Raw genomic sequence first — 53,086 nt, 5'->3', positions numbered from 1 at the left:
GAGTTGGGCGAGATGATTCCCCTCGCGTCTTCGGGCGCCTCTGCATAGCGCTGCATATAACCAACAACACTTTTGATCGGTTTCACCAAAACGACGCGCACAGCCAAAAACAAAAAGAACGCGGTGATGATGGAAATTACGAAGGACAGCCCCAGAATGCGCAGGCCATAATCTGTCATCGCCATTCGCAGCGGCATGCTCTCTATGGTGACTTCAATCAGCAGACCTGCCCCTTTGACGGGTTCGCCAATCACGCGGATGACTTCGTTCTCAGTGGTGAACAGTCGCGCCAGCGCGTCGCGGATCAACACCCAAGGCCTTGCGTCGCGCAGATCGTAGGTCTTTGTGATCTGTTCCGGAATCGGCGAAGACAGCATAAGCTGGCGCACCTCATCGCGGCGTAGCACGACGTTATAGACACCCGCGTTGGCCAGCAGTTCGGCCTCAAGATCTTCGGCCAACATATCGTCAGCCAGCAGCGCCAAGGACGCGATCTGCGCGCGCTCAAGCCGGTTCAGCAGAAAGTCTTCGCGAAAGCGCGCGATTGAAGGAACAAAGATCAAAATCTCGGCCAACATCACGAAGACCGTCGTCAGGATCAGAAATCGGCCCGACAGCGTATTCAATCTGCTCTCCCTTCTTGGCTAGGGCATCCAGCGTTGGACGAACCTGACCACTTGTTTAACCATCTGATTCTCAAACAGCCTTGGCGAGAAATAGGCACCCGCCACCCGTTTGTTAAGCTCTCCGATCGTCGGATAGGGCGAAACCATCGCAGCGATCTGACTCATCTTCAGGTTATTGGCCAACGCAAGCGACCACAAGTTGATCAACTCTCCGGCCTGATGCCCTACGATTGTGGCCCCCACAGGCCGACCCTTTACGACCATGACCTTAATGAACCCTTTGGTTTTCCGCTCAGAGATTGCCCGGTCGTTATGGTGATAGTCAAAGCGCGCGATTTCGACCTTGTCACCATGTTGTTCACGGGCCTGAGCCTCGGTCAGGCCCACCTGCGCCAATTCCGGGTCGGTGTAGGTCGCCCAAGGGATATGTGCGGCTTTTGCCTTCGAGGGCAGGCCAAACAACGCAGAACGGATGATGATCCCTGCGTGATATCCAGCGACATGAGTGAATTGCAGACCACCAGCGACGTCACCAATGGCGTAAACTCTGCGATTCGTCGTGCGCAGCGCGTCATCGACCTTGATCCCGTTGCGGGTTGGTTCAATCCCGGCAGCCTTTAGGTTCAAACGGTCTGTGTTGGCCTTACGCCCGGCGGCCAACAACAAATGAGACCCCGAATAGATCTCACCCGCCTCGGTCACAATTTCTATGGCCCCTTTGTTGTCGCGAATCTGGGCGACCATAGCCTGTTCATGAATAACCACACCGTCGGCGCGCAAGCTGTCCAGAACGACCGCGGCGGCCTCGGGGTCATCCTTGCCCAGCGCCTTCAGGCCTTCGACAACCGTGACCTTACAGCCCAGTCGGACATGCGCTTGCGCCATCTCCATCCCGATCGGTCCGCCACCAATAATCAAAAGATGTTCAGGCTTGTCGCGCAGGTCAAAGATCGTCTCATTGGTATAGAATGGCACCTGATCCAATCCCGGAATCGGAGGCACCAACGGCGAAGAGCCGGTCGCGATCACTATGCGCCGTGCGGTGATCATGTTGTCGCCCGCCTGCACCTGTGTCGGAGAGACAAAGCTGCCGAATTCCCGGATCACATTTACGCCGAAACCTTCAAACCGTTCCTGACTGTCCATCGGCTCGATCTGAGCGATAACATCGTGAACGTGGCCTTTGGCGGCGGCGTAGTCGACCTGCGGTACCACGTCAGCCACGCCCAGCGCGGCAGAATGTGCCTGACCGTAAGCTGCCTTGCCGCTGGCAATCAGAGCCTTGGAAGGGACGCAGCCGAAGTTGAGGCAATCGCCACCCATCTTGTGACCTTCCAGCAGAATCACATCGGCCCCCATCTGGCTGGCGCCAGCAGCGACTGACAGCCCCCCCGACCCGGCGCCAATCACCAGGATGTCGGTTTTCAATTCTTGCATGATTTCAGCGGTCCTTTCGGCCACGCAGAGATTTGATGACAATTGGCAGCGTGGCCAGCACACACAAGCCGATGATCGGGCCAATCACAAATGGTTCCCATAACAGCGATACATCAGGTGTTTCGCCCCGATCGAACACACCACCCAGCCCGACGCCGATCCATGTGTAGACGATTCCGCCCGGGATAATGCCTAGCGCGGTGGTGATAAGGAAGTTGCGGAACCTCACGCCAACCAGCGCAGGCACCAGGTTGGCCACAAAAAACGGCACAACGGGAACAAGACGCAATAGAAACAGCACCGAGATCTCATTCTCGCGTAGCCCGTCTTTCAGTTTCCTGATCGTCCCTTCCGAGGACTCAAGCCGTTTGGTCAGGGATTCGCCCAACCCCCAGCGCGCCGCCAGAAAGATTGCAGAGGCTCCGATGGTTGCCGCAAACACGTTGAACACGGTTCCGGCGAACAGGCCGAAAAGAAACCCGCCGGTCATTGACGCTACTGCGGCACCCGGCAGCGAAAACGCGACGATGACAATGTAAATACCAACGAAAGCTGCCGCCATTGCCCAATAGTTGGCGTCGCGCCAGGTCAATAGCGCCTCACGATTGTCCCGCAGGGTTTCAAAGGTCAGATAATCACCCAGTGTGAAGAACCCCACCGCAGCGACGGCGAGAATCACCAGCAATGGAATATGCCGCGCCAACCCATTGCGCGGTGCCTGAGTCGTTTCGCTCATAAGGCTGTCCGGTTTGTTACGTTTCATTCTGACCCCAACATGCGCTGCTTGCGCCCTACGCAACAGGGGGCTCACGCTGCCTTGATGTTTTTGGTAGGGAATGTGAGGGTTTGGGGCGAAAATCCCGCTGTTTTGAAACGTTTTGTCCGACCCGACTACAGAATTGTTGCAAAAGCCACGAAAACCCCACCTAGGGGTTTGACTTACCCCCCACTACCCAGTAGAGGACGGGCTCCGAACACCACGGGCAGGCGAATCCGCGCCGCACCCGACCGCATAGATTGGAGACGGAGCGATGAAACGCACCTATCAGCCTTCGAACCTGGTTCGCAAACGCCGCCACGGTTTCCGGGCGCGCATGGCCACTAAGGCCGGCCGCAAAATCCTGAACTCGCGCCGCGCACGCGGTCGCAAGTCGCTGAGCGCGTAAACCGCTCACCGATCAGGTTATGAACATGACGCCGCCGGAGGCCCCTCGTGGATGGTAAGAACCAGCCCGGGGAAACGCCCCCGGCGGCGTCCGTTTGCGCGCCTGTAACTTTGACCGTTCTCAGGAAACGATCTGATTTCCTTAAGGCTGCGCGTGCCCGCAGGCAGGGCACATCCTCGATGATGTTGCAGGCTCGCAAACGTACCCCGGACGAGGCGACCGGAATTCGGGTAGGCTTTACCTGTTCCAAAAAGGTTGGCAATGCCGTAGCACGCAACCGCGCCAAGCGCAGGTTGCGCGAGGCCGCTCGGGCTGTTCTGCCCGTCATTGGACATGACGGGTGGGATTACGTTCTGATTGGTCGGGCCGAAACCACAGTCGCGCGACCCTATGAGGCACTTCTGGACGATCTGCGCTATGCGCTTCGCAAAGTGCACAGCGGGCGGAAATGACCCTCTTCTCTCATATTGTGGCTCTACCTGTAAGGGCCTATCGGCTGGTCTTCAGTCCCTGGGTTGGCTTCAATTGCCGATACCAGCCCACCTGCTCGGCCTATGCGCTGGAAGCACTGGAAAAGCATGGGGCCATCAAGGGAAGCTGGCTGGCGGCACGGCGGATTGGCCGCTGCCATCCCTGGGGCGGCGATGGGTACGACCCCGTACCCAACCGCAAGGAAGACGACAACTGATCTTTGTGACCCTCCGTCAGCCTTGACCCATTCGGACATGCGCTGAACACTTGAACCCGTACTGCCCGAGGTTCAGATGACATCCGACGCCCGCCATTCCCTGCCGACACATGACGTATTGAATCAGCCGCCTGTGCGCGCGGATTCTAATCTCTGGTCTTCAGATCCCGTTCTGCGAAACGCCGTGCATTTCACGGGCGGTCGCGAAGCGCCTTTGGCGGCTTACGGGGAAACGTTGGGACGGGTGGAAACCCGCGAGCTGGGGCGCGAGGCCAATAGGCACCTCCCCGAACTTCGATTGTTCGATCAGGGCGGTAGGCGCCTGGACGAGGTACGGTTTCACCCCGCCTATCATGAGATGATGCAGATCAGCCAATCTGCCGGCTATGCGGCCTTGGCCTGGGACGGTCAGTCCGGCGGCCACACGACCCACGCCGCGATGATGTATCTGGCCAGCCAGGTTGAGCCGGGCCATTGCTGCCCATTGACCATGACCTACGCGGCAATCCCGGCTCTTGCTGCAAATGAACAGATCGCCTCCGAGTGGCGGCCTAAGCTCATGGCGCGCAACTATGATCCGAAGACTAAACCGATCGAACAAAAATCCAGCGCCACCTTGGGCATGGCAATGACCGAAAAGCAGGGCGGCTCGGACGTGCGCGCCAATACCACTGTTGCCAGCCAGGACGGAGAGCATTGGCGCCTGCGCGGACATAAATGGTTCTGCTCGGCCCCCATGTCGGACGGTTTTCTGACGCTGGCACAAGCGCCCGGTGGGCTGACCTGTTTCCTCGTCCCCCGCTGGCTGGACGGTGAACGCAACGCCATTCACCTGATGCGACTAAAAAACAAGCTGGGCAACAGATCCAACGCCTCGTCCGAAATCGAATATCACGACGCACTGGCGTACCAACTGGGGGACGAAGGCGCGGGCGTGCGAACAATTATCGAGATGGTCCATCACACCCGACTGGATACAGCCGTGGCCCCGGCGGGCCTGATGCGCGCAGCCCTCAGCGAAGCGCATCATTGGGTCGCCCACCGCAGCGCTTTTCAGCGCCGGTTGATCGACCAACCTCTGATGCGCGCTGTCCTGGCGGATCTCGTGTTGGACTGGGAGGGCGCGTTGACGCTGGGGATGCGCGTCGCGCAGGCCTTCGACGGCCAGTCACCCGAAGACAAGGCCTTTGCCCGTATCGGTGTCGCCCTGGCCAAGTTCCTGAACAACAAGCGGTGCCCTGTCGTTGTGGTCGAGGCGATGGAGGTGTTGGGCGGCATGGGCTATGTCGAAGACACGCCCATGCCCATGCTTTATCGCGAAGCCCCTCTGAACGGCATTTGGGAGGGGTCGGGAAACGTCATCTGCCTCGATATTTTGCGAACGTTGTCCCGCGACCCGCTGGCCGCTGAGGTCCTGCAGGCTGAACTGGATTCAGCCGCGGGCAGCGACCGAGATTACGACGCCGCCCTCAAGGCACATCGCGAACGGTGGCCCGGAATTCCCCCGGAAGGTGAGGCCCGCTGGTTTGCTGAGAACACAGCACAATTGCTAACGGCCTCTCAACTGCTGCGCCGTGCGCCCCCGGCCGTTGCGGACGGCTTCATTGCAACGCGCCTGTCAGGCCACAGCGGCCGCATCCCCGGATCCGTGTCCGGGTTGGACACGGACGCCTTGCTGGCGCGTCTGGACTGACCCGGCCACTTGCCCGGTTGCCTCAACTGTTGTAGGGCCTGCGCATGTTTGACGAAGCTGACGATATCCACCCGCTCTTTGCTGGCGCGCCCTCGACTACCGAGTTCAAAAAGCTGCGCAAACGCATCGTGCGCCAGACCCGTGAGGCCATTGAGCAGTACGGGATGGTGGACGCTGCAGCGCATAACAAGGACGGAAAACCACCTCGCTGGCTGGTCTGCCTTTCGGGAGGCAAGGACAGCTATACCCTGCTGGCGGTTCTGTACGAACTGAAATGGCGCGGTCTGCTGCCCGTTGATTTGCTGGCTTGCAATCTGGACCAGGGTCAACCCGGATTTCCGGCCACCGTTCTGCCCGAGTTTTTGGAACGCATGGGTGTTCCGCATCGCATCGAATATCAGGACACCTATTCCATCGTCATGGACAAGGTTCCGCAGGGCCGCACCTTTTGCGCCCTGTGTTCGCGCCTGCGCCGAGGCAACCTGTACCGCATTGCGCGGGAAGAGGGATGCTCGGCCGTTGTACTGGGCCACCACCGCGACGATATCCTCGAGACGTTCTTCATGAACCTGTTCCACGGCGGGCGCTTGGCCACCATGCCGCCCAAGCTGGTGAACGAAGAAGGCGATTTGTTCGTCTTCCGTCCGCTCGCCCATGTGGCTGAGGCCGATTGCGAGAAATTCGCGACCTCGATGAACTATCCGATCATCCCCTGCGACCTCTGCGGCAGTCAGGATGGGTTGAAACGTCAGCAGATCAAACAAATTTTGGATCAGTGGGAAAAGAACAGCCCCGGACGCCGTCAAGTGATGTTTCGGGCCCTGACAAATGCGCGTCCGTCGCATCTTTTGGACCCAAAATTGTTTGGTTTTCAAAATCTTGCACTCAGACCAAATGAAAATGACGAAAATTCGGACGAAATTCCTCAGCTCCGTTAACGAGTGACTCAGATTGGTTTCCTAGGGTCGACCTGAGCGTTTCAAACGCAAGGTAGAGGCCCGAAGATCCGATGTGGAAACATATCTCAGTCAGCAGAATTTTTGACTCTCTTGCCATGGTGCTAAGCGGCCCGCCCGCCTTAGCCTTCGCGCCTGCGATCAGTCTGGCTGCGTATTGGATTGGTGGAGAGCAGGCATTGGTTGTCGTGGCACTTGCCCTGCCGCTTGCGTTTGCCGCGGTTTCAACCGCGCACAAGGCCAGCAACCGGGGAAAAGACGGTAACTGCCTCCTTGCTCTCGACAGGTTTGCGGCCCAGATGGAAACGCTGTTCGTGGAAAACCAACGCACCGGTCACGAAGCTACCTGTATGATTGTTGAATTGGACGGGTTTTCTAATGTCTTGATCTGCACGGAAATGCGGCCGGGAACGTAATGGCTAACCAATTCCGCAACCGGGTACTTTCGGTCATACGCTCACATGACATTGTCACTGGGCCAGGGCAAGATCGCAATCGGCCGGCACGCCGCGCAGAATCTGGGAATGGAGGCCTGCATTCAGATGTTGGAGCGCATTCAGGCCGCCGTCGATGAGCCAATCATGCTGAATGGCACCAGCGTTTACATGTCACGTTCAATCGAGTCATGTCTGCGATCCACGTTGCCGGATGTTGCGTTTGCTGAATGGATAGATGCCACCGGTGCAGCACTGGCGGAGGCGCAAAGAAACGGTCCTGCAACGATCCGCGCCTTTTCGTCGGAAACGCAGCGGCGGGCACGCGTGCGCGCCAACCTGCGTAATGAGTTTATTGCGGCCTTGGATAGTGGCGAAATCCGCCCATGATTTCCACCGACACCGGCCACGTTACCGGGTTCGAGGCGCTTGCCCGTTGGGAACACCCGCAGAAAGGCGTGTTGGGACCGCAGGTTTTCCTGCCTTTTGCCGAGCAAGCCGATCTGATGGAACGCTTGGGTCAGGTGATGCGCCATCACGCTTTTGCCGCCATGCACCAATGGAACCGTGTCGGTGTCGTCGTGCCTCGGATTGGCGTGAATTTCTCATCAGAAGAACTGCGCGACCCGGCGTTGATCGACCGTCTAAAATGGGAGCTGGATCAAAATGACCTGACGCCCGACAGATTGACCGTCGAGATTCTTGAAACAGTGTTTTCTAGGCGGCCTGATGACGTGATCACCCGCAACGTGATAAGCATGTCCAAGCTCGGCTGCTGCATTGACCTCGATGATTTCGGCACCGGCCACGCGTCCATTGCGTCGATCAAGCGCTTTGACGTCTCACGCATAAAAATCGATCGGTCGTTCGTGGCAAAGGCGGATCGGGACGCAAGCCAGCAACAGTTGGTCAGCGCGATATTGACCATGGCGGAGTGACTGAATGTCGAAACCCTGGCCGAGGGGGTCGAAACACAAGGCGAGCATGCCCTGATGGCGCAATTGGGTTGCGACCACGTGCAGGAGTTTGGAAATGGCAAGCCCATGCCCTTTGAAAAGACGTTAGACTGGATGGCCACACATCAGAACAAACTCAACGGAATGCCAAAAATCGGGCGTCAGGCACGTCCTTAGGCGCGAATTAACGCCACAGAACCCCAATCGGTGATGAATTACAGGGCGATTCCGCTTGACCTTTGGGCCCGCACTCTGTTGAACCCAGCGGGTGTCTTTCACTGCTTAAGGTGGCTGTCCCCGATGGACGATCAGAACAAGAACCTCATCCTCGCAACCGCGCTCAGCTTTCTCGTGATCCTGGTTTGGTTCGTGCTGTTTCCACCGCCCGAGCCGACGACCGCACCGGAATCTGCCGAGATCAGCGCGACTGATGGTACAGAGGTTCAGACTCCAAGCGCTGCTGGCACCAATACAGTTGGTGAAGCAACCGCAGACGCCACCGAGATCGAGCCCGACGCCCAAGCACCTCGGGTCGAGATTGAAACACCGCGCCTGAAAGGCAGCCTGTCCCTGTCCGGCGGTCGTATCGATGAGCTGTTCCTGAAAGATTACAAAGTTTCGATCGAAGAAGGCGCACCCATTGTCGAGCTGCTGTCGCCCGTTGGTTCGGAATCGGCTTACTATGCCTTGTACGGATGGGCACCGGGCGCAGGCGTCGCCGGCGCTGACGTCCCCGGCCCTAATACGCTGTGGACCGTCGAAGACGGCGAAACCCTCGGGGTCGATACTCCGGTCACTCTGAAATGGGACAACAGCAAGGGCCTGACCTTCCGCCGCACTATTGAGGTTGACCAGGACTACATGTTCACCGTCACCCAGTCGGTTGAGAACAATACCCAGGCCGAGGTCGGCATGGCCCCATATGGCATCCTGGCCCGTCACGGCATTGGCGAAGACGGCGATCTGCCCGATCTGAAAAACTTCTTCATCCTACATGAAGGCGTTATGGTCATGGCTGACGGCGTTCTGGACGAGATCGACTATGGCGATGTGCGCGACTTTGACATTGACCCGAATGAGCGTGCGCAAGCCGAAGTCTTTCAGGTCAAGGAAGGTGGCTGGGTCGGCTTTACCGATCACTACTGGATGACCACTCTGATCCCTGCAGAGGGATCGGCATTCAAGGCTGCGGCTAAATATGACGCCCGCCGCAAGATTTATCAGACCGAAACGGTTCTGCCGACGCTGACTGTCGCGCCCGGCGCAACTGAAGAAGTCACCACCCAACTATTCGCGGGTGCCAAAGAATGGGAAACCATCCGCGAGTATCAGGCTGACGGTGTACAGAAGTTCGTCGACAGCATCGACTGGGGCTGGTTCTACTTCCTGACCAAGCCTATTTTCTGGCTGCTGCACAACATCAATGCCCTGATCGGCAACATGGGTTGGTCGATCATTGGCCTGACGCTGATCATCAAGGCGATCCTGTTCCCGCTGGCGTACAAATCCTACGTCTCGATGGCGAAGATGAAAGAGCTTCAGCCGCAGATGGAGGCCATGAAAGAAGCCGCAGGCGACGATCGCCAAAAGATGCAGCAGGGCATGATGGAGCTGTACAAGAAGGAAAAGGTAAACCCCGCCGCGGGCTGTTTGCCGATCCTGATGCAGATCCCGATTTTCTTCTCGCTGTACAAGGTGATCTTCGTCACCATCGAACTGCGTCAGGCCCCCTGGTTTGGCCCGTTCCAGGACCTCAGCGCACCTGATCCGACTTCGATCATGAACCTGTTTGGTTTGCTGCCCTTTGCCGGCCCGCAGCCAGACACCTTCATGGCACTGATCTTCATCGGTATCCTGCCTTTGCTGTTGGGGATCTCGATGTGGTTGCAGCAAAAGCTGAACCCGGCACCAACTGACCCGACACAGGCGATGATCTTTGCCTGGATGCCTTGGGTGTTCATGTTCATGTTGGGCAGCTTTGCCAGCGGACTGGTTGTTTACTGGATCGCGAACAACACGATCACGTTCACGCAGCAATACCTGATCATGCGTAGTCAGGGCTATAAGCCTGACGTGTTCGGCAACATCAAATCCGGCTTCAAGCGGACGCCCAAAACGGACGACAAATGAATGCTGAAGTAACCCATATCTGGCGGCATCCGATCAAAAGTCATGGTCGCGAGGCCCTTCAGACCGTATCAGTGACCCCCGGGCAGACCATGTCCGGGGATCGCGTTTGGGCAGTCGCGCATGAGTCGTCGAAGGCGGATGGTTCTCAATGGGTGCCTTGCGCCAATTTCAGTCGCGGGGCGAAAGCGCCGCAACTTATGGCTATCTCGGCCCGGCTGAACGGCGACACGATAACTCTGACACATCCGGATCGTCCGGATCTGACTTTTAATCCGGATGGGGAACAGCAGGTCTTTTTGGACTGGGTCCGGCCGTTGATGCCTGCGGATCGGGCGGCGTCAGCCCGGATCATCCGAGTGCCGGGTCGCGGCATGACTGACAGCGATTACCCTTCGATCAGCCTGTGCAACATGGCATCGCACCGCGCCGTCGGGCAAAAGCTTGGCAGCGATCTGTCGATCCAGCGCTGGCGTGGCAACATCTGGTTCGACGGCCTGCCCCTGTGGGAAGAATTCGACTGGCTGGGTCGCGAGGTACAGATCGGTGAGGCCGTGTTCCATGTCAAAGAACGCATCCGCCGCTGTTTGGCGACAACGGCAAATCCGAAAACCGGCGTGCGCGATGCGGATACGCTGGGCACATTGAACAGCTGGGGCCATCAGGATTTCGGCGTTTATGCCGAGGTTGTCCGAGGCGGCGCAATTTCAGTTGGCGATAAGGTTCATCCGTTATGAGCACCCTACCCTTCCCACTGGTCGAAGACCCGGACAAGTTCGCGCTGGAACGCGGCCGCAAATTGTTTGCGGGACAATCCGAGTTTGTCAAAGGCGTGGTCGCCATGAATGGCCTGCCGACTCCTGACCGGCTTGAGGTCTGCTTTGCCGGACGTTCAAATGTGGGCAAGTCCAGCCTGATCAATGCGCTGACCGGCACCAAAGGTCTGGCACGCGCGTCCAACACTCCGGGCCGCACGCAAGAAATTAACTTTTTCACCCAAGGTCCCGAGCTTTATCTGGTTGACCTGCCCGGGTACGGCTACGCCAACGCCCCGGTGAAGGTCGTCGAAAAATGGCAGCGGCTGTTGAAACAGTATCTAAGCGGCCGCCAGACCCTGCGACGGGCCTTTGTCCTGATTGACTCGCGTCATGGTGTGAAGCCGGTCGATGCCGAGATCATGAAGCTGTTGGATTCCAGCGCTGTTACATTTCAGTGCGTGATGACCAAGGCGGACAAGGTCAAGGCCAATGACCGGCAGAAGGTGTTGGATCAGGTTCGCGGCGCATTGTCCAAACACCCTGCGGCATATCCGGAAATCGTGCTGACGTCGTCCGAAAAAGGTGACGGTATTCCGACCCTTCGTTCGATCATCGCACATCTGGAATGATCCGGATCGGCCGCATTTTCCCAATCCTGACGTTGCTGGCAGTTGTGCTGACCGGCATGATCCCGCAGGGCTGGATGTCCGCGATGGGCAGTGATGGGAAAGTGCTACTGGTGATCTGTACTGGCGATGGAACAGTCGAGCAATGGGTTGACCTAAATCCCGGCGATCCTGTGCACGACGACACGGATTCGCGCGCAATGTGCCCATTCGCGGGCCTGACGGCGGATACACACCTGACGTCAGTCGGCGAGATCGTCCCTTTTACGGCGAAAATCCAGCCACGCTGGATCCATCGTGATTTTACCCATCGCAGTGCCGGGTTCTATGCCCGCTATGATGCGCGAGGGCCACCCATCTTCTCCTGATTCACTTCAACACTTCTGAACCCGTGCACGCGCTGCGCGGGGCAATACTCGAATCCGGAGAACAAAAATGGCACTAAACAGCCAAAATCTGGGGGACACCCCGGCGCAGAACACTGCTGCGCAAAAATTCTATTTCGCCGCATGGCGGTGGCACTTTTACGCCGGGATCTTCGTCATCCCGTTTCTGATCATTCTGGCGGTAACCGGGCTAATGATGATGTTCATCACTCAGTTCGACGGTCGCGACGGCGAAAAAATCGCCGTGGACGTCAGCGGGCAAGCGCTACCGGTCTCACAACAAGCCCTTATCGCCCTTGAGGACGTGCCCGGCGCGGTCGTCGAGTGGATCGGTCCGAAGGCTGAGAATCTGGCCACTGTGTTTCGTATCAAAACCGAAGAAGGTCAGCGTCTTGTCGCCGTCGATCCTTATGCCGGAGAGGTTCTGCCTGTCTGTCATCTTCGTCTGCGTCTCGGGCGTTGTGATGTGGGTAAAACATCGTCCCCAGCGGGCCAGACGTCTGGCCGCGCCGCCGATGCCAGCGGAACTGCCATTGTGGAAAGGGGCCGTCCTGATCGGCTTGTTCACCGCGATGGCGTTCCCGCTGGTGGGCCTGACCTTGCTGACCGTACTGGCCGTCGATTTGCTGTTGATCAGCAACATCCCGGCGATGAAACGCGCGATAAACTGACACACAAACAGCCGCATCCGGGCAACCGGTGCGGCCCTATGCGCGATCCGGTCTTGGCAGAGCTGTACAAAGGCCCTAACACGGGTTCCCAGAGGGACTGCAGCCATGAAGACAAGAGACATGAACCGGGACTGGATCGCCACCGCCGCAACGCTGAACAGCGCACTGCCATACCTGCAACGCTATGACGGCGCGATTGTCGTCATTAAACTTGGCGGCCACGCGATGGGCAGTGACGAAGCCATGGAAAGCTTCGCCCGCGATGTCGTCCTGATGCGTCAGGTCGGGGTGAACCCGGTTGTCGTGCACGGCGGCGGTCCAATGATCAACGCGATGCTGGATAAGCTGGATATCCAGTCCGAATTCGTGAACGGCAAGCGTGTCACCGACAAAGCAACCGTTGAAGTAGTTGAGATGGTGTTGTCCGGCCTCGTGAACAAGCGCATCGTGCAGGCGATCAATGGCCAGGGCGGCTCGGCCGTGGGCTTGTCGGGCAAGGATGCGCAGTTGATGACTTGTGATCAGACCGATGAATCCCTGGGTTTTGTCGGAAGTCCGGCAGAGATGAACCCGAAAATCCTGCATGACCTGTTTGCGCATGATGTAATTCCTGTCATCGCCCCGCTGGGTGCGGGCCGGAACGGGGAAACCTTCAACGTCAATGGGGATACTGCCGCTGGTGCTATTGCATCCGCGCTAAAGGCCGATCGACTGCTGCTGTTAACCGATGTCTCGGGCGTCAAAAACGCAGCCGGGGATGTCGTGACCGAACTAAAGGCGGGTCAGATCCGCGAGATGACACTGGACGGCACCATTGCGGGCGGCATGATACCCAAAACCGAAACGGCTCTGGACGCGCTGCACAGCGGGGTCCGTGCCGTGGTTATCCTTGACGGACGCGCGCCCAATGCCGTCTTGCTTGAACTTTATACAGAACACGGCGCCGGGTCGCTGATCCGACCGGACTGAGCCTTTGGCGGAGGAGACATGACCAAACGCCATCCCCCCTCCTCTGACCCGGCAGCGCTTAGCTATGCTGATATCGAAAAGGCTGCACAGGACGTTGGCCTGATCATCATGGGCGCGCTGCACCCTCGCGTTAAAGACGCAAAGCAGTTGGAAGGCGGCACGCTGATCCTGCTAGGTGCTGGGAGTGCATTCTGGCCTGCCCTAAAATCCTCGCCTGAATGGCAAGGCAAGGACCCGGTCGACCGCTGGTCGTCGCGTGTGGTGGGGCAGATGGCACAGGACTTATCCGCAACAGCCTATTTTCCGTTTGGCGGCCCGCCTTATACGCCCTTTATCGACTGGGCATTGAAATCGGGACGCACGTTCAGCAGCCCGGTTGGCGCTTTGGTGCACGATGAGGTCGGCATGATGATCTCGTTCCGGGGTGCGCTGCATTTCATCAACGAAATTCCCATACCCGCTCCACCTGACGCGTCCCCCTGCACCACCTGCGCCGCCCCCTGCACCCAGACATGCCCTGTCGGCGCTCTGAACAGTCGGGATTTTTATGATGTGTCGTCGTGCCATGGACACCTGTCCACTCCCGAAGGGCAAAACTGCATGACCGGCGGTTGTCTTGTGCGGCTGTCCTGCCCTCTCAGCTCGGGCGCCGCGCGTGATCCCGAACAATCTGCGCATCACATGAGAGCGTTTCACCCGTCATGACCCGCACTCTGATCCTGACACGCCATGCGAAATCCAGTTGGGACAGTCCGGCCCTTGCCGATCATGATCGCCCGCTGAACAAGCGCGGGCGCAGGTCGGCCTCGGCGATTGCGGCGTGGCTGCGTGAAAACGACTGGCTGCCGGATGAAGTTCTCAGCTCAAGCTCGGTCAGAACCCGCGAGACGTGGGAGAGGATGGGTCTGCAGGCAGATACCGTTTGCTTTCAGCGAACGCTTTATCATGCCGACCCCGCAGATATGCTGCTTGAATTATCGGGCGCAACGAAACAAACCGTTTTAATACTGGGCCACAATCCCGGCATTGCCGCTTTTGCGAACCAAATCGTTAAGCACCCGCCGGATCACGCCCGGTTCTACGACTACCCAACCTGTGCAACAGCTGTGATCCGCTTTGACATTGCGGATTGGTCCGGCGTCCGGTGGCATAGCGGCGATGTGCAGGGGTTTGTTATTCCACGCGAGTTGCTGGTATAGAAAAAGGCGAGGCCAAAGCCCCGCCTTTTCCTGAATTGGTAACCGGGTTCAGTGCCCCAGAATCTGGCTGAGGAACAGCTTGGTCCGCTCGCTCTGCGGGTTGTTGAAGAACTCTTCCGGTTCGTTCTGTTCCACGATCTGACCGGCATCCATAAAGATCACGCGGTTGGCGACCTGACGAGCAAAGCCCATCTCGTGCGTGACGCACAGCATGGTCATGCCTTCCTCGGCCAGCTCGATCATGGTGTCGAGCACCTCTTTGATCATCTCGGGGTCCAGCGCCGATGTCGGTTCATCGAACAACATGATACGCGGCATCATGCACAGCGAGCGGGCAATCGCCACACGCTGCTGCTGACCACCTGAAAGCTGACCGGGATACTTATCCGCCTGCTCGGGGATTTTCACCTTTTCCAGGAAGTGCATCGCGCGCTCTTCGGCCTCTTTCTTAGGCGTCTTGCGCACCCAGATCGGGGCCAGCGTGCAGTTCTCCAGAATGGTCAGATGCGGGAACAGGTTGAAGTGCTGGAACACCATGCCAACCTCGGACCGGATCTTGTCGATGTTCTTGAGGTCATTCGACAGCTCGGTCCCATCCACCATGATCGTGCCCTGCTGGTGTTCTTCCAGCGCGTTCAGGCAACGGATCAATGTAGATTTTCCGGATCCGGAAGGACCTGCAATAACAATCCGCTCGCCCTGATTGACGGTCAGATTGATGTCGCGCAGCACGTGGAAAGATCCGTACCACTTGTTCATGTTGTTGATTTCGATGGCGACCTCGTCGCTCACCTGCATCTTCGAGCGATCGATTTGACGGTCAATTGCAAGTTCAGACATATGTTGAACTCCTTAATGGTGGCCAGTCTGAAGCTTGCGCTCCAGATACATGGAGTAACGGGACATGGAGAAGCAGACGACGAAGAACAGCGCAGCGATAAACGCGAACAGTTCCCAGTAGATGCCGTTCCAGGCGGTGTCGGCGCGGATGGCAGATGCCAGTCCGATCACGTCGAACAATCCGATGATCGACACCAGTGTCGTATCTTTGAAGATCCCGATGAATGTGCTCACGATGCCCGGAATTGAGATTTTCAGGGCTTGCGGCATGATGATCAGTCGCTGTGCTTGCCAGTAGTTCAGGCCGAGACTGTCGGCACCTTCATACTGACCCCGTGGCAGGGCAGCCAGACCACCGCGGATCACCTCGGCCATATAGGCAGCCGAGAACAGGGTCATCATGATCATCACCCGCAGGATGATGTCAAAGTTGGTGCCCGGCGGCAGGAACAGGTTCAGCAGCAACGAGGCCACGAACAGCAGCGTGATCAGCGGCACACCGCGGATGAACTCGATAAAGCCCACGCACAGGTACTTGACGATCATCAGGTCGGACTGACGGCCCAGCGCCAGTACAATTCCGATGGGCAACGAGACACCAATGGCCACGACACCCAGCAAGATCGCCAGCATGAAGCCACCGAATTGGCGGCTTTGTACGGCTTCGATACCGATTGGCAGGATCGAGTCCAGGGCACCGACGAAATAGCTGGACAGAACCAGCCACCAGATAACCGATGCTGCGACGCCCGCAATCAAGCCAAACAGACCGCTCAGTTGTTTGCTGACAAGGGTGTAGACACCCCAACCGACAACAAACCCCAACGCTGCCGCGATCGGTCCCCAAATGGTGCCGCCCCACATCAGCCAGACCATTAGGAATGGGTAGATAGCCGAAAAAATTAGCATCTTGGTAGGCAAGCGGTCCGAATACAGTACCGGAGCGAGTGCCACCAGCAACAGCAGCAGCGCGGCGATCGGACGCCAGTAAAGATGGCTGGGATAGAAGCCGAATAGCAACTGAAGCCAACGGTCGTTGATCACCGCCCAACAGGCGTGACCATGGGTCGAACCCCAGGTGGCCATCATGATTTCGCGACATTCGTTCAGCGAGTTTGCGTTCCAGACGGACTGGAAGACCCACGGCAGAACACCCGACAGAACGTAGTAGATCGCATAAAGCGAAACAAGCGTCAGGATCGAGTTGAACCAGCCGGAAAACAGGTTGTGCCTGATCCAACCAATTAGGCCGACTTCGGACGCTGGCGGAGCCTGCTCCGGCAACATTTCCGTGCGGACAAATGAAACATCACTCATATTACCGCTCCACCAATTTGACGCTGTTATTGTACCAGTTCATCACAGCCGAAATGCTCAGCGAGATGCACAGATAGACCAGCATCAGCAGCAGAACGCATTCCAGCTCGCGACCGGTCTGGTTCATAGTGATGCCACCCAGGGTCCCCGTGATGTCCATATATCCGACCGCGATCGCCAAAGACGAGTTCTTGGTCAGGTTCAGATAGTTCGAAATCATCGGCGGGATGATCACCCGCAACGCCTGCGGCAGGATAACCAGCCGCATGGTGCGACCCGGGCGCAAGCCCAGCGCGGACGCAGCTTCGGTCTGACCCTTGGAAATAGCCAGAATGCCAGCGCGTACAATCTCGGCGATGAAGGCCGCCGTATATAGCGACAAAGCCAGCCATAGCGCGATCAGAGAGTTGCGCATATGCGTGCCGCCTCTGAAATTGAATCCTTTCAGTTCCGGGTATCCAAGGTGTAAGCCAAGAACAGCCATCAGGATGATCATCGGGACGAACAGAATGCCCAGCTGGATATGCCAGATCTTAGGACGGTCGCCTGTTGATTCCTGTTTGTCGGCGGCCCAGGCGGACACTTTGCGCATGGTAAAGATGCTGCCACCCAGAACGACCAGAAACGCGACCAGATCCAGCGAAATATCAAACCGAAGGCTTGATGTTCCAAACAGGTGGATGTCACCCAAACTGCGCGAAAACAGGAACTCGGGGATATAAACACCGCGATTAGTGACAGCGACGGAATTGAACAAATCCATCGTAGCTGTCGGGTTATCGCCCCGGAATGCGTTTGGTGCTGGTAGACCCTCAATCAGAATGGCCATTGCCAGAACGATCCACAACAGAACAGGCACATTGCGGAACATCTCGACATAGACAGTCATGATCCGCGCGACCAACCAGTTGTTGGACAGGCGCAGGACACCGACGAGGACGCCGACGATTGTCGCCGTAATGCAGCCCAAAACAGCTACGACCAGCGTGTTTAGCAAACCGATAAAGGCCGCTCTCAGATGGCTGTCCTGAGAGGTGTATTCCAACAAACGTTGATTGATATCATAGCTTGCCGATTCCCCGAAAAAGCCAAACTCAACCGGTTTGCCCAGAGCCTCGAGGTTTTGAATAGTGTTAGAAATAATCCAGGCTGCCAGAAGCATGAAACCGATCAATGCAATGACCTGAATGGTCGCTGATCGGTACCGCGTATCATAAAGGAGCATGGACAGCCGGAACTGCTCCTTCGGCGGGTCAGTGAGAGTCGTCATGACCTATGTATATCCCCGTGCATCCCGTTTTTGCCGGCGAAGTTGATCTTCGCTCAATCTATCCGGGAGTGTTTGTTATCGAAGGAAAAAGGGCGCAGGTTGCCCTGCGCCCTTTTTCGTGGACTTTAGCGGAACGGAGGCGAATACAGCAGGCCACCATCGGTCCACTGTGCATTCAGACCGCGTGCCAGACCAATCGGAGTTTCTTCACCGATGTTCTGGGCAAACACCTCACCGTAGTTACCACCCGCCTTGATTGCGCGCGCGGCCCAGTCAGCGTCCAGACCCAGCATCTCGCCTAAAGTACCTTCGGTACCCAGCAGACGGTTCACTTCGGGGTTGTCACCAGCACCGGAGCTCAGTTCGTCGATATTGGCCGAGGTAACGCCCAGCTCTTCAGCCGAAACCATTGCGTTCAGAGTCCAACGGACAACATCGCCCCACTCGTGATCGCCGTGGCGGACCAGCGGGCCCAGCGGCTCTTTCGAGATGATTTCAGGCAGCAGGACGTGATCACCGGGGTTTTCGAACGTGGCGCGGGTTGCAGCCAAGCCCGATGCGTCGGTGGTGTAAACGTCACATGCACCAGCCAGATACTGCTGCTGCGCTTCGGCGTTGGTTTCGATCGGAACCGGCTCGTAGCTGATATTATTCGAGCGGAAGAAGTCCGCCAGATTCAGCTCGGTGGTGGTGCCGGTCTGGATGCAGACGGTCGCACCGTCCAGTTCCTTAGCCGAGGTAACACCCAGCGCTTTTGGAACCATGAAACCCTGACCGTCATAATAGTTGACGCCCACAAATTCGAACTTCAGGTCCACATCGCGGCTGAACGTCCAAGTGGTGTTACGGGCCAGCATGTCAATCTCACCAGAAGCCAGCGCGGTAAAGCGTGTCTTGCCGGTGGTCGGAACGAATTCAACTGCGCTTGCGTCACCCAGTACGGCGGCGGCAACGGCACGGCATACTGCCACGTCAAAGCCTTTCCATTCGCCGTTAGCATCCGGTGCAGCAAAGCCAACCAGACCGGTGGTCACGCCACAGTTCAGCTTGCCGCGCGCTTTGACGTCGTCAACGGTGCCCGCTGTCGCTGCCGCAGCAGCCAGACCGGCAACTGTGGCCACGCTCAAAATTACGGTTTTTTTCATTTTTACCTCTTCCTGTTTACCCGCCCCTATTTCGGGACGGCTCTGTCCGGCACCTCTGGCACCAGAAAGGTTACTCCAAAGGTGTCTCCCCTTTAGTGGGCATGAGTTTGCTCGCATTCATAAACAAACGTCAAGGGTCGGATCAGGGAAAACGATGAGTCAATTCAGCGATGACCGGATCTGTGTCAAAATTTGATGCTCAATAGGCTCAAATAGAGATTTCAATGAACCGTTTAGCGTGTAGAAACGCAGCTTTTTTGATCTCGGCAACCGCGTGCGCTTCGTCATCATGGCCCCACTGTTCGGTTTGCCAGATCTCGTCGAGCCTTGAGATTTCCCAGATTTCCTCGGCCGAGCGCCAATCCAGAGCGGCCGCAAATCCCAGTACCAGTGAGCCGGACAGGCTGACCAGATCGTGGAAGGCCGCAAGCTGGAAGTCGTTGAATTCGTGTACGCGGCTTCGAAGTGTGCTGAGCGCTTCTGCAGACTGTGGCTGATGCAGCACACCAACCACAGGAACCAATCGCGCGGCCAGGGTTTCAGCTGCCCAATCCAGGGCCGGATCCCATTGATCCGCCTGACGCCGCTGCAACGTTTGCGGGTGTGTTGCCCGATAGCAGAGCAGATCCGAATCGCCGTAATCGGCCAGCATGTCTGCAACCTCGGCGTGCTGATGACGCACCTTGTCGATGGCCGCATTTGCCGACCGGGTAAACGGCATCAGAGTCGGATCGACCTCTTTTTCCTGCGCATCCCATTCTGCCGCGACCGCGTCGGCCATCGCCTGCGTCGGCAAGATCAATGCGGCCTTGGCCGGTGTCTTGACCCGGCGGCCATCCAGTTCAACCGTGTATCCGTCTTCCGCTTGGACAACCGCGCTTGCGGTCCAAAATCGCTTGGGCTTCCAGTCACTCATATCTTCATGTCCAGATATTATCCAGCGCACGGGGCAACTGGTCAAAAGTTTCAATTATACAGGCCGCGCCATTCAAGGCTGATCGGTCATGATATCCCCAGGATACGCCGATCCCTGGTACTCCGGCAGCCCGTGCCATATCCATGTCGAACCGGGTATCGCCAATCATCACCGTATCCGCCGCAGATACTCCGGTTTCAGAACGGGCCGTATCGATCATCGACGGATGCGGTTTAGATGGGTGATGGTCCGCAACCTGCCGGGTCACGAAATAGCGCTCCAGGTCATGTGCTTCGATCAAGGCATCCAGACCGCGTTGGGATTTTCCGGTGGCCACACCCAGCAGCACCTCGGGGATGTCATGCAGGGTTTCGATTGCGTCCCGCGCACCGGGATAGAGCGGTGAGTTTGCAGCCCCCTGCTCCAAACGATTTGCGTGATAGGCCTGTTTGTAGCCCTCAACAAGGTTGTGTTGAATCGTTTCGCTCTGCTCGGGCGCAAGCTGGGCCATCGCATTGGGCAAGGACAGACCGACGATGGACAAAATCGACTTGCGGTCAGGGACCGTCAGGGACAGGGCCCCAAAACTGGCGGTCATCGCTGCGACAATGCTGCCCTGGCTGTCGACAAGGGTTCCGTCCACATCAAAAAGCACCAAACGCAGGAGTGCGCTCATTGCAGTTCCTCGAACGGGTCTTCCGCGGCCAGATCTTCGGTCCAGCCGAACGTGTCCCAGCTGTGTTTCATATGCCCAGGCAGCGGAGCTTTGACGGTTATGGTCTTGCGCGTGACCGGATGCTGGAATGAGGCCTGCCGCGCGTGCAGGTGCAGCTTCTTGCTGATGACCCCGCCCAGTTGCGCGCCCCAACCGTCCCCCAGATTTTCCTGCCCCGAGCCACCGTATTTGCCATCGCCAACGATTGGGTGACCGATCGCCGCCATGTGCACCCTTAGCTGGTGCGTACGCCCGGTGATCGGCTCCATCGCGACCCACGAGGCGCGCCCGGCCACGCGATATAGCGTTGCATACAGCGTATGCGCCCGTTTCGCGCCCGGCGTGTCGTTGATTTCGTTCAGATGTACGGCGATCATCTTCTCGCCCTCACCCTGTTTACCGTGACCGGATGCCTTGACCAGTCCGGTCTTGATCTCGCCCAGATACGGGGTCGGCACGCCAGCAACCAGCGCCCAATAGATCTTGCGTGTATCGCGATGCCGGAAGGCAGCTGTCAGCCCCTTGGCGGCCTCGCGGGTGCGGGCCATCAGCAATACACCCGATGTGTCCTTGTCCAAGCGGTGCACGAGGCGCGGATTTTCGTCATAGCCAAAGCGCAACGCCTCAGACAGGCCGTCCACGTGGCGGGTCTGGCCACTGCCGCCCTGCACCGGAAGACCTTGTGGCTTGTTCAGGGCCAGAACATGATCGTCGCGGTAGATTACGCAGGACTGAATCATCTTGGCATCGGCATCCGAGATGCCTCGTTTGACTTCAACCGGCCTGTGATCAGCATCCGGCAAGGGTGGCACGCGCACGACCTGCCCGACCTCAAGCCGGGTCGAGGCTTTGACCCGCCTGCCTTCCACGCGCACCTCACCCTTACGGCACATCTTTTCGATGCGGCCCTGGCTGACATGCGGGAACAGGCGGCGCAGCCACCGATCCAGCCGCTGGTCGCCGTCACCCTCTGCCACGGTGATCATTTGTACGCCGCTCATGCCGATATCCTCTGCGTCGCGCGGTTTATCCGCCCGCCAAACAAGTGTGTAAGTGCCCTAGAAAACATTCGCGTCTGTGCCGTGCAAAAGGCCAAGAGTCAAGCCGATCAAATACCCGGGAAACCCAGGCACCTGCGTTGTCTCGGCGTCGGATCACCTCTTGCTCGTTTGCACATTCGTTCTTCAGCGTATCACGCAACGGTGTGCTACTCGTTCCTCTGTGCCCGCAGCTTGGCGAAGTAATCCAGACGCTTCTTCAATTCACGCTCGAACCCACGCTCCACGGGTTTATACAATTCCGGCCGCTTCATGCCGTCGGGGAAGTAGTTTTGTCCGGAAAAGCCATCTTCGGCGTCATGATCATAGGCATAGCCCGTGCCATACCCCTGATCTTTCATCAACGATGTCGGCGCGTTCAGGATGTGTTTTGGCGGGGGTTCACTGCCTGACTGCTTGGCCAATCGCATCGCCGCCTTGTACCCGACATAGGCACCGTTCGATTTTGGGGCCAAAGCCAGATAAACCAGCGCCTGCGCTATGGCCAATTCACCCTCGGGGCTACCCAAGCGTTCGTAAGTTTCCCACGCGTGCAGGCAGATCGTCTGCGCCTGCGGATCGGCAAGACCAATGTCTTCGACCGCCATCCGCGTGATCCGCCGCGCCAGATAGCGCGGATCCTCCCCACCCGTCAGCATCCGCGCAAACCAGTAAAGCGCCGCATCTGGGTCAGATCCGCGCACGGACTTATGCAGCGCCGAGATCAAATTGTAATGCTCGTCCCCGGATTTGTCGTATTTGGCCGCGCGGCGCATCAATCTTGTCGACAACGCATCAGGGTCCAGCGGTGCATCCACCTTCCAAGCCGCAACCTGTTCGATCAGATTCAACAGCGCGCGCCCGTCGCCATCCGCCATCTCCTGCAGAGCTTCGCGGCCATTGCCCGTCAGCGGCAGGGCGCGGTCCAGCTCTTTCTCTGCGCGCTGTGTCAGACGTTCAAGGTCGGCGAGGCTGAGCCGTTCAAGGACAAGAACCTGTGCTCGGCTAAGCACAGCGGCGTTCAGTTCAAAGGACGGGTTCTCGGTCGTGGCCCCGACCAGCAGGATCGTCCCATCCTCCATGTGCGGCAGGAACCCGTCCTGCTGCGCTTTGTTGAAGCGGTGAATCTCATCGACAAACAGCAACGTGCCCTGCCCGTTCTGCCGACGGATCTTGGCCACCTCAAACACTTTCTTCAGGTCCGGCACGCCAGTAAAAATCGCACTGATCTGAACGAAATGCAGATCGGTTTCCTGCGCCAGCAAGCGTGCAATGGTGGTTTTCCCAACGCCCGGCGGGCCCCAAAAAACCAAACTGGACAGACTGCCCGAGGCCAGCATGACCCCCAGCGGCGCATCCGGGCCCAGTACCTGCTGTTGTCCGATGACCTCGGCCAACGACTGCGGGCGCAGCCGGTCCGCCAACGGGCGGTGCGGGGATGGTGCAGGCTCGCTCGCCCCGGTATCGAACAGGTCGCTCATGGAGTTACAGCCGGAACCGCAGAGATACGGCCCGTCCGCCCCGCAGAACATCCAAATTCAATCTGCGCCCCGGATCGGTCATCGCATCCACCACGTCCACAGGATGCCGGACTTCCGTTCCGTTGATGCTTAGGACCACGTCACCCGCGCGCAATCCGGATCGTCCTCCGTACCGGCCTGCATCCACAATCACCACGCCAGTTTGCGACAGCAAAAGCCCCATTTGGGTAATGATCGCCGGGTTGATGCGCGACACCTTCAGGCCCGGCATCACGGTGTTATCGTTCAGAACGGTTTCATCAGCCGGTGGAGTTTCCGGGACCTTGATCAGGGCAACCTCGATATCCGCACTGTCGTGACCCCGCAGCCGGGTCAGCACCGAAGTGCCACCAACGCCGGCGACGGACATGCGGAACTTCATCTCGGCCGGGGAATTCACCTCATCCCCATCAACATGGGTTACCACGTCCCCCACGCGCAGCCCTGCCTCACCCAGCGGACTCAGGGCGTGCAGGTCCGAGATCACAACACCCATAGGGAATACCAACCCCAAAGATTCGGCGATATCCGCACTCATGTGCTGACCAGCGACCCCGGCCCAAGGGCTGACAAAGCTTTCATTCCCGGCCTTGGCCTGGCGCAAAAATTCGGCAACCAGATTGGCCGGGATCGCAAACCCGATGCCGTTGGAGCCGCCGGATCGCGTCAGGATTGAAGTGTTTATCCCGATCAGATCGCCATTCACGTCGATCAGCGCCCCGCCGGAATTGCCCGGATTGATCGCAGCATCGGTTTGAATAAAGTACCCACGCGCGTTGCCGGTGGCCGTCCCGGTCCGCGCCAATCCGGAGATGATCCCGGAAGATACGGTTTGTCCCACACCAAAAGGGTTACCGATCGCAAGTGCCAGTTCCCCTACCTCGATCTGGTCGGAATCGCGGAAGTTCAGATGCGGTAAGTCCTTGGCGTCTTCCAACCGCAGGATGGCAATATCGCTTTCCTTGTCGCCCAGCACCACTTGCGCTGAAAATTCGCGTCGATCGGTTGTAACCACGCGGATTTCGGTAGCCGTGCCAACAACGTGATAGTTCGACACCACATAACCGTCTTCTGACAGAATGACGCCAGATCCCAGTGAATTCTGTACACGTGGGCGCGGTTCGGCAAATCCCCTGCCAAAGAACTCTTCAAAAAACGGGTCCGAGAAAAACGGATTGGCCCCGCCCTGCCTTACGATCTTGGCATAGATATTGACGACTGCGGGTGAGGCCTGTTTCACCACCGGGGCGAAACCAAGGCTGATTTCGGCCTGCGATGTTGGCACCTTTGTTTCAGCATTTGCTGACACTGCAAGTGTCGCCAGCATTAGAGAACAGAGAACTTTCCGCATGATCCATCCGTCGGTTAATCGCCTATCGGATATGCGTCTACACGGGCGGTAATGCAAGCATCCGTTCAGCGCTTTGGAGGCGTCAATCCAACGGAGCGTGCAGTCGCGTGCCTTCCGTGATGATCCCGCCGCGCTGGCCCACTTCAATTGTGCCGTAACGTTGCCTGAAAACTTCGGGCAATTCGCGATCTCCTTCGGGCGACAGCCAAAGCCTCAGCAAATGGCGTCGCTCTGCCGGGTCAGGCCAGTCCACAAACCCGGTCCGGTCATGCAGTTGCGAATGGTTGTACACGAACTGCATGTCGCCCGGTTGCAGCCGCATAGAAAGACTGAGGTCGGGATCATTCGCCAGCTCATCAAATCGGTCTAGCGCCTCAATGTGACCCGGTGTCAACCGCATCGCTTCAGGAAATCGTTGCGCACTGTCGATATATTGTCTTTGGAAAAACACCGTCAGCTTACCATCGTGCCAGGAAAACGGCGGGATCGACATAAAAGGTTCCATGCCGTCTGGCACTTCCCCGCGCCGATCGGTCGCTATTGGGTCAAACAACAGTTCCAGCAATTCCGGGCATTCTGACCGCATCCTATTAAAGATCGTCTCGGCACTGACCAGCAGCGAATCTCCACCCTCCTTAGCCTCGCGCAGGCACAGCAGGCCGACGATATCGGCGCTGTCGGTGTGAAATGTTTGGCGCTCATGCGTTTGATAGATCCGGGTATTCGGATCGTTCGCATCTGCACCGATGTCGCGCACATGGCCCAGAATGTGTCCCTGCGCGTTCTGTGACCGGGCCGAGCCAAGATGAGCACCCACGCCGCAGAAAATCGTGGCCGCGACCTGTTGCGTGTAATTCTGCACCGGAAGGCCACGGATCACTTCGAAACCGATCCCGTTGATCAGCTTCTCTCGCAGGCTTGCCAGATGCCGGTGAAACCGTTTTAGCGGGAAAGCGGGCATTGTGATCTCACCGATATCTCTTTCGAGGCTCAGGTAGTGACGGGCAGCTTGCTCGAGATCCTCGATGTCGTCCGCCGTCAGATCAATGATCCATTCACTCCGACGCGTACGCATGTCCCAACCGGTCCACACAGACGGTCCCGTGAGTTCTTTCGGTAATTTAGTTGGGATTGCCATCATCCGTCCTCCACGCTCATCGTGCAGCATGATCCGTGAGGTTCGGGGATTCATCAACGGATATTGCCGAAAATGCTCTAACCGCGACACCAAGGGACCAAAAAGAAAAAACCCCCGCGTCCGAAACGCGGGGGTTTGAATTCAGAAAGCCGGGCTTTCTTATTCTTCGTCTGCGGCCTCTTCGGCGGCAACGCGGGCTTTGTCCGCCGCGCCTTTGGCGTCCAGATCACGGTCAACGAATTCGATGATCGCCATTGGGGCCATGTCGCCATAGCGGAAGCCTGCTTTCAGGATACGGACATAACCGCCCTGACGCTCGGCGTAGCGGGGGCCCAGGATTTCGAACAGCTTGGCAACGTCTTTGTCTTGCTTCAGCTGCGATGCGGCCTGACGACGGGCGTGCAGGTCGCCGCGCTTGCCCAGAGTGACCAGCTTTTCGATGATCGGGCGCAGCTCTTTTGCCTTGGGCAGGGTTGTTTTGATCTGCTCATGTTCGATGAGCGAGCCAGCCATGTTTGCAAACAGAGCCTTACGGTGCTCATGAGTACGGTTCAGGCGGCGGTAACCACGTGCGTGACGCATTTTCTAGTTCCTTCTTCAGCGTTTTGCTTTGTCTGGCCGGCGATGCGTGTCACCGGCTCTCCTTGGGGCGGAAGTGCCCATGTAGTCCCCGGCAGCCCGGGCATTGGGGAAGACGCGCTTAGAACGCGTCTTCGAATTTCTTGGCCAGATCTTCGATGTTGTCGGGCGGCCAGTCCTCGACATCCATGCCGAGGTGCAGACCCATGCCGGACAGCACTTCCTTGATCTCGTTCAGCGACTTGCGGCCGAAGTTCGGGGTGCGCAGCATCTCGGCTTCGGTCTTTTGGATCAGGTCGCCGATGTAAACGATGTTGTCGTTCTTCAGGCAGTTTGCCGAACGGACAGACAGTTCCAGCTCGTCCACTTTTTTCAGCAGCAGCGGGTTGAACTCCAGACCATCGTCTTCGTCCTGGCGCCCAGCCGATTCCGGCTCGTCGAAGTTGACGAAGATTGACAGCTGGTCCTGCAGGATACGAGCGGCAAAAGCCAGCGCGTCTTCCGGCGTGATCGAACCGTCGGTTTCGATCTTCAGGGTCAGCTTGTCATAATCCAGAACCTGACCTTCACGGGTTGGCTGAACGTCGTAGGCAACCTTTTTGACCGGCGAATAGATCGCGTCGATCGGGATCAGGCCGATAGGCGCATCTTCCGGCTTGTTCTTCTCAGCCGAAACATAGCCCTTGCCAGTGTTTACGGTCAGTTCCATGAACAGGTCAGCGCCATCGTCCAGGTGGCAGATGACGTGATCGCGGTTCAGAACCTCGATGCCAGCGCTTTCGCTGATGTCGCCAGCGGTGACAACTGCGGGGCCTTTGGCATTGATCGACAGGCGCTTGGGGCCTTCGACTTCCATGCGCAGGGCAACCTGCTTGAGGTTCAGGATGATATCGGTGACGTCTTCACGAACGCCTGCGACCGAGGAAAACTCGTGCAGGACGTTGTCGATCTGAACGCTGGTGATGGCCGCGCCTTGCAGCGAGCTCATCAGAACGCGGCGCAGCGCGTTGCCCAGGGTCAGACCAAAGCCACGCTCCAGCGGCTCGGCAACCAAGGTCGCCTGACGCGCAGGATCGTTGCCCGGCTTGCCTTCCAGCTGGGTCGGCTTGATCAATTCAGCCCAATTCTTATGGATCATGTAATCCCTCCATTCCTGTCCGCGCCCCATGACCAACAAGGTGCAGACGCCCGAGGTTCAAAATGACGTGCTGGGGCCGTGCAAAAACACAGCCCCAGCTCAATTCTAAATCGCTTAGACGCGACGACGCTTCGGCGGACGACAGCCGTTGTGAGCGATCGGAGTTACGTCACGGATCGACGTGATGTTGAAGCCCACAGCAGCCAGCGCGCGCAGAGCCGATTCACGACCAGAGCCGGGGCCCTGAACTTCGACTTCCAGCGTCTTGACGCCGTGATCCTGCGCCTTCTTGCCTGCATCTTCTGCAGCCATCTGAGCGGCGTAAGGTGTCGATTTACGCGAACCTTTGAAACCCATGGTTCCTGCCGAAGACCATGCAATGGCGTTGCCTTGCACGTCCGAGATCAGGATCTTGGTGTTGTTGAAGGTCGAATTCACGTGGGCGACGCCCGATGCGATATTCTTGCGCTCTTTTTTCTTGGTACGAGTCTTTTCGCGTGCCATCAGTCAGACCCTCCTTATTTCTTCTTACCAGCAATGGCCTTTGCGGGGCCTTTGCGGGTACGAGCATTGGTGTGGGTACGCTGACCGCGAACGGGCAGGTTACGACGGTGACGCAGACCGCGGTAGCAGCCCAGGTCCATCAGGCGCTTGACGTTCATCTGAACTTCGCGGCGCAGGTCACCTTCAACGGTGAAGTTTGCGTCGATATGTTCGCGGATGGCCAGAACTTCGGCGTCGGACAGTTCATTGACGCGACGGGTCGCGTCGATGCCTACGGCTTCGCAGATCGCTTTGGCCGAGGTGTTTCCGATACCGGTGATATATGTGAGGGCGATAGGTACCCGCTTTGCAGTCGGGATGTTTACGCCGGCAATACGTGCCACGTGTCACTTTCCTTTTTTGTTGCGGTTCCGTAGCTCCGGAACCTTTTTTCACAACACTCGATCTTGGCAGTGGCGCCAGAGGACCCAGTATTATTCGAGGTGGTCGGGGCATCCGGAACGAATCCCGCATGCGGTCGTGATTCCCGTTAGGGATGGGGGTCGATATGGGCTTTTCCCGTTCAGGTCAAGGGCAGAAATGGATCAGTCGTTTCCGACGTCGACGCCACCATCCAAAACCTGCGAAATCTCGTTTTGAACGGCGTCGATTTCACCCAGGCCGTCAACCCAGGACAGGTTGCCCTTGGCATAATAATAGCCGATCAGCATCGAGGTCTTTTTGTAGTACTCCATCAGACGGGTCTTGAGGCTTTCCTCATTATCATCGGCGCGGCGTTTAAAGTCGTTTTCCTTGCCACAGTTGGAGCATTGTTCATCGGCAGGGATCGGCTTGGTGATGTCATTGTAGACCTCGCCGCAGCCTCCACAGGTCGAGCGGGCGGTGATCCGTTCGACCAGCGCGTCATCGTTGACTTCCATCGCGATGACCGCATCCAGCGTTTCGCTGGTGCTTTTCAGCAGATCTCCCAACGCGTCAGCCTGCGCCAGCGTGCGCGGAAAACCGTCGAAAATGAAACCGCCTTTGGCACCTTGTTCCAGTTTTTCACGGATCAGGCCGATGACGATCTCGTCGGTTACCAGTTCACCTTTAGCCATCACCTCGGCGACGCGGTTGCCCATTTCGGTCCCGCTGTCCTTGGCTTCTCGTAGCATGTCACCGGTGCTCAGTTGCACCATACCACGCGTTTCAACCAGATGACGCGCTTGCGTTCCTTTGCCCGCACCCGGCGGGCCCAACAAAATGATGTTCATCGACGAGCGGGTCCCTTCCTGCCGCGTTTCTTGCTTTTACCGCGCAGCTGGGACTTTTCGATAAGCCCTTCGTATTGATGCGCCAGCAAATGGCTCTGCACCTGCTGGATCGTGTCCATGGTCACAGAGACGATAATCAGAACCGAGGTGCCGCCGAAGTAGAACGGGATCGCGAATTGGTTCCGCAGAATTTCAGGCAGCAAACACACCAGCGCCAGATAGGCCGAACCCAGAACCAGCACGCGGTTCACCACGTATTCAAGATACTCGGCGGTTTTCTTACCGGGGCGAATGCCGGGCACAAAACCGTTCTGTTTTTTCAGGTTGTCCGCAACATCATCCGGTTTGAACGAGACGTTGAATGTGTAGAAATAGGCAAAGAACACGATCATCGACGCGAAGAAAAGAAGATACAGCGGCTGACCGGGGCCAAAGTTGGCCAGCAGCCACGACATGACCGGGCCGTTCGTGGCACCCGACGAGAAGGTCGAGATCGTTACCGGCAGCAACAGCAAAGAGCTGGCAAAAATCGCCGGGATAACACCCGCCGGGTTCACCTTGACTGGCAGGTGGCTGGAGCCGCCCTCGTATACCTTCATACCGGCCTGACGGCGCGGGTATTGAATGTGGATCTTACGCAGCGCGCGTTCCATGAACACCACGAAGGTAATGACCACGATAACCATGACGATCACACCGATGATCACGGCGGGGCTGATTGCACCCGAGCGACCGGACGCAAAGAACTGCGCCAGAGCAGCCGGAACCTCGGCAATGATGCCGACGAAGATGATCAGAGAGATACCGTTGCCGATGCCGCGCGCGGTGATCTGTTCACCCAGCCACATCAGGAACATCGTACCGCCAACCAGAGTGATCATGGTCGACATGCGGAAGAAAAGCCCAGGATCGGTGGCCAGATCGCCCGATTCCAGCGAAACCGCCAGACCATAGGCCTGAACAGTGGCTAGGGCCACGGTGCCGAAACGGGTGTACTGGTTGATTTTCTTGCGCCCCTGCTCGCCCTCTTTCTTAAGCTGTTCGAGCGCGGGAACCATGGATGTCAGCAGTTGCACGATGATCGAGGCTGAAATGTAAGGCATGATGCCGAGGGCAAAGATACCCATCCGCCCCAGCGCCCCGCCGGTGAACATCGAAACCATGCCGCCGATGCCCTGCCCCGCTTGCTCCATGAACTCGCGCAGTGCTTGTCCGTCAATCCCCGGCACCGGAATGAAGGTGCCCAGACGATAGACGATCAGCAATGCAAGCGTGAACAGGATGCGGTTGCGCAGATCGGTGGCTTTACCAAGGGCAGACCAGCTTGTGTTGGCTGCCATTTGTTCTGCTGCTGATACCATAAATCGGTCTCTCTTATGAAAACACCGCCCGGAACCGTTTTCCGGCTCGGGCGGCGTCTTGGAAAACTCTGAGGTCTATGTAAGCGGGTCTTGGCCCGCTCACAAGCGCTTACTCTGCCGCAGCAGCTTTTGTGACCGTAAGTGAGCCGCCCGCTTTCTCGACTGCTTCAACAGCAGCTTTCGAAGCACCGGTGACTTCCAGGTTCAATTTGGCGCTGATTTCGCCTTTGGCCAGAACGCGAATACCGTCCAGCTTGCGACGAACAAGACCGGAGGCGACCAGCGCATCCTCGGTGATCGCAGCTTTGGCGTCCAGCTTGCCGGCGTCGACGAATTTCTGGATCAGGCCCAGGTTGATAACGGCGAATGCCTTGCGGTTCGGCTTGTTGAAGCCACGCTTGGGCAGACGCTGGTACAAAGGCATCTGACCGCCTTCATAGCCATTGATGGCCACACCCGAACGGGATTTCTGGCCTTTGATGCCACGGCCACCCATTTTACCTTTGCCGGAACCCGGACCACGGCCAACGCGGGTGCGTTTCGGTGTGGCGCCAGGATTGTCGCGCAATTCGTTCAGTTTCATTTCGCTTCTCCTAAGCCGGAAATGACCCGCGAAGCGTGATGGGTCAGACACGGCATTTCTTGGTTTTGATTCGTATGGCGCAAAGCCACCGCAGGCGTATAGGACTGTTGGGACAAGTTGGCAAGCCCGCAGCCCCTATACGTCATTCGTCAGACCCGTCGGCAAGGTCGTCTGTTGCGGCTTTTTTCTGCAAGGGCGCTGCGTGCGGGTCGATCCCATGCTTTTCGACCAGCCGGCCAACCATGCTTTCCGGATGTGGGATTCCGTTGAACCGATTGAGTATGAACGAACGCATGCGACGGCCATAGAAATGGATCGACATGGTGTTGTCAGTTAGAAACTCTTCGGCGTTTCCATTGGCGCGCACCATTAGCCGTCGATCTTTTTATGTTATAGGATACAAAACCTCTTGTGGTTGGGCAAACCTAGCCTCTTTGTTTAGCGTCAAAAGCCCGGTCAACGCTCGCGGCCCCCACGCCCCACGGCATATCGCTTGCGTAGGGGGGATCACCGGCCAATGCCATGTCAATTAGCGGTTGGCGGTGCTTGGGCGGCAACCAATGCGGAATGCGATAAGGATTATTGGTGTAGTCGATCAAATCATACAGCGTTGCGCTGTCCGCAGGCAAAGCCAACACCCCACCGTTGATTTCGTGCGCGGCTAGCCAACCATGCAAATGACCGTTTTCAGTTGTAAAGGGTTTGACACAATATGCGTCGGTATCGGCCCAGATTATGTCCGGCACTTTCGCCAGCATCTGCACGCGAAACTTGTCGGAATGCAGCGCGGGACTGCCCGTGCGCTTGTGTAGGATCACCTCATCATCCGCCAGTACTTACCGCGCGTCACGCACTTCGACACCCTCGGGGATGTTTGTGACCGGCCCGTAAGTATAAAGGCGGACATGTTGGCCGACATCCAGAAAGGACTTGGTGCACAACTGCTCGAGAAAGCTAAGTGGGCCTTCAATCCAAAGCATGCCAACCTGATACTCTTTCACCGGCTCCGGCCCTTCGTGTTGTTCCTGGTTACGGCGCCGACAGGTGCCCTATCGCGTATTTGGCCCATTTCCCGCTAGGTCGCAACGGTTGGGGCGAAATTCCTGTCGACTGTGCCAAGAGCACCTCAGAATCAAAAGAGACGCCCTCAGGCGTCTCTTGGTCAGGTTGTCGGTAAGGTCACGAACAATAAACGTGGTCCCTAGCGATGTCCTTTATATCGCAGCGGCGAACACCGATGTCGTCCAGTTCACGATCTGTTAGACTCTGCAATTCCGAATAAGTCTGATCATACTGAGCACGCAGGGCATTTGCCTCTTTGACGCGCTCGAAAAAGTTCGCGATGCGGGCGCTCAGGCCAAAGCCGTCGCGGGTGTATGTAGCTGTGTGAGCCATGATGTATTTCCTTTCTCTGCCCGGGGCGAATTCCCCGGCAACTGTTTGCGTTCCTTGTTTGGACAGGGCTGAGATAGGTCCGGGCGATATCGCTAACAACCGAAGTTTCGGTCTAGCCGTTATGCATCTATTGAATAGCTGAGCAGCAGGTCGCGCAGCTGTGAGACCAATTGCATGGGAGTAAGCGGCTGCTACTGGTGCAGCTACTTTCCCGCGCGTCTTCTGCGGGCAGTCATCGCCCGGCCGTCGCGTATACTCAACCCCATCAAAGTGAGGTTAGTGGCACCAGCGAGCAACTCAACGACCTGCACAGCGTAGAAACTGTTGTCAAAGGACCCAGTGCTCGCTTTCGCGTTCAGGAAGATTGCAGCGGGAACAAGGATCAACAGACCGATCATCGCGATGATCGGCATTCGCTTCTTCTTGGCTAGCGCCGGTGTGTCCTTGCGTCGACGCCCAAGGGACATGCCGGATGCACCCACGATCACCATCGCGGGCACAAGGATAAACAGCCCACTGACGATCATGGACTTTACGGCCGCGACAGTCGCATGGGTCGCAAACAATTCGCAGTACAAAGTGGATGTCCAGAACATGAATATTGTCAGGAATCCGATTATACCGGCGATAGGGTGAATTGATTTTATCATGTGCCTACTCCGCTTTTGGCATCAGGCAACGCAGTGGTTTTCGACTGTGAGCTTTCTTAGAAGATGTGGACGCGCCACGGCGCTTTCGGGATAGTCTGCAATTCGACGCTGGAACTCTGGGTGGGTGAAGGCGTCGCGAAAGCTTTTGACGTCCTGCCAGATCGCGTAGTTCACGAAAGTCGAACTGCCAGCGATCCCCTGATGAAGCTGAGTCGATATATATCCCGACTGGGACTTCATGAAGTCAGCATCATGTGCCCAGGCCTTCAACAGCGCCTCTTCGTCTTTCGCGTCCACTGTAAATACGTTGATCAGCACCACAGGGCCTTCCTCGGCCTGCATCTGATCAGCCAGTGTGACGATCTTATCCATCTCTTCGATATGAGCCATTTCGATTCCTTTCCATTCTTTTGTATAGCTTGCTATATATTATTGCATAGCTTGCTATTCAAGTGTAAATCTCAAGCATGGATTTCGAAAAAGAGAACTCGGCCGGATATCTGGTCAATCACATGGCGCGATTGTTCGCGAAAGAGCTGCAACACCACATTGCGCCTTTGGGCATCGTTGTTGGACAGTTCCCAGTCTTGCTGGAGCTTTGGCTCAAAGACGGCGTCACCCAAAAGGATCTGCTGGCCAGAATTGACGTCGAACAAGCGACCCTGGCCAACACGCTCAACCGTATGGAGCGCGACGGCTTGATCAAAAGAACGAAAAACCCCGCTGACGCCAGGGCGCAGTTGATCTGGTTAACCGAAAAGGCCGCCGCACTTAGAAACAGAGCCTATGAGTCGGCCCAGAACGTGAATTCCCAAGCCTTGCAGGTTCTGACTGAGCATGAGCAGGCGCAGTTCATGGGCTACATGCGGCGGGTAATAAGCGGAATACGTTCAAGTTGAACTAAAACCACATCGGGTGAGGCGACAGCCAACACTGCCCTTAAACAAAAAAAACGCCCCCGAACTGATCGGAGGCGTTTCTAGCTCTTAGAAGCAAGGCGCTTAGCCGCGCTCTTCGATGATCTCAACCAGATGCGGGATCTTGTTGACCATGCCGCGGACCGAGGGCGTATCCTCAAGCTCGCGGGTTTTGTGCATCTTGTTCAGGCCCAGGCCGATCAGAGTCGCGCGCTGTTCAGCGGGGCGACGGATCGGGGAACCGATTTGCTTGACGACGATGGTTTTTGCCATGGGTCGCTCTCCTTATGCTTCTGCTTCAGCAGCAGCTGGTGCTTCGTCCCGCTTGGGCAGGATGTCAGCAACCTTTTTGCCACGACGCTGGGCAACCGAACGCGGGCTCTGCTCTTTCTGCAGGCCGTTGATGGTGGCGCGGATCATGTTGTACGGGTTCTGCGAGCCCAGCGACTTGGACACAACGTCCTTCACGCCCAGCATTTCGAACACGGCACGCATCGGACCACCGGCGATGATACCGGTACCTTCAGGTGCGCTGCGCATAACCACTTTACCGGCGCCATGACGGCCTTCGATGTCGTGGTGCAGGGTACGACCTTCGCGCAGTTGCACGCGGATCATCTGACGCTTGGCTTGTTCAGTCGCTTTGCGGATGGCTTCAGGTACTTCTTTCGCTTTACCTTTGCCAAAGCCTACGCGGCCTTTCTGATCGCCTACGACCACCAGAGCGGCGAAGCCAAAGCGCTTACCACCTTTTACGGTTTTCGATACGCGGTTGATCGCAACCAGACGATCTGCGAATTCCGGAGTTTCGTCGCGGTCACGTCCACGGCCCCGGCGGTTATCACGTTCTGCCATTTTGGCATCCCTTTTCTTTGGTGACGCTTGCGGCGTCGTTTGTTCAATCCAAGTGGGCCCCGGCATTGCCAAGGCCCCCGGATCATCGGGGCGGATCGAAACCCGCCCGCAAGTCTTAGATCTTCAGACCACCTTCACGCGCAGCGTCGGCGACAGCCTTCACTTTGCCGTGGAACAGGAAGCCGCCACGATCGAAATAGGCCTCTTCGACGCCTGCCTTCTTGGCACGCTCGGCGATGGCCGCGCCCACTTTGGTGGCCGCTTCGACGTTGTTCTTGCCAACAACACCCAGATCTTTTTCCAGGGTCGAGGCCGAAGCCAGGGTCACGCCACGTACGTCGTCGATCAACTGAACAGAGATGTTCTTGTTCGAACGGTGTACGGACAAACGCGGACGACCCGCGTTGACCTTGCGAAGTTTGTTCCGAACGCGCAGGCGGCGCTTCAGAAACAGGGTTCTTTTGCTGTTTGCCATTGTTTGCGTCCTTACTTCTTCTTGCCTTCTTTGCGGAAGATGAACTCGCCCTTATAGCGGATGCCTTTGCCCTTATAGGGCTCGGGACGGCGCCATTCACGGATTTTCGCCGCGACTTCGCCCACCTGCTGCTGGTCGTTACCTTCCACAATGATCACGGTCTGCTTCGGCGCGGTGATGGTGACACCTTCCGGAGCGACGAAATCAACGTCATGGCTGTAGCCCAGGTTCAGCTTCAGGGTGTTGCCCTGCATCTGAGCCCGGTAACCAACACCCTGGATCTCCAGCTCTTTCTTGAAGCCTTCGGTCACACCGGTCACCAGGTTTGCGACCATTGTGCGGCTCATGCCCCACTGCTGGCGCGCGCGCTTGGACATACCGCGAGGGTTGATCTGAACCACGTTATCTTCGACAGACAGCGAAACGTCGTCAGTCGCAGTGAAGCTGCGGGCGCCTTTCGGGCCTTTGACTTCGATGGTCTGGCCGGAAACCGAGGCAGTTACGCCGCTGGGCAATTCGACCGGACGTTTACCAATACGAGACATTGACAGACCTCCTTAGAAGACGGTGCAGAGCACTTCGCCACCAACATTGTTGGAGCGTGCGTTCTGGTCCGACATCACACCTTTCGGAGTGCTGACAATCGACACACCCAGACCCTGACGGACCTGCGGGATGTCATTGACGCCCATGTATACGCGACGACCGGGCTTAGAGACCCGCTTCAGTTCGCGAATGACAGGGGTGCCTTCGTAGTATTTCAGGCTGATTTCGATGGCCGGATGACCGTTTTCACCGGTCGTCGCTTCGTAGCCACGGATGTAACCTTCGTCCGCCAGCACGTCCAGAACCCAACCGCGCAGCTTGGAAGCCGGGGTGGAAACGGTGGACTTGCCACGCATTTGCGCGTTGCGGATACGGGTGAGCATATCGCCGATAGGATCGTTCATATCATTCTCTCCCTTACCAGCTCGATTTCACCATGCCGGGGATCTGACCAGCAGAACCCAGCTCGCGCAGCGCGATACGGCTGACCTTCAGCTTACGGTAGTAAGCGTGGGGACGACCTGTCAGCTGACAGCGGTTGTGCAGACGAGTAGCCGAGCTGTTGCGCGGCAGTTTCGCCAGTTTCAGACGCGCTTTGAAGCGCTCTTCCATCGGCTTGCTCTCGTCATTCGCGATTTCTTTCAGCTCGGCACGCTTTGCGGCATATTTGGCCACCAGGCGTTCGCGCTTCTTCTCGCGTTCGATCATTGCTTTTTTAGCCATGTCTCAATCCTCCCGGCGCTTACGCGTTGAACGGCATGTTGAAAGCTTTCAACAGTGCCTTTGCTTCAGCGTCGGTTTTCGCTGTGGTGGCAATTACGATGTCCATGCCCCAGACTTCATCAACTTTGTCGAAGTCGATTTCCGGGAACACGATGTGCTCTTTCATGCCCATGGCAAAATTGCCCTGACCATCGAAAGACGGCTTCACGCCGCGGAAGTCACGAATACGTGGCATCGCGATGGTGATCAGACGATCCAGGAATTCGTACATCCGGTCACCGCGCAGAGTCACTTTCGCACCCAACGGCATGTCTTCACGGACGCGGAAGCCAGCGATCGACTTCTTCGCTTTGGTGGAAACAGCCTGTTGACCAGCAATCGCAGTCAGATCCTCGACAGCAGCTTTCGCTTTCTTCGAGTCTTTAACCGCTTCGGCACCACAACCGATGTTCAGAACGATTTTGTCCAGCTTGGGCAGCTGCATGTCGTTCTTGTAGCCGAACTCTTCTTTCAGAGCGGCACGGATGGTTTCAGCGTACTGAGCTTTCAGACGCGGGGTGTAGGTTGCGTTATCAAGCATCGATCACGTCCCCCGTGGTCTTGGCGAAGCGCACTTTCTTGTCACCTTCCATGCGGAAGCCAACGCGAGTTGCTTTGCCGTTCTTGTCCAGCAGAGCCAAGTTCGACAACTCGATCGGGTTTGCCTGAGGCAGACGACCACCCTGAGAGTTCTGAGTCTGGCGAGTGGCGCGGATGGCGATGTTGATACCGTCAACAACAGCTTTTCCGGCAGATGGGTTAACCGAGGTGATAGTTCCCTCTTTGCCCTTGTCCTTGCCGGCCAGCACGACGACCTTGTCGCCTTTGCGGAGTTTAGCAGCCATGATTACAGCACCTCCGGAGCGAGCGAGATGATTTTCATGAAGTTCTTGCCACGCAGTTCACGAACAACCGGGCCAAAGATACGTGTACCTACGGGCTCGTTGTTGTTGTTCAGGATGACGGCGGCGTTGCGATCAAAACGGATCGCGGTGCCGTCTTCGCGACGGACTTCTTTGGCGGTGCGTACGACGACGGCCTTACGGACGTCACCTTTCTTTACGCGGCCGCGCGGGATGGCTTCCTTCACCGAGACGACAATGATGTCGCCGACGGAGGCGTATTTACGCTTGGAACCACCCAGGACCTTGATGCACTGAACTCGGCGTGCGCCGGAGTTGTCAGCGACATCCAGATTGGTCTGCATCTGGATCATGTGGTTTCTCCCGACCTGTGGGGGCTGGTCTGGTTAGATCCCCCAGGGTTTCGACAAATGGAAAAATCCTGAAAGCTTACGCTTCCAGAACTTCCCAACGTTTCGTCTTCGATTTCGGCGCGCATTCGATGATGCGAACAGAGTCACCGACCTTGAAGGCGTTCTTTTCATCGTGAGCCCGGTATTTCTTGGACTTACGGATGGTTTTCTTCAGAACCGGATGCGTAAAGCGGCGCTCGACGGACACGGTTACGGTTTGTGCGTTGGCATCGCTGGTTACGGTGCCGGACAGGATACGCTTGGGCATAGGATTACTCCTCCGATGCCGCAGCAGCGGCCTTTTCGTTCAGAATGGTTTTGACGCGGGCAGCGTTGCGGCGGGCCGCTTTGATGCCGGCGGTGCTTTCCAGCTGACCGGTTGCCTGTTGAAAGCGCAGGTTAAAGCTTTCTTTCTTCAGGTTGGCCAGTTCCTCGCGGAGCTGGTCCGGGGTCTTGTCACGCAGTTCTTGGGCGTTCATCGCCTTTTTCCTTTGCTCAAAACACCAGAAGGCCCCTTACAGGGTCACCTTTGACCTGGTGGATGAATGATAGACATACGAATCCCCCGACTCGGCCAGGGGAACGCAAGATGCCGCTCTATAGGGGGTTCAGCAGTGGGTGGCAAGGGAAAGTTTGGCGCATGAGAATGCAAGCAAACTAGCCACGTAAAAACTATATTTGTTTGCAGGCTTCCAAAGCTTGAAGCAGGACATAAAACGTTGCGCTGATCGTCACCGCCGAAACAACCAATTCAACCGGGGTGATGTTTCGCATTCCGCGCAAACCTATGATCGCCAGAATGCTCTCTCTCACGTTCCAACCCGTTCGATAAAGTATCAGCAGAAACAGCACCAACACGCCCCCCCCCAAAATACTGGAGTAGCAGTTTCCATGGCCTGCCTGAGACACGGGTTTATACCACTTGTTGTCAAAGCTAACACCGATCACTTCCTTCGCGGCGATCTTCATCAGTGCGTCGCAGTGCAGTCAATCGCAATTTTGGCACTACCTTCCACAAACGAAAAACGCGGCCTCGTTTGCACGAGACCGCGTCTTCAACTGTCTAAGTCTAAGTGACTTACGCCAGAGCGATGTTCACAGCCGACTCGCGACCGTCACGGCCGGGCTCGATGTCGAATGTTACTTTCTGGTCGTCGGCCAGGCCGGTCAGACCCGAGCGCTCAACAGCAGAGATGTGTACAAACACGTCTTTGCCACCGGTCTCCGGTGCGATGAAGCCAAAACCTTTAGTTGTGTTGAACCATTTTACGGTGCCATTGGCCATATCCGTAGTCTCCTATTAAATTGCTGTCCGCGGAATTGCGACAGCGCGGCGTTGTAGGTCTGGATCGAGAGACTGAACGCCGAAGATTCGGGAGACAGTGGTCGAAAAAGAAAAACGTAAGCGTGCCTCACATGGTTCATGACGACACATATTGCAAGGTTTTTCGACAACTCGAAGTGAAAAGTGATTGGCGGCGGCACCGCCCTTTCGTCCCGCATTCGCTACACTGATACAATTACCGTGTCGTGAACCGGGGTTCACTCCCACTTATAGTTAAAGCTGACACTGATGCGCTCATCCTCAGCCATATTCATCGGCACCTCATGTCGCAGCCAGCTTTCCCACAGCAGGACATCTCCCACCTGCGGCTTCATATAGATGAACGGCTGCAAATCCCGCCGCCCGCCCTTTAGCCGCGTCGGTGCCGCCATCATACGGGCCGAGCGGGGGTCTTCCAGTTTCAGCGCGCTTGCCCGTTCGGGCATCGCCACATAGGTCGTGCCGGAAATCACGCTGTGCGGGTGCAGGTGGCTGGAGTGCATTCCGCCTTCGGGGAGAAGGTTGATCCACAGGTCTTCGAGCTTCAATTCACCCTCGCCCAGATCGAACTCCAGATCCTTGGCAAAGGCTGCCACATGCTGATCCAACGCTTTGACCAGATCGGCAAAGATCGGGAACCGCCAGGGCAGATCGGTCAGCGAGGCATAGCTGGTGTAGCCGGGATAGCCGTTTTCTTCGCACCATTCCTGCCCAGCCTCATCATCCTCGGCGATGACAAGACAAGAATTTTCCATTTCCTCAGGATCGATCTTGGGATCGAATTCGGAAAGGGCTGCGCGATAAAGACGGGTAACGAAGAGTGATTCAATCTGTGCCATGGGTCGGGCATAGCCCAAGCCCTGACCCAAGACCAGCCCCAGCCAGCCTTCAGTTTTTGACCGGTCCCGAACCGCAGCGCGGGATCGGTCGTCCGCCATCTGCGTAGGCCAGACACATGACGATCTCATCCGGTTTCGGCGCATCCGGAATATTCAAAGTCATGGTATCGAAATGGTCAAAGGACCACGGGTTGTCCTTGTGCCCAAGCGGCAGATCGATTGAACATCCCGGTGCCCCGAGCTTGGCATTAGACGGAATGACAGCTTCGCCTCCACCGGCTGTAGCACGCATCGGAGCGCCAAGTTTCGGGTGGATCAGTGCGCCGCCTTGTTCGAGATCGCCATTCGCACCAACAATCGCTGCTTTACCGTACGAAATCGGAGAACCGTCGAGTTGAGAAACAGCCTCGGCCGCGAGGTCAGCGCCGAGCGCACCACCTATTTTAAACAGCTCGGACAAGTCTTCCGAAAATTTACCGGCGAGTGGGTTCTGTATGACTGCCAAAGCTGCAACCCGGCAGACCGGAGCACATAGTTGCCCCAATTGGTCGGTGGTTATAATCTCTTTGATGAATACCTTCTTGCGCAGCTGAAACATATGACCCTCCCATTCACAATTGTCAGCCTATGGGGGCCATGGACAATCGTCGACTTCTTTCACGAAACGATGGGGTGGATCACAATAGGCTGACGAAAAAGAAAACCCCCGCCGGTGTCCCGACGGGGGTTAATCTTGTTACGAAGGGCTTTCGCCCAATCGCTTACCAGTCTTCGCGGATCACTACGCGGGTCTTGATCGGCAGCTTCATCGCGGCCAGGCGCAGGGCCTCACGTGCGATGTCGTCATTGACGCCGTCGATCTCGAACATCACGCGGCCAGGCTTGACTTTGCATGCCCAGCGGTCGACCGAACCTTTACCTTTACCCATACGAACTTCGATCGGCTTTGCAGTGACCGGGGTGTCGGGGAAGATGCGGATCCAGACACGGCCCTGACGCTTCATGTGACGCGTCATGGCACGACGTGCAGCTTCGATCTGGCGTGCAGTTACACGCTCAGGCTCAAGAGCTTTCAGACCATAGGTGCCAAAGTTCAAATCAGAGCCGCCTTTGGCTTCACCCTTGATCCGGCCTTTGTGCATCTTGCGGAATTTAGTACGCTTTGGTTGAAGCATATCTTTCCCTCCTTAGCGACGACCGCCACCAGCACCACGAGGTGCAGGGCCGTCCTGGAGTTCCTGTGCTTTACGGTCACGTGCCTGCGGATCGTGCTCCATGATCTCACCTTTGAAGATCCAGACCTTGATCCCGATGATCCCGTAGGGGGTCATCGCTTCGGCTTGTGCGTAATCGATGTCGGCGCGCAGCGTGTGCAGAGGCACACGGCCTTCGCGGTACCACTCGGTCCGTGCGATTTCAGCGCCGCCCAGACGGCCAGCGACGTTCACCCGGATACCCAGAGAGCCCATGCGCATGGCGTTCTGAACAGACCGTTTCATCGCGCGACGGAACGAAATCCGGCGCTCCAGCTGCTGAGCGATGGACTCGGCAACCAGCTGCGCGTCAAGCTCGGGCTTGCGCACTTCGACGATGTTCAGGTGCAGTTCGCTGTCAGTCATGTTAGCAAGCTTTTTGCGCAGCACTTCAATGTCTGCACCTTTCTTGCCGATGATGACACCGGGACGTGCGGTGTGGATCGTAACGCGGCACTTCTTGTGCGGACGTTCGATGATCACACGCGCAATACCGGCCTGCTTGCACTCTTTGTTGATGAACTCACGGATCTTGAGGTCTTCCAGCAGAAGATCACCGTAGTCCTTGGTGTCGGCGTACCAGCGGCTGTCCCAGGTGCGGTTCACCTGCAGGCGCATGCCGATCGGATTTACTTTATGACCCATTAGGCTTGCTCCTCAACTTGACGCACCTTGATGGTGATCTCCGAGAACGGCTTCATAATCTTGCCGAACCGACCACGGGCACGCGGGCGACCGCGCTTCATGACCAGGTTCTTGCCAACCCATGCTTCGGCGACGATCAGCTCGTCAACGTCCAGGTTGTGGTTGTTCTCGGCGTTGGCGATTGCGGACTGCAGGCACTTCTTGACGTCCTGAGCGACACGCTTGTTCGAGAAAGTCAGGTCGGTCAGAGCCTTCTCAACTTTCTTGCCGCGGATCATTTGCGCAACCAGGTTCAGTTTCTGCGGGCTAGTGCGAAGCATGCGTGTTTTTGCCATTGCTTCGTTTTCAGCCACGCGGCGGGGGTTCTTTTCCTTGCCCATGACTTACTTCCGCTTCGCTTTTTTGTCAGCGGCGTGACCGTAATAGGTACGAGTTGGCGAATACTCACCAAACTTCTGACCGATCATGTCTTCCGAGACGTTGACGGGGATATGCTTATGGCCGTTGTACACACCAAAGGTCAGACCCACGAATTGGGGCAGAATGGTGGAACGACGCGACCAGATCTTGATGACTTCGTTGCGGCCCGACTCGCGCGCTGCTTCGGCTTTTTTGAGCACATAAGCATCGACGAAAGGACCCTTCCAAACAGAGCGAGACATAGATTAACGTCCCTTCTTCTTGGCGTGCCGCGAGCGGATGATCAGCTTCTGGGACGCTTTGTTCTTGTTGCGGGTACGCTTACCCTTGGTGTCCTTACCCCACGGTGTAACCGGTGTACGGCCACCCGAGGTACGACCTTCACCACCACCGTGCGGGTGATCGATCGGGTTCATTGCAACACCACGAACCGACGGACGAACGCCTTTGTGGCGCATACGACCGGCTTTACCGAGGTTCTGGTTCGAGTTGTCGGGGTTGGACACGGCACCAACGGTGGCCATGCATTCCTGACGGACCATGCGCAGCTCGCCCGAGCTCAGACGGATCTGAGCGTAGCCGCCATCGCGACCAACGAACTGAGCGTATGTACCGGCCGCACGTGCGATCTGACCGCCTTTACCAGGCTTCATCTCGATGTTGTGGACGATGGTACCGATAGGCATGCCCGAAAACGGCATTGCGTTGCCCGGCTTGATGTCAGCCTTGGCAGATGCCACGACTTTGTCACCAACAGCCAGACGCTGCGGAGCCAGGATATATGCCTGCTCGCCGTCTTCGTATTTTACCAGTGCGATGAATGCGGTCCGGTTCGGGTCATATTCGATCCGTTCAACGGTTGCCGCGACATCAAATTTGTTCCGTTTGAAGTCAACGATCCGGTAGAGACGCTTTGCGCCACCGCCGCGGCGGCGTGAAGTGATCCGTCCGGTGTTGTTCCGGCCGCCCGATTTGGTCAAACCCTCAGTGAGAGACTTGACCGGACGTCCTTTCCAAAGCTCCGAACGGTCGATCAGCACCAGCCCGCGCTGGCCCGGCGTCGTCGGCTTGTACGACTTGAGTGCCATGCTTTCTGTCTTCCGTTTAGCAAGTGCGGGGATTTCCCCGCTATGTGATAGGCCCCCGTAGGTGCCAAGGGTATAGGGCCCCGAAGGTCCCCGGTTTCAAATATCATAGGCCCCGGAACGAATCCGAGGCCGTAAGATTGGATGCGTTTAGCAGTGATGGGGGTGGGTGTCTATAGGATTCAACAAAAACAAAAAAACAGGAAAACTCTAACGCTTCAAACTACGAAATCAGTAGATTTTAAGCTGCCATAGCCGACTTGGCTTCCATTGAAGCTAACCGAGACTTTACCAACGTAGCTATCTGACGATTTACGTTCCTTAACTTCACATGCTGCTTAAACTGGGCCAAGTCATGCCGGTCCATCAAGTCTACAAATGCGGTGTTCACAAAGGAAGAAGTCACATTGAAAACGTCAGTAAAATCAAGCGTAACGCTTTGCATTTTACTTAAGTTGGCATCCAGCAGAGCACTCAACACGGCGCCTTGTGCATTGGTATCACACCCGTCAACAATGTCTCGAATGTACACTACCATTCCAAATCCTCCAGATCGCCGTCTGTTCGCTCAATTGCCGACGTGTTAAACTCCAAGACAATTAGCGTCCCCGGACAGTACCCGTTTTGTGTATACGGCACGGCATTTAACAAATTGCCAACTTTTTCGAACACCACCGCACCATTCGCGGAGTTAACTTCAAGTTTTCCAGACAAATTCTGCACTACGTTTTGTAGTAAGAAATGTAGCCCGATACCTCTGTTTCTGGGAGTGCTCTGCGATGTAAACTCATCTTCAAATGCCTTTATTATGGCTTCGCTATCTGACAGGCCCTCACAAACGCGCCCAACGGTCGTCGGGATTCCAACACCAAAATCTGCAACAGCAACAATTACGCGTTCTTCTTGCGGGTACCACTGTGCAAATACGCTGCCGACGTCGAACTCTGTGTGATCATCAATGTTGTTGAAGAGCTCCGACAGACAGGTCGCCAACTCGCCAAGATCATGTTGGGCAATTTTTGAACACCCCGAAAGCCAAGGAACAAACGTGTTCCGAACCCAATCGTGACTTTCCGTGTGCCGCACCTCGATTAAAGGTTGCGTAGTTGCACGAGGGTTACTCCAAGCATTCAGCTTAGAACCCATATGCTGCTCGAAGAACAAGGAATCGTCCAAGAAACGTATCGCTTCGGACATCTTGTTCATATTGCCGTAAGTGACCGCGCACCCTTTACGAAGAAGAAATCTGGAGAGGTTGCTTAGAAACACCACTCCCGAAGGCCTCACAAAACTAAGGTACCTAAAGTCAAAATTGACTTCGGCAGGTAGAGTATCAAACTGACCAAAGCTTCTATTCACTTGAGTGAACAGGGAATGCGCTGTAAATTAACCTAGTAGTATCACGCTAACGGACATTGGCTGGCTCTTCTAAATTTCTTGTGCGCTCAAAGCAGTGACTACAACAGTCAGTTTGCCAATCAACCCAGAAATGAAGGTTTGCCACTAAAATTTCGGAATGATTGATTCCGTGGAAATTGCAGGAAGTAGTTAAAACAAAAAAACCAACTTCCTTACGCACCCAACTCCCCAAAGACGGATTCGATCAGAGACCGGTAAACACGTCGATGGTGCTCCGCTCTTCCAGGGTCGTATATGCTTTCTTAACGTCTTTCCGCTTTCCCAACTGGCCTCGCACGATCACTTCTTGTCGCGCGCGGCCTTCTCTTCTTTGGTCAGTTTGGCGTTCCAGACATTCTTGCTCAAACCCAGCTCTGCAGGCGCGGGTTTGGTTTTGCCGACGCTGACTTTGCCTCCTTTATCCAGGAACTCCTGAATAAGGGCCTCATCTGTTGTTTCTTTGGGGACATGTTTCATACGTGTATGCCTATCTGCTCTGTGCACTCGAAGCAACGGCAGCTTCGCGGGGCAAATCTGACAGAGCAAGTTCAGAACAGACATTCAAATAACAAAAAACCACCGCTTGCGTGGGGGCTTTCGTCTTTTTCCAAGGGCAGTTCCGATCAGGGGCCGAAGGGTACGTCGGTGGTGTTACCTTCTTCACGGGTCACATGTGATTTCTTGACGTCTTTCCGGTTGTGCTCCACCCGGCGGAACACCCCTCACCCATACAGCGCACGCGCCTCAGCGAAGGACAACAAACGGCGGTTATTTTCGTCCCACAGGTGCAACCGTGCATTCGCGAGGCTCTCACGGATGGTCATCTTGTTGCTGTTGGCCAGCTCATCATGATCGCGCAGCACTTCGGTCAGGCGATAGAACGGGATGCGGCTATACAGGTGGTGCACGTGGTGGATGCCGATGTTGGCGCTGAACCACTGCAGCACAGATGGCAGGATGTAATGCGAGCTGCCGTGCAAGGCAGCCTCATGCAGTTGCCAGTCCTTATCAGCATCCCAGTGCGTGTCTTCGAACTGATGCTGCACATAGAACAGCCACACGCCCGCAGTCGCGGCAATCAGGGTCGAAGGCAGAAAGATCAGCAGCACCGGCATCAGGCCGCCAAAATAGTATACGGCCACGAGCGCAGCCAGAATGGCAAGGTTGGTGCCCATCGCGCTGATCCAGAACCTGACGCTGCCCGTCAAACCCAACGGGAGGCGGTTCTGGAACAGAAACAGATAGCCGGGGCCAAGGACAAAAAGAGTAATGGGGTTGCGATAAACCCGATACCAGAACCGGTTCATGGGCGTCTTTGAACGGTACTCAGCGACTGTCAAAGTGTGAATATCGCCCATTCCCCGTTTGTCCAAATTGCCCGAGCTGTTGTGATGGTTGGAATGCGTGCGGCGCCAGACGTCATACGGCGTCAAGGTCAATACACCAATGACCCGCCCAACCCAGTCGCTGACCGACCGGTTCTTGAAGAACGCTCCGTGCCCACAATCATGCTGGATCGCAAACAAGCGCAGCAGGAAGGCCGCGTTGAGAACGGCAATCGCAAAAGCCAACCAATAGCTAACCGAAAGCGACATCCAGGACAGCGCCCATAGCACGAAGAAAGGGATAATACTGACACCCAGCTCAAAGGAGCTGCGCCACTGGTTCGGCTCGCGGTATTTGGCAAGTGTCGTAACCCAATCCCGCGCGGCGGTCACATCCGGTTTGTCCGGGGTCGAGAGATAGGGTTTTGTCATGCGCCTGCCATGTCACTTATGTTTGTAGAAACCGCATAGACTACCGATCCGGCATAGCAAGCGAATTCTGGCTGAGGCGAATGTGTCGCGCTCATTTTCTCTGGTGTTGTTGCTCAAGAAAACCTCCGCTTTCGCGGGGACCCTCACGCTTATCCGTAGGCGGATCCGATCAGAGATAGGTATTTACATCGATAGTGTAACCCTCTGCCTAGATCAAAAATGCTTTTTTTGTCCCTTTTCCGGCGACCCAACTGGCTATGGAACCGCCTGACCTTAAACCTCGCTCTGAAACACGTATCGCGAAACATGGCGATAGGTTTGACCCTTGCGCAATACCGCACTTGGAAACCCTTGCTGGTTGATTGAATCGGGCCAGACCTGTGGTTCCAAAGCGACGCCAGAATAAGGGCCGTAGGGTCGGCCGCCCAAGCCAATGCGTGGACCTTCATCCAAAGACGAACCGGAATAGACCTGCAAACCCGGCTCGGTCGTCTCGAGCTGCATCGAAAGACCTGAGGACGACCCGGTCAGCGTCGCCACAGGACGACAAGGCAGACGCTGATCGGACAGGCAGAAATTGTGATCGTATGCCCAGCCCCCCAAAGGTCGCGATGACCGCAGATCAAAGGGCGTGCCCGCAACGCTAAGCGCTTCACCTGTGGGAATGAGGTCCCCGTCAAGAGGGGTGTAGCGTTCAGCGCGCACCATTAGTTCGTGCTGGCGGATGTCTGTGCCACCGTCGAGGTTGAAATAGATATGCGGGGTCAGATTGCATAGGCTTGCCGACGTTGTCCGCGCTTCCATTTCGATACTCAATGTAGCGTCCGCCTCGACTCGGAAGGTCACCGCCACTTCCAAGTCGCCGCCAAAGCCCATGTGGCCATCAGGCAGGGTCAGCTGCAAAGTGACCGCGCCCGGTGTAACGCTGGAAATTTCCCAGACCAGACAATCCATACCTTGCGTTCCGCCGTGCAACGTATGAGTGCCCAAATAATTGCGATCCAGCTGGTAGCTAGCGCCATCCAGACTGTATGACGCGCGCGCGATCCGATTGGCACAACGGCCCACCATGGCTCCTAGGTAAGCAGTGCTGTCTTCATAGCCTGCAATCTCCGGCCACCCCAATATCAGAGGATGCTCAAAACCCTGCAAACGCAGATCCTGCAACGTTGCGCCATAGGTCAGGATACGCGCAGAAAGCGCCCCCTGCCCAATATCGATGCTTCTGACGATCTGACCATCCCGGGTTTTCCCGAAATCGCGAACCTGCTGTTCAGCCTGCATATCACCCGTCTCACTGCCTTTAGGTCACTGTGCACAGGTCCGGGCCAAATTCAACGCGGCCAGATGAGCTGCGCCAACAAAAAAAGGCCCCTGCTGATGCAGGGGCCTTTTGTTTTTGCCACAGACGGGTCCAATCAGAGACCGGTGCTTACGTCGATGGTATTACCCTCTTCCAGGGTCACATATGCTTTTTTGACGTCTTTCCGCTTGCCCAACTGGCCGCGGAACCGCTTGACCTTGCCTTTGGTGATGGTGGTGTTGACCGCCTTCACCTTGACACCAAACAGCGATTCAACCGCTTCTTTGATCTGCGGTTTGTTGCTGTCGATCGCCACTTCAAAGACAATCGCGCCGTTCTCAGACGCCATGGTCGACTTTTCAGTGATGATCGGCTTGCGGATCACGTCGTAGTGTTCTGCCTTCGCGCTCATTTCAGACGAGCCTCCAGTGCTTCGACAGCCGCTTTGGTGAGCACCAGAGTGTCACGCTTAAGGATGTCATAAACGTTTGCACCCATCGACGGCAGGATATCCAGACCTTCGATGTTGCGCGACGCCTTCAGGAAACCTTCGTTCACGGTCGCCCCGTCGATGACCAGAGCGCGCTTCCAGCCCAGGTTTGCAACCTGTTTGGCCAGTGCAGCGGTCTTGCCTTCGGCTTCGGCGTTTTCGATCACAACCAGTTCACCAGCTGCCATTTTGGCAGACAGCGCGTGGCGCAGACCGAGTTTACGGAACTTCTTCGGCAGGTCATGACCATGCGAACGCACGACCGGACCTTTGTAAACGCCACCACCCCGGAAGATCGGTGCCGAGCGTGCGCCGTGGCGTGCGCCACCGGTGCCTTTTTGGCGATAGATCTTCTTGGTCGAGTAGGACACTTCCGAGCGGGTCTTGACCTTGTGGGTGCCGGCCTGCGCGTTGTTGCGCTGCCAACGGACCACACGGTGCAGGATGTCCGCGCGCGGCTCGAGGCCGAACAGATCGGCGTCCAGCTCGATGTTGCCGGCTTTGCCGCCGTCCAGTTTGATTACATCAAGTTTCATGCTTCACCACCTTCCGCGGGAGCTTCTTCCGCAGGTGCTTCAGTTGCAGCACCTTTTACGGCTGCCGGGAAAGGCAGGCCTTCCGGTGCTTTCTTCTTGACGGCGTCCTTGACGGTAACCCAGCCCGATTTCGGTCCGGGAACGGCGCCTTTGATGAAGACCAGACCACGGTCGGCGTCGGTTTTGACGACTTCCAGGTTCTGGGTGGTTACACGGGCAGCACCCATGTGACCGGCCATCTTCTTGCCTTTGAAAACCTTGCCCGGATCCTGACACTGGCCAGTCGAACCGTGCGAACGGTGGCTGATCGAAACACCGTGCGAGGCGCGAAGACCACCGAAGTTGTGGCGCTTCATTGCACCGGCAAAGCCTTTACCGATCGAGGTGCCCGAAACGTCAACTTTCTGACCTTCCAGGAAGTGTTCTGCTGAAATCTCGGCGCCCACTTCGATCAGGCCATCTTCAGAGACGCGGAACTCGGCCAGCTTACGCTTGGGCTCGACCTTTGCAGCGGCATAGTGACCGCGCATGGCCTTCGAGGTGCGTTTTGCCTTGGCCGCACCAGCACCCAACTGAACGGCGGTGTAGCCGTCTTTGTCAGCGGTCCGCTGTGCAACGACCTGCAGGCCGTCCAGGTGAAGAACGGTCACAGGAATCTGCTTGCCGTCTTCCATGAACAGGCGGGTCATGCCAACTTTTTTTGCGATAATACCAGAGCGCATAATCTATACCCTCCGATCTTACGACTGCAGCTTGATCTCGACGTCCACACCAGCGGCGAGGTCGAGCTTCATGAGCGCGTCAACGGTCTGGGGGGTCGGATCAACGATGTCGAGCAGACGCTTGTGCGTGCGGATCTCGAACTGGTCGCGGGATTTCTTGTCAACGTGAGGGCCACGTAGAACCGTGAACTTCTCAATCTTGTTCGGCAGCGGGATCGGGCCGCGCACGTTCGCGCCGGTCCGCTTGGCAGTGTTGACGATCTCTTGCGTGCTGGCATCCAGAACGCGATAGTCAAATGCCTTCAGCCGAATACGGATGTTTTGGCTTTGCATTATAACAGCCTTTTATCAGGCGTTGAGGTTGAGAGGAGGACAAGCGCGCATCGCCAACCCTCTTCGAACCCAAAAGGCGGGAATCACCCCGCCTCGATGTTCTTGTAGAGAACTCGCGCGATTTACAGGGGTTGATGGGGTTTGGCAAGGGGGAATTGAACTGGGCTCGCTAGAGCTCTCAGACCAGCTTCAGCGCAAATTGCCTGTCACTGAAAATCAGCGTGTGGGGAAAAGCTCTCGAAACTCTTCTCGCATACGCAATCGCTCTGGATACTCCAAAAGGAATTGTTGTGGTGGTTTCCCCTCCCAGACCTGAGCGTAGACACGCATCTTGTTGCCAACATAAATCTTTGCAAGGTCTTCGTTGGAGTATCCGCGTGCCCAAAGATCATCCGTAATGGCGGCCAATATCTTGGCTAACTCGCCATTGCCTGTAGCACCATTGTTGAACGCATCAATCATGTAACCGCCGTCGTCATACATGCTGGCATTTGCGGTCGCGAACTCAACGACGAGCTCAGTTGAAAACATGTCGTCGGTAGCGATGCCCACATGATCTATTCCAACTAACTGCACATAGTAATCGATCATGTCGGCCGCTTGTTTGGGCGAAATATCCTCTGGCCAAACGCCGTCCATCATCCACTCAGTGAACGTCGGAGACACATAGCCACCAGATTCGGCAGCTCTGAGTGCTTCATCGTCTGGAATAGCTCGATAGCAACCGCGCGGTGTCGCGTTCGGTTCGCTCTGATACAAACCCGAAGTTACAGAATGGGTATAGACGAATGGAACGCCGGGATAATTGCTCTCCATATAGGCCATAGCGTCATTGGCCGTCCGAGATCCGGTGTGGCTGAGGTCCAACAGAATTCCGAAACGAACCATCTCGTCAATAACCGACTTGCCCCAAGGCGTCAGCCCGATGTCATTTCCATTGTAGGCCGCCAACTGGCCCGACCCGGTCCTGAAAATATCATTATAAGCCAAGATCATGCTTTTGATGCCCAAGTCCTTGAGCATTGCCATCTTCCTGAGATCACCATTTAGGATCGTGGCGGTCTGACTGTTCCAGATGACAGCGGTTTTTCCCTGAGCATGAGCAGCCTTGATGTCTCGCGTCTCATTCACAACCAGATAGTTTTCCGGTTGCTCAGCCATTGCCGCTCGAAAATGGTAGTGCTGCTCCAAGAGCGTCTCGAAAGACATGTCTGCAGCCGCAAGAGTCATTTCGCGCCCCGTAATTCCATTTTCGCGCGCGCGTTCAAAATAGGTGTGCAACTGCTCGTACTCCGTCCACCCGGTTCCATAAGGGCTGGCGAGCATACCCAGTACAATCGTATCTTTAACGAACTGATTTGCCGCGTCCGATGCCTCCCAAACCTTGCTTTCTTCGCTGGCAGAAACCGGAGTGATAGCTATCGTTAGAAGGCTCAATAGGACTATGGCTATTTTCACGATTGCGCTCCCAAATCTCACTGCGCCTTTTGGGATAATGCATGCAAAGCAACAATCAGGGTAGTACGAAATCTAATTTTTGAATTTAATCGGTATGAAAAAAGGCGCCCCGAGGGACGCCCTTTCTTTAGTTCAACCGATTGGGTGGCAGAGCCGCCTTACTCGACGATTTTCGACACGACGCCAGCGCCGACGGTGCGGCCGCCTTCGCGGATGGCGAAACGCAGGCCGTTTTCCATCGCGATCGGTGCGATCAGCTCAACCTCGAACGACACGTTGTCGCCAGGCATAACCATCTCGGTGCCAGCTGCCAGGGTCACGGTGCCGGTCACGTCAGTTGTACGGAAGTAGAACTGAGGACGGTAGTTCGCGAAGAACGGAGTGTGACGACCGCCTTCTTCCTTGGTCAGGATATAGGCTTCGGCTTCGAACTTGGTGTGCGGTGTAACCGAACCCGGCTTACACAGAACCTGACCACGCTCAACGCCTTCACGGTCGATGCCGCGCAGCAGGGCGCCGATGTTGTCGCCCGCTTCGCCGCGATCCAGCAGCTTGCGGAACATTTCAACACCAGTACAGGTGGTTTTCTGTGTGTCACGGATGCCGACGATTTCGATCTCGTCGCCAACGTTGATCACGCCACGCTCAACACGGCCGGTCACAACGGTACCACGACCCGAGATCGAGAACACGTCTTCGACCGGCATCAGGAACGGCTGGTCAACAGCGCGCTCAGGTGTCGGGATGTACTCGTCCACGGCAGCCATCAGCTTGCGGATCGATTCTTCGCCGATTTCCGGCTTGTTGCCTTCCATCGCGGCCAGAGCCGAACCTGCGATGACCGGAATGTCGTCGCCGGGGTAGTCATACGAAGACAGCAGCTCGCGGATTTCCATTTCCACCAGTTCCAGCAGCTCTTCGTCGTCAACCTGATCCACTTTGTTCATGAACACGACCATGGTCGGGATGCCAACCTGGCGGCCCAGCAGGATGTGCTCACGCGTTTGCGGCATCGGGCCGTCAGCAGCGTTCACAACCAGGATCGCGCCGTCCATCTGTGCGGCACCGGTGATCATGTTCTTGACGTAGTCGGCGTGGCCGGGGCAGTCGACGTGCGCATAGTGACGCGTGTCGGTCTCGTATTCCACGTGGGCGGTCGAGATGGTGATGCCACGTGCTTTTTCTTCAGGCGCGCCGTCAATCTGATCATACGCTTTGAAGTCACCGAAATACTTGGTGATTGCTGCGGTCAGCGTGGTCTTGCCGTGGTCAACGTGGCCAATCGTGCCGATGTTGACGTGCGGCTTAT

At 56.7% G+C, this 53,086-nt stretch carries 73 protein-coding genes and 2 pseudogenes (1 of these 75 cut by a window edge); 17 read left to right on the top strand and 58 right to left on the bottom strand.

Annotation, left to right across the window (positions count from 1 at the left end):
• The 3 genes in view from RUA4292_RS02815 to RUA4292_RS02805 are tightly spaced (at most 18 nt apart) and all read right to left on the bottom strand, a layout consistent with a single transcriptional unit that may run on beyond the window.
• Positions 1–626, bottom strand: the start of a protein-coding gene (locus RUA4292_RS02815) for a sensor histidine kinase (RefSeq protein ID WP_058276200.1). 757 nt of this gene lie to the left of the window's left edge; the window shows 626 of its 1,383 coding nt (coding positions 1–626); the start codon lies at positions 624–626; its stop codon lies beyond the left edge, outside the window.
• Between the two features lie 18 nt (positions 627–644).
• Positions 645–2,063, bottom strand: coding sequence for a dihydrolipoyl dehydrogenase family protein (locus RUA4292_RS02810; RefSeq protein WP_058276316.1), 1,419 nt, complete (start codon positions 2,061–2,063; stop codon positions 645–647).
• A 4-nt stretch (positions 2,064–2,067) separates the two neighbouring features.
• The gene (locus RUA4292_RS02805) at positions 2,068–2,799 is read right to left on the bottom strand and encodes a TVP38/TMEM64 family protein (RefSeq protein WP_058276315.1); all 732 of its coding nucleotides are present in this window, start codon (positions 2,797–2,799) and stop codon (positions 2,068–2,070) included.
• A gap of 295 nt (positions 2,800–3,094) precedes the next feature.
• On the opposite strand from RUA4292_RS02805, the gene rpmH reads away from it, so the two are divergent.
• The 16 genes and pseudogenes from rpmH (at position 3,095) to RUA4292_RS02735 (ending at position 14,692) form a co-directional block, all read left to right on the top strand.
• Entirely contained in the window at positions 3,095–3,229 is a 135-nt protein-coding gene (rpmH, locus tag RUA4292_RS02800; protein ID WP_005632162.1) for a 50S ribosomal protein L34, read from the top strand.
• Between the two features lie 25 nt (positions 3,230–3,254).
• A pseudogene (gene rnpA / locus RUA4292_RS23820) lies at positions 3,255–3,681 on the top strand (ribonuclease P protein component).
• Entirely contained in the window at positions 3,678–3,917 is a 240-nt protein-coding gene (gene yidD / locus RUA4292_RS02790) for a membrane protein insertion efficiency factor YidD (protein WP_058276198.1), read from the top strand. The pseudogene rnpA and the gene yidD overlap by 4 nt, the downstream one beginning before the upstream one ends.
• A gap of 76 nt (positions 3,918–3,993) precedes the next feature.
• Positions 3,994–5,610, top strand: coding sequence for an acyl-CoA dehydrogenase family protein (locus RUA4292_RS02785; protein ID WP_058276197.1), 1,617 nt, complete (start codon positions 3,994–3,996; stop codon positions 5,608–5,610).
• Between the two features lie 44 nt (positions 5,611–5,654).
• Positions 5,655–6,548 carry a tRNA 2-thiocytidine(32) synthetase TtcA gene (gene ttcA / locus RUA4292_RS02780; protein ID WP_058276196.1) on the top strand — a complete coding sequence of 298 codons (894 nt, stop codon included), beginning with the start codon at positions 5,655–5,657 and terminating at the stop codon, positions 6,546–6,548.
• Positions 6,549–6,619: 71 nt separating this feature from the next.
• Positions 6,620–6,982, top strand: coding sequence for a hypothetical protein (locus RUA4292_RS25535; RefSeq protein ID WP_306346056.1), 363 nt, complete (start codon positions 6,620–6,622; stop codon positions 6,980–6,982).
• Between the two features lie 45 nt (positions 6,983–7,027).
• A complete protein-coding gene (locus RUA4292_RS25530) occupies positions 7,028–7,390 on the top strand; it encodes a hypothetical protein (RefSeq protein WP_306346055.1) in 363 nt (120 codons plus the stop codon).
• The gene (locus tag RUA4292_RS25525) at positions 7,387–7,938 is read left to right on the top strand and encodes an EAL domain-containing protein (RefSeq protein WP_306346054.1); all 552 of its coding nucleotides are present in this window, start codon (positions 7,387–7,389) and stop codon (positions 7,936–7,938) included. The genes RUA4292_RS25530 and RUA4292_RS25525 overlap by 4 nt, the downstream gene beginning before the upstream one ends.
• A 318-nt stretch (positions 7,939–8,256) precedes the next feature.
• The gene (yidC, locus tag RUA4292_RS02770) at positions 8,257–10,086 is read left to right on the top strand and encodes a membrane protein insertase YidC (RefSeq protein WP_058276195.1); all 1,830 of its coding nucleotides are present in this window, start codon (positions 8,257–8,259) and stop codon (positions 10,084–10,086) included.
• Positions 10,083–10,820: an MOSC domain-containing protein gene (locus RUA4292_RS02765; RefSeq protein ID WP_058276194.1), complete on the top strand. Its 738-nt coding sequence runs from the start codon at positions 10,083–10,085 to the stop codon at positions 10,818–10,820. Before yidC ends, RUA4292_RS02765 begins: the two co-directional genes overlap by 4 nt.
• Entirely contained in the window at positions 10,817–11,470 is a 654-nt protein-coding gene (yihA, locus tag RUA4292_RS02760) for a ribosome biogenesis GTP-binding protein YihA/YsxC (protein WP_058276193.1), read from the top strand. The genes RUA4292_RS02765 and yihA overlap by 4 nt, the downstream gene beginning before the upstream one ends.
• Positions 11,467–11,835 carry a hypothetical protein gene (locus tag RUA4292_RS02755; protein ID WP_058276192.1) on the top strand — a complete coding sequence of 123 codons (369 nt, stop codon included), beginning with the start codon at positions 11,467–11,469 and terminating at the stop codon, positions 11,833–11,835. Before yihA ends, RUA4292_RS02755 begins: the two co-directional genes overlap by 4 nt.
• A 67-nt stretch (positions 11,836–11,902) precedes the next feature.
• Positions 11,903–12,712, top strand: a complete 810-nt coding sequence (locus tag RUA4292_RS02750) for a PepSY domain-containing protein (RefSeq protein WP_058276191.1) — start codon at positions 11,903–11,905, stop codon at positions 12,710–12,712.
• Complete coding sequence (gene argB, locus RUA4292_RS02745; protein WP_058272395.1) at positions 12,630–13,493, top strand: acetylglutamate kinase; 864 nt, start codon at positions 12,630–12,632, stop codon at positions 13,491–13,493. The genes RUA4292_RS02750 and argB overlap by 83 nt, the downstream gene beginning before the upstream one ends.
• A gap of 18 nt (positions 13,494–13,511) precedes the next feature.
• A complete protein-coding gene (locus RUA4292_RS02740; RefSeq protein ID WP_058276190.1) occupies positions 13,512–14,198 on the top strand; it encodes a hypothetical protein in 687 nt (228 codons plus the stop codon).
• A complete protein-coding gene (locus tag RUA4292_RS02735; protein WP_058276189.1) occupies positions 14,195–14,692 on the top strand; it encodes a SixA phosphatase family protein in 498 nt (165 codons plus the stop codon). The genes RUA4292_RS02740 and RUA4292_RS02735 overlap by 4 nt, the downstream gene beginning before the upstream one ends.
• A 48-nt stretch (positions 14,693–14,740) precedes the next feature.
• On the opposite strand, the gene RUA4292_RS02730 is transcribed toward RUA4292_RS02735, so the two are convergent.
• The 23 genes from RUA4292_RS02730 to RUA4292_RS02630 all read right to left on the bottom strand — a co-directional run bounded on the left by RUA4292_RS02730 (position 14,741) and on the right by RUA4292_RS02630 (position 33,794).
• On the bottom strand, positions 14,741–15,532 hold the full coding sequence (locus tag RUA4292_RS02730) for an amino acid ABC transporter ATP-binding protein (protein WP_058272392.1): 792 nt from the start codon (positions 15,530–15,532) through the stop codon (positions 14,741–14,743).
• A gap of 12 nt (positions 15,533–15,544) precedes the next feature.
• Positions 15,545–16,849: an amino acid ABC transporter permease gene (locus RUA4292_RS02725; protein ID WP_058272391.1), complete on the bottom strand. Its 1,305-nt coding sequence runs from the start codon at positions 16,847–16,849 to the stop codon at positions 15,545–15,547.
• 1 nt (position 16,850) lies between these two features.
• Positions 16,851–18,119: an amino acid ABC transporter permease gene (locus RUA4292_RS02720; protein WP_058276188.1), complete on the bottom strand. Its 1,269-nt coding sequence runs from the start codon at positions 18,117–18,119 to the stop codon at positions 16,851–16,853.
• 125 nt (positions 18,120–18,244) lie between these two features.
• Entirely contained in the window at positions 18,245–19,264 is a 1,020-nt protein-coding gene (locus RUA4292_RS02715) for an amino acid ABC transporter substrate-binding protein (RefSeq protein WP_058276187.1), read from the bottom strand.
• Positions 19,265–19,472: 208 nt separating this feature from the next.
• On the bottom strand, positions 19,473–20,180 hold the full coding sequence (locus tag RUA4292_RS02710; RefSeq protein ID WP_058276186.1) for an ATP12 family chaperone protein: 708 nt from the start codon (positions 20,178–20,180) through the stop codon (positions 19,473–19,475).
• Positions 20,181–20,184: 4 nt separating this feature from the next.
• Positions 20,185–20,856, bottom strand: a complete 672-nt coding sequence (locus RUA4292_RS02705) for an HAD-IA family hydrolase (RefSeq protein ID WP_058276185.1) — start codon at positions 20,854–20,856, stop codon at positions 20,185–20,187.
• Positions 20,853–21,896, bottom strand: a complete 1,044-nt coding sequence (locus RUA4292_RS02700; protein WP_058276184.1) for an RluA family pseudouridine synthase — start codon at positions 21,894–21,896, stop codon at positions 20,853–20,855. The genes RUA4292_RS02705 and RUA4292_RS02700 overlap by 4 nt, the downstream gene beginning before the upstream one ends.
• Before the next feature lie 206 nt (positions 21,897–22,102).
• A complete protein-coding gene (locus tag RUA4292_RS02695) occupies positions 22,103–23,413 on the bottom strand; it encodes a replication-associated recombination protein A (RefSeq protein ID WP_058276183.1) in 1,311 nt (436 codons plus the stop codon).
• A gap of 4 nt (positions 23,414–23,417) precedes the next feature.
• Positions 23,418–24,806, bottom strand: coding sequence for a trypsin-like peptidase domain-containing protein (locus RUA4292_RS02690; RefSeq protein WP_058276314.1), 1,389 nt, complete (start codon positions 24,804–24,806; stop codon positions 23,418–23,420).
• Positions 24,807–24,885: 79 nt separating this feature from the next.
• Positions 24,886–25,995 carry a TauD/TfdA family dioxygenase gene (locus RUA4292_RS02685; protein WP_233493317.1) on the bottom strand — a complete coding sequence of 370 codons (1,110 nt, stop codon included), beginning with the start codon at positions 25,993–25,995 and terminating at the stop codon, positions 24,886–24,888.
• Between the two features lie 105 nt (positions 25,996–26,100).
• Entirely contained in the window at positions 26,101–26,523 is a 423-nt protein-coding gene (rplQ, locus tag RUA4292_RS02680) for a 50S ribosomal protein L17 (RefSeq protein WP_058276182.1), read from the bottom strand.
• A 118-nt stretch (positions 26,524–26,641) separates the two neighbouring features.
• Positions 26,642–27,658, bottom strand: a complete 1,017-nt coding sequence (locus RUA4292_RS02675) for a DNA-directed RNA polymerase subunit alpha (RefSeq protein ID WP_058276312.1) — start codon at positions 27,656–27,658, stop codon at positions 26,642–26,644.
• Positions 27,659–27,772: 114 nt separating this feature from the next.
• Complete coding sequence (gene rpsK, locus RUA4292_RS02670; RefSeq protein WP_037311698.1) at positions 27,773–28,162, bottom strand: 30S ribosomal protein S11; 390 nt, start codon at positions 28,160–28,162, stop codon at positions 27,773–27,775.
• Positions 28,163–28,176: 14 nt separating this feature from the next.
• On the bottom strand, positions 28,177–28,545 hold the full coding sequence (gene rpsM / locus RUA4292_RS02665; protein ID WP_058272383.1) for a 30S ribosomal protein S13: 369 nt from the start codon (positions 28,543–28,545) through the stop codon (positions 28,177–28,179).
• 201 nt (positions 28,546–28,746) lie between these two features.
• Entirely contained in the window at positions 28,747–29,415 is a 669-nt protein-coding gene (locus tag RUA4292_RS02660; RefSeq protein ID WP_058276181.1) for an adenylate kinase, read from the bottom strand.
• The gene (secY, locus tag RUA4292_RS02655; RefSeq protein WP_058276180.1) at positions 29,412–30,776 is read right to left on the bottom strand and encodes a preprotein translocase subunit SecY; all 1,365 of its coding nucleotides are present in this window, start codon (positions 30,774–30,776) and stop codon (positions 29,412–29,414) included. The genes RUA4292_RS02660 and secY overlap by 4 nt, the downstream gene beginning before the upstream one ends.
• 109 nt (positions 30,777–30,885) lie before the next feature.
• Positions 30,886–31,359, bottom strand: coding sequence for a 50S ribosomal protein L15 (rplO, locus tag RUA4292_RS02650; RefSeq protein WP_058272380.1), 474 nt, complete (start codon positions 31,357–31,359; stop codon positions 30,886–30,888).
• Between the two features lie 142 nt (positions 31,360–31,501).
• Positions 31,502–31,729, bottom strand: a complete 228-nt coding sequence (locus RUA4292_RS25115; RefSeq protein WP_233493316.1) for a hypothetical protein — start codon at positions 31,727–31,729, stop codon at positions 31,502–31,504.
• A gap of 55 nt (positions 31,730–31,784) precedes the next feature.
• Entirely contained in the window at positions 31,785–32,177 is a 393-nt protein-coding gene (locus RUA4292_RS25110) for a hypothetical protein (RefSeq protein WP_233493315.1), read from the bottom strand.
• Between the two features lie 18 nt (positions 32,178–32,195).
• Positions 32,196–32,339 carry a hypothetical protein gene (locus RUA4292_RS25105; RefSeq protein ID WP_233493314.1) on the bottom strand — a complete coding sequence of 48 codons (144 nt, stop codon included), beginning with the start codon at positions 32,337–32,339 and terminating at the stop codon, positions 32,196–32,198.
• A gap of 199 nt (positions 32,340–32,538) precedes the next feature.
• The gene (locus RUA4292_RS02640; protein WP_058276179.1) at positions 32,539–32,754 is read right to left on the bottom strand and encodes a DUF1127 domain-containing protein; all 216 of its coding nucleotides are present in this window, start codon (positions 32,752–32,754) and stop codon (positions 32,539–32,541) included.
• Positions 32,755–32,957: 203 nt separating this feature from the next.
• Positions 32,958–33,404 carry a hypothetical protein gene (locus RUA4292_RS02635; protein WP_058276178.1) on the bottom strand — a complete coding sequence of 149 codons (447 nt, stop codon included), beginning with the start codon at positions 33,402–33,404 and terminating at the stop codon, positions 32,958–32,960.
• Between the two features lie 21 nt (positions 33,405–33,425).
• Complete coding sequence (locus RUA4292_RS02630; RefSeq protein WP_058276177.1) at positions 33,426–33,794, bottom strand: antibiotic biosynthesis monooxygenase family protein; 369 nt, start codon at positions 33,792–33,794, stop codon at positions 33,426–33,428.
• Positions 33,795–33,871: 77 nt separating this feature from the next.
• Here RUA4292_RS02630 and RUA4292_RS02625 point away from each other — a divergent pair, with 77 nt between their 5' ends.
• On the top strand, positions 33,872–34,303 hold the full coding sequence (locus tag RUA4292_RS02625) for a MarR family winged helix-turn-helix transcriptional regulator (protein ID WP_058276176.1): 432 nt from the start codon (positions 33,872–33,874) through the stop codon (positions 34,301–34,303).
• A gap of 102 nt (positions 34,304–34,405) precedes the next feature.
• On the opposite strand, the gene rpmD is transcribed toward RUA4292_RS02625, so the two are convergent.
• The 32 genes and pseudogenes from rpmD to tuf form a co-directional block, all read right to left on the bottom strand.
• On the bottom strand, positions 34,406–34,594 hold the full coding sequence (rpmD, locus tag RUA4292_RS02620; protein ID WP_008757946.1) for a 50S ribosomal protein L30: 189 nt from the start codon (positions 34,592–34,594) through the stop codon (positions 34,406–34,408).
• 12 nt (positions 34,595–34,606) lie between these two features.
• Positions 34,607–35,176, bottom strand: a complete 570-nt coding sequence (gene rpsE / locus RUA4292_RS02615) for a 30S ribosomal protein S5 (RefSeq protein ID WP_058272455.1) — start codon at positions 35,174–35,176, stop codon at positions 34,607–34,609.
• A gap of 115 nt (positions 35,177–35,291) precedes the next feature.
• The gene (gene rplR / locus RUA4292_RS02610; protein WP_010437103.1) at positions 35,292–35,651 is read right to left on the bottom strand and encodes a 50S ribosomal protein L18; all 360 of its coding nucleotides are present in this window, start codon (positions 35,649–35,651) and stop codon (positions 35,292–35,294) included.
• An 11-nt stretch (positions 35,652–35,662) separates the two neighbouring features.
• Positions 35,663–36,196: a 50S ribosomal protein L6 gene (rplF, locus tag RUA4292_RS02605; protein WP_058276175.1), complete on the bottom strand. Its 534-nt coding sequence runs from the start codon at positions 36,194–36,196 to the stop codon at positions 35,663–35,665.
• 12 nt (positions 36,197–36,208) lie between these two features.
• Positions 36,209–36,601: a 30S ribosomal protein S8 gene (gene rpsH, locus RUA4292_RS02600; protein WP_008757119.1), complete on the bottom strand. Its 393-nt coding sequence runs from the start codon at positions 36,599–36,601 to the stop codon at positions 36,209–36,211.
• A 13-nt stretch (positions 36,602–36,614) separates the two neighbouring features.
• Positions 36,615–36,920, bottom strand: a complete 306-nt coding sequence (rpsN, locus tag RUA4292_RS02595) for a 30S ribosomal protein S14 (RefSeq protein ID WP_010437098.1) — start codon at positions 36,918–36,920, stop codon at positions 36,615–36,617.
• Between the two features lie 19 nt (positions 36,921–36,939).
• Positions 36,940–37,500 carry a 50S ribosomal protein L5 gene (gene rplE / locus RUA4292_RS02590; RefSeq protein ID WP_058272373.1) on the bottom strand — a complete coding sequence of 187 codons (561 nt, stop codon included), beginning with the start codon at positions 37,498–37,500 and terminating at the stop codon, positions 36,940–36,942.
• A complete protein-coding gene (gene rplX / locus RUA4292_RS02585) occupies positions 37,493–37,804 on the bottom strand; it encodes a 50S ribosomal protein L24 (protein WP_058272372.1) in 312 nt (103 codons plus the stop codon). The genes rplE and rplX overlap by 8 nt, the downstream gene beginning before the upstream one ends.
• A gap of 2 nt (positions 37,805–37,806) precedes the next feature.
• On the bottom strand, positions 37,807–38,175 hold the full coding sequence (gene rplN, locus RUA4292_RS02580) for a 50S ribosomal protein L14 (RefSeq protein ID WP_008757934.1): 369 nt from the start codon (positions 38,173–38,175) through the stop codon (positions 37,807–37,809).
• 76 nt (positions 38,176–38,251) lie between these two features.
• Positions 38,252–38,482 (bottom strand): 30S ribosomal protein S17, encoded by a 231-nt coding sequence (rpsQ, locus tag RUA4292_RS02575; RefSeq protein WP_058272371.1) that lies wholly within the window; start codon positions 38,480–38,482, stop codon positions 38,252–38,254.
• 4 nt (positions 38,483–38,486) lie between these two features.
• Positions 38,487–38,693 carry a 50S ribosomal protein L29 gene (gene rpmC / locus RUA4292_RS02570; RefSeq protein WP_037311745.1) on the bottom strand — a complete coding sequence of 69 codons (207 nt, stop codon included), beginning with the start codon at positions 38,691–38,693 and terminating at the stop codon, positions 38,487–38,489.
• A 193-nt stretch (positions 38,694–38,886) separates the two neighbouring features.
• Positions 38,887–39,183, bottom strand: coding sequence for a hypothetical protein (locus RUA4292_RS02565; RefSeq protein ID WP_058276174.1), 297 nt, complete (start codon positions 39,181–39,183; stop codon positions 38,887–38,889).
• A gap of 109 nt (positions 39,184–39,292) precedes the next feature.
• Positions 39,293–39,499: a cold-shock protein gene (locus RUA4292_RS02560; RefSeq protein ID WP_010437077.1), complete on the bottom strand. Its 207-nt coding sequence runs from the start codon at positions 39,497–39,499 to the stop codon at positions 39,293–39,295.
• Positions 39,500–39,756: 257 nt separating this feature from the next.
• Entirely contained in the window at positions 39,757–40,377 is a 621-nt protein-coding gene (locus RUA4292_RS02555; protein WP_058276311.1) for a 2OG-Fe(II) oxygenase family protein, read from the bottom strand.
• Between the two features lie 49 nt (positions 40,378–40,426).
• On the bottom strand, positions 40,427–40,975 hold the full coding sequence (locus RUA4292_RS02550; protein ID WP_058276173.1) for an amino acid synthesis family protein: 549 nt from the start codon (positions 40,973–40,975) through the stop codon (positions 40,427–40,429).
• A gap of 163 nt (positions 40,976–41,138) precedes the next feature.
• Positions 41,139–41,552 (bottom strand): 50S ribosomal protein L16, encoded by a 414-nt coding sequence (gene rplP, locus RUA4292_RS02545; protein WP_058272368.1) that lies wholly within the window; start codon positions 41,550–41,552, stop codon positions 41,139–41,141.
• Between the two features lie 12 nt (positions 41,553–41,564).
• A complete protein-coding gene (gene rpsC / locus RUA4292_RS02540) occupies positions 41,565–42,275 on the bottom strand; it encodes a 30S ribosomal protein S3 (RefSeq protein WP_058276172.1) in 711 nt (236 codons plus the stop codon).
• Entirely contained in the window at positions 42,275–42,655 is a 381-nt protein-coding gene (rplV, locus tag RUA4292_RS02535; protein WP_039538267.1) for a 50S ribosomal protein L22, read from the bottom strand. The genes rpsC and rplV overlap by 1 nt, the downstream gene beginning before the upstream one ends.
• Before the next feature lie 3 nt (positions 42,656–42,658).
• Positions 42,659–42,937, bottom strand: a complete 279-nt coding sequence (gene rpsS / locus RUA4292_RS02530; RefSeq protein WP_010437056.1) for a 30S ribosomal protein S19 — start codon at positions 42,935–42,937, stop codon at positions 42,659–42,661.
• Between the two features lie 3 nt (positions 42,938–42,940).
• Positions 42,941–43,783, bottom strand: a complete 843-nt coding sequence (gene rplB, locus RUA4292_RS02525; RefSeq protein ID WP_008757664.1) for a 50S ribosomal protein L2 — start codon at positions 43,781–43,783, stop codon at positions 42,941–42,943.
• Positions 43,784–44,021: 238 nt separating this feature from the next.
• The gene (locus tag RUA4292_RS02520; RefSeq protein WP_058276171.1) at positions 44,022–44,318 is read right to left on the bottom strand and encodes an STAS-like domain-containing protein; all 297 of its coding nucleotides are present in this window, start codon (positions 44,316–44,318) and stop codon (positions 44,022–44,024) included.
• On the bottom strand, positions 44,312–44,986 hold the full coding sequence (locus RUA4292_RS02515) for an ATP-binding protein (protein WP_145974836.1): 675 nt from the start codon (positions 44,984–44,986) through the stop codon (positions 44,312–44,314). The genes RUA4292_RS02520 and RUA4292_RS02515 overlap by 7 nt, the downstream gene beginning before the upstream one ends.
• A 397-nt stretch (positions 44,987–45,383) precedes the next feature.
• Positions 45,384–45,473, bottom strand: a pseudogene (locus RUA4292_RS24355) (50S ribosomal protein L23); the annotation flags it as partial.
• A 5-nt stretch (positions 45,474–45,478) separates the two neighbouring features.
• Complete coding sequence (locus RUA4292_RS24900; RefSeq protein WP_050605905.1) at positions 45,479–45,655, bottom strand: hypothetical protein; 177 nt, start codon at positions 45,653–45,655, stop codon at positions 45,479–45,481.
• A 245-nt stretch (positions 45,656–45,900) separates the two neighbouring features.
• The gene (locus tag RUA4292_RS02505; protein WP_058276169.1) at positions 45,901–46,935 is read right to left on the bottom strand and encodes a fatty acid desaturase; all 1,035 of its coding nucleotides are present in this window, start codon (positions 46,933–46,935) and stop codon (positions 45,901–45,903) included.
• A gap of 273 nt (positions 46,936–47,208) precedes the next feature.
• On the bottom strand, positions 47,209–48,219 hold the full coding sequence (locus tag RUA4292_RS02500; protein WP_058276168.1) for an aldose epimerase family protein: 1,011 nt from the start codon (positions 48,217–48,219) through the stop codon (positions 47,209–47,211).
• Between the two features lie 134 nt (positions 48,220–48,353).
• Positions 48,354–48,650, bottom strand: a complete 297-nt coding sequence (locus RUA4292_RS02495; RefSeq protein ID WP_058272362.1) for a 50S ribosomal protein L23 — start codon at positions 48,648–48,650, stop codon at positions 48,354–48,356.
• Positions 48,647–49,264, bottom strand: coding sequence for a 50S ribosomal protein L4 (gene rplD / locus RUA4292_RS02490; RefSeq protein ID WP_050605826.1), 618 nt, complete (start codon positions 49,262–49,264; stop codon positions 48,647–48,649). Before rplD ends, RUA4292_RS02495 begins: the two co-directional genes overlap by 4 nt.
• Positions 49,261–49,986, bottom strand: coding sequence for a 50S ribosomal protein L3 (rplC, locus tag RUA4292_RS02485; protein ID WP_058272361.1), 726 nt, complete (start codon positions 49,984–49,986; stop codon positions 49,261–49,263). Before rplC ends, rplD begins: the two co-directional genes overlap by 4 nt.
• Before the next feature lie 18 nt (positions 49,987–50,004).
• Positions 50,005–50,319 carry a 30S ribosomal protein S10 gene (gene rpsJ, locus RUA4292_RS02480; protein WP_008756422.1) on the bottom strand — a complete coding sequence of 105 codons (315 nt, stop codon included), beginning with the start codon at positions 50,317–50,319 and terminating at the stop codon, positions 50,005–50,007.
• A 216-nt stretch (positions 50,320–50,535) separates the two neighbouring features.
• Positions 50,536–51,777 (bottom strand): dipeptidase, encoded by a 1,242-nt coding sequence (locus RUA4292_RS02475; RefSeq protein WP_233493313.1) that lies wholly within the window; start codon positions 51,775–51,777, stop codon positions 50,536–50,538.
• Positions 51,778–51,935: 158 nt separating this feature from the next.
• A partial coding sequence (tuf, locus tag RUA4292_RS02470) for an elongation factor Tu (protein ID WP_058276167.1) occupies positions 51,936–53,086 on the bottom strand: 1,151 nt, incomplete at its 5' end.

The sequence above is a fragment of the Ruegeria atlantica genome, assembly GCF_001458195.1.
GTDB classification, from domain to species: Bacteria; Pseudomonadota; Alphaproteobacteria; order Rhodobacterales; family Rhodobacteraceae; genus Ruegeria; species Ruegeria atlantica.
Note: the sequence above shows the minus strand (reverse complement) of the source record. Positions and strands in the feature narration are given on the sequence as shown.

Bases quoted from the DNA above. Each gene is read 5' to 3' on its own strand.
- RUA4292_RS02495 (WP_058272362.1), bottom strand. From the start codon at position 48,650: ATGAGCGCGAAGGCAGAACACTACGACGTGATCCGCAAGCCGATCATC.
- RUA4292_RS02500 (WP_058276168.1), bottom strand. From the start codon at position 48,219: ATGCAGGCTGAACAGCAGGTTCGCGATTTCGGGAAAACCCGGGATGGT.
- rplP (WP_058272368.1), bottom strand. From the start codon at position 41,552: ATGCTTCAACCAAAGCGTACTAAATTCCGCAAGATGCACAAAGGCCGG.
- RUA4292_RS25525 (WP_306346054.1), top strand. From the start codon at position 7,387: ATGATTTCCACCGACACCGGCCACGTTACCGGGTTCGAGGCGCTTGCC.
- RUA4292_RS02515 (WP_145974836.1), bottom strand. From the start codon at position 44,986: ATGAACAAGATGTCCGAAGCGATACGTTTCTTGGACGATTCCTTGTTC.
- rpsJ (WP_008756422.1), bottom strand. From the start codon at position 50,319: ATGCAAAGCCAAAACATCCGTATTCGGCTGAAGGCATTTGACTATCGC.
- rpmC (WP_037311745.1), bottom strand. From the start codon at position 38,693: ATGAACGCCCAAGAACTGCGTGACAAGACCCCGGACCAGCTCCGCGAG.
- rplC (WP_058272361.1), bottom strand. From the start codon at position 49,986: ATGCGCTCTGGTATTATCGCAAAAAAAGTTGGCATGACCCGCCTGTTC.
- secY (WP_058276180.1), bottom strand. From the start codon at position 30,776: ATGGTATCAGCAGCAGAACAAATGGCAGCCAACACAAGCTGGTCTGCC.
- RUA4292_RS02755 (WP_058276192.1), top strand. From the start codon at position 11,467: ATGATCCGGATCGGCCGCATTTTCCCAATCCTGACGTTGCTGGCAGTT.
- RUA4292_RS02705 (WP_058276185.1), bottom strand. From the start codon at position 20,856: ATGAGCGCACTCCTGCGTTTGGTGCTTTTTGATGTGGACGGAACCCTT.
- RUA4292_RS02635 (WP_058276178.1), bottom strand. From the start codon at position 33,404: ATGATAAAATCAATTCACCCTATCGCCGGTATAATCGGATTCCTGACA.
- rplN (WP_008757934.1), bottom strand. From the start codon at position 38,175: ATGATCCAGATGCAGACCAATCTGGATGTCGCTGACAACTCCGGCGCA.
- RUA4292_RS02550 (WP_058276173.1), bottom strand. From the start codon at position 40,975: ATGTTTCAGCTGCGCAAGAAGGTATTCATCAAAGAGATTATAACCACC.
- RUA4292_RS02805 (WP_058276315.1), bottom strand. From the start codon at position 2,799: ATGAGCGAAACGACTCAGGCACCGCGCAATGGGTTGGCGCGGCATATT.
- RUA4292_RS02725 (WP_058272391.1), bottom strand. From the start codon at position 16,849: ATGAGTGATGTTTCATTTGTCCGCACGGAAATGTTGCCGGAGCAGGCT.
- RUA4292_RS25115 (WP_233493316.1), bottom strand. From the start codon at position 31,729: ATGGTGCGCGCCAATGGAAACGCCGAAGAGTTTCTAACTGACAACACC.
- RUA4292_RS02520 (WP_058276171.1), bottom strand. From the start codon at position 44,318: ATGGTAGTGTACATTCGAGACATTGTTGACGGGTGTGATACCAATGCA.
- RUA4292_RS02625 (WP_058276176.1), top strand. From the start codon at position 33,872: ATGGATTTCGAAAAAGAGAACTCGGCCGGATATCTGGTCAATCACATG.
- rpmH (WP_005632162.1), top strand. From the start codon at position 3,095: ATGAAACGCACCTATCAGCCTTCGAACCTGGTTCGCAAACGCCGCCAC.
- rplO (WP_058272380.1), bottom strand. From the start codon at position 31,359: ATGAAACTGAACGAATTGCGCGACAATCCTGGCGCCACACCGAAACGC.
- rplR (WP_010437103.1), bottom strand. From the start codon at position 35,651: ATGGCAAACAGCAAAAGAACCCTGTTTCTGAAGCGCCGCCTGCGCGTT.
- rpsK (WP_037311698.1), bottom strand. From the start codon at position 28,162: ATGGCACGCGAAAAGACTCGTACCAAGAAAAAAGAGCGCAAGAATATC.
- RUA4292_RS02685 (WP_233493317.1), bottom strand. From the start codon at position 25,995: ATGAATCCCCGAACCTCACGGATCATGCTGCACGATGAGCGTGGAGGA.
- RUA4292_RS02750 (WP_058276191.1), top strand. From the start codon at position 11,903: ATGGCACTAAACAGCCAAAATCTGGGGGACACCCCGGCGCAGAACACT.
- RUA4292_RS02565 (WP_058276174.1), bottom strand. From the start codon at position 39,183: ATGAAGATCGCCGCGAAGGAAGTGATCGGTGTTAGCTTTGACAACAAG.
- RUA4292_RS02560 (WP_010437077.1), bottom strand. From the start codon at position 39,499: ATGGCCAATGGCACCGTAAAATGGTTCAACACAACTAAAGGTTTTGGC.
- RUA4292_RS02555 (WP_058276311.1), bottom strand. From the start codon at position 40,377: ATGGCACAGATTGAATCACTCTTCGTTACCCGTCTTTATCGCGCAGCC.
- rplD (WP_050605826.1), bottom strand. From the start codon at position 49,264: ATGAAACTTGATGTAATCAAACTGGACGGCGGCAAAGCCGGCAACATC.
- argB (WP_058272395.1), top strand. From the start codon at position 12,630: ATGAAGACAAGAGACATGAACCGGGACTGGATCGCCACCGCCGCAACG.
- rpsN (WP_010437098.1), bottom strand. From the start codon at position 36,920: ATGGCTAAAAAAGCAATGATCGAACGCGAGAAGAAGCGCGAACGCCTG.
- RUA4292_RS02710 (WP_058276186.1), bottom strand. From the start codon at position 20,180: ATGAGTGACTGGAAGCCCAAGCGATTTTGGACCGCAAGCGCGGTTGTC.
- rpsH (WP_008757119.1), bottom strand. From the start codon at position 36,601: ATGAACGATCCTATCGGCGATATGCTCACCCGTATCCGCAACGCGCAA.
- RUA4292_RS02695 (WP_058276183.1), bottom strand. From the start codon at position 23,413: ATGAGCGACCTGTTCGATACCGGGGCGAGCGAGCCTGCACCATCCCCG.
- RUA4292_RS24900 (WP_050605905.1), bottom strand. From the start codon at position 45,655: ATGAAACATGTCCCCAAAGAAACAACAGATGAGGCCCTTATTCAGGAG.
- ttcA (WP_058276196.1), top strand. From the start codon at position 5,655: ATGTTTGACGAAGCTGACGATATCCACCCGCTCTTTGCTGGCGCGCCC.
- RUA4292_RS02640 (WP_058276179.1), bottom strand. From the start codon at position 32,754: ATGGCTCACACAGCTACATACACCCGCGACGGCTTTGGCCTGAGCGCC.
- RUA4292_RS02505 (WP_058276169.1), bottom strand. From the start codon at position 46,935: ATGACAAAACCCTATCTCTCGACCCCGGACAAACCGGATGTGACCGCC.
- yidD (WP_058276198.1), top strand. From the start codon at position 3,678: ATGACCCTCTTCTCTCATATTGTGGCTCTACCTGTAAGGGCCTATCGG.
- RUA4292_RS02715 (WP_058276187.1), bottom strand. From the start codon at position 19,264: ATGAAAAAAACCGTAATTTTGAGCGTGGCCACAGTTGCCGGTCTGGCT.
- rpsE (WP_058272455.1), bottom strand. From the start codon at position 35,176: ATGGCAGAACGTGATAACCGCCGGGGCCGTGGACGTGACCGCGACGAA.
- rplB (WP_008757664.1), bottom strand. From the start codon at position 43,783: ATGGCACTCAAGTCGTACAAGCCGACGACGCCGGGCCAGCGCGGGCTG.
- RUA4292_RS02660 (WP_058276181.1), bottom strand. From the start codon at position 29,415: ATGAACATCATTTTGTTGGGCCCGCCGGGTGCGGGCAAAGGAACGCAA.
- RUA4292_RS25535 (WP_306346056.1), top strand. From the start codon at position 6,620: ATGTGGAAACATATCTCAGTCAGCAGAATTTTTGACTCTCTTGCCATG.
- RUA4292_RS02735 (WP_058276189.1), top strand. From the start codon at position 14,195: ATGACCCGCACTCTGATCCTGACACGCCATGCGAAATCCAGTTGGGAC.
- rpsQ (WP_058272371.1), bottom strand. From the start codon at position 38,482: ATGCCCAAGCGTATCCTGTCCGGCACCGTAACCAGCGATGCCAACGCA.
- RUA4292_RS02810 (WP_058276316.1), bottom strand. From the start codon at position 2,063: ATGCAAGAATTGAAAACCGACATCCTGGTGATTGGCGCCGGGTCGGGG.
- rplX (WP_058272372.1), bottom strand. From the start codon at position 37,804: ATGGCTGCTAAACTCCGCAAAGGCGACAAGGTCGTCGTGCTGGCCGGC.
- rplV (WP_039538267.1), bottom strand. From the start codon at position 42,655: ATGGGCAAGGAAAAGAACCCCCGCCGCGTGGCTGAAAACGAAGCAATG.
- rplE (WP_058272373.1), bottom strand. From the start codon at position 37,500: ATGCTTGATAACGCAACCTACACCCCGCGTCTGAAAGCTCAGTACGCT.
- RUA4292_RS02730 (WP_058272392.1), bottom strand. From the start codon at position 15,532: ATGTCTGAACTTGCAATTGACCGTCAAATCGATCGCTCGAAGATGCAG.
- rpmD (WP_008757946.1), bottom strand. From the start codon at position 34,594: ATGGCAAAAACCATCGTCGTCAAGCAAATCGGTTCCCCGATCCGTCGC.
- RUA4292_RS25530 (WP_306346055.1), top strand. From the start codon at position 7,028: ATGACATTGTCACTGGGCCAGGGCAAGATCGCAATCGGCCGGCACGCC.
- RUA4292_RS02765 (WP_058276194.1), top strand. From the start codon at position 10,083: ATGAATGCTGAAGTAACCCATATCTGGCGGCATCCGATCAAAAGTCAT.
- rpsC (WP_058276172.1), bottom strand. From the start codon at position 42,275: ATGGGTCATAAAGTAAATCCGATCGGCATGCGCCTGCAGGTGAACCGC.
- yidC (WP_058276195.1), top strand. From the start codon at position 8,257: ATGGACGATCAGAACAAGAACCTCATCCTCGCAACCGCGCTCAGCTTT.
- rplQ (WP_058276182.1), bottom strand. From the start codon at position 26,523: ATGCGTCACGCACGTGGTTACCGCCGCCTGAACCGTACTCATGAGCAC.
- RUA4292_RS02740 (WP_058276190.1), top strand. From the start codon at position 13,512: ATGACCAAACGCCATCCCCCCTCCTCTGACCCGGCAGCGCTTAGCTAT.
- RUA4292_RS02630 (WP_058276177.1), bottom strand. From the start codon at position 33,794: ATGGCTCATATCGAAGAGATGGATAAGATCGTCACACTGGCTGATCAG.
- RUA4292_RS02720 (WP_058276188.1), bottom strand. From the start codon at position 18,119: ATGACGACTCTCACTGACCCGCCGAAGGAGCAGTTCCGGCTGTCCATG.
- rpsS (WP_010437056.1), bottom strand. From the start codon at position 42,937: ATGTCTCGCTCTGTTTGGAAGGGTCCTTTCGTCGATGCTTATGTGCTC.
- RUA4292_RS25105 (WP_233493314.1), bottom strand. From the start codon at position 32,339: ATGCTTTGGATTGAAGGCCCACTTAGCTTTCTCGAGCAGTTGTGCACC.
- yihA (WP_058276193.1), top strand. From the start codon at position 10,817: ATGAGCACCCTACCCTTCCCACTGGTCGAAGACCCGGACAAGTTCGCG.
- RUA4292_RS02785 (WP_058276197.1), top strand. From the start codon at position 3,994: ATGACATCCGACGCCCGCCATTCCCTGCCGACACATGACGTATTGAAT.
- RUA4292_RS02700 (WP_058276184.1), bottom strand. From the start codon at position 21,896: ATGAGCGGCGTACAAATGATCACCGTGGCAGAGGGTGACGGCGACCAG.
- RUA4292_RS02675 (WP_058276312.1), bottom strand. From the start codon at position 27,658: ATGATCCATAAGAATTGGGCTGAATTGATCAAGCCGACCCAGCTGGAA.
- rplF (WP_058276175.1), bottom strand. From the start codon at position 36,196: ATGTCTCGTATTGGTAAACGTCCGGTCGAATTGCCCAGCGGCGTAACT.